Raw genomic sequence first — 57671 nt, 5'->3', positions numbered from 1 at the left:
GATCTTGGCGGACTCGATGACGTGGTCGAACAGCGCCATCACCTCGGCGACATAGAGCGTGCGTCCGCTATGGCTGCCGATTGCGTTCGACGGGAGATTATTGGTGATGCAGCCGGTCTTGAACTTCGCCTTGATGCGCTTCAGCGCCTCGACCATTTCCGGCCGCAGGTCGCCGGAGAGCAGCGGCAGCACGTCCTTGCCGCGCACCTCGGCGCCGAGCGCCTTCGATTCCGTGGCGAACAGTTCGTCGAACGCGTCGATGCCGATCTCGGCACGCTCGAACTTGGCCCAGGCGTTGTCGAGATGGTTGGCGGCGTTGGTGCGGCGGATGATGTCGATCGGCAGGCCGCGCTCGGTCTCATAGCGCGCGAATGCCTCGAACGGCGAGGTGGTCAAGACGCCGCCGAAATCCCAGATCACTGCTTCGATCATCAAGGTCCTGCCCGTTGCAAAGCGGCGGCTTCGCCTCGGGTCGTCCGGCTCTTCGGCTGGAGACAGGGAAACGCGCGTCCAGCCTTCTTTATTGGAATTGCCGCCGGTCAGGCAAGCCGCCAGATTGCGGCAAAATCCGCCACGCGGAACGAACTCACCAGACCATCGGTACCAGGCGATAACGCACGCGCGCGAGATATTCGGCATAGCCGTCGAGCTCGGCGGTGAGCATCCGTTCTTCCATCATCAAGCGCAAGCCGAGCAGCGCCGCCATGATCGGCACGATGGCAAGGCCATACCAGGATCCCAGCAGCAGTGGCGTGCCGATATAGGTCAACAGGCCGCTCGCATAGATCGGGTGCCGCACATAAGCGTATGGTCCGGTGGTTACCGCAGCATGCCCGCGCTCGCGCTGAATCTTCACGACCGGCGCGGCGTAGCTGTTTTCGCGGTAGGTCCGGTAGACGATGTAGAACGACGCCGCGATCATGACAGCGCCTGCGCATTGCAGCCAGAAGGGGACGAGCGATGTCTGACAACGGACTGCGTCGAGCGCCATCAACGGCAGCCATGTCAGCCACAACGGCGGCATGATCGAGGTGATGTTGCGATCCCACCCGACCTGACCGTGCGAGGTGCGCCGCTCCGCCAGCAATCCCGGATCATGCCTAGCGAGCCAGGCTTCGGTGATCAGCCCTCCGACGGTGATCTCCAACAGGAACGCCCAGGCGCCGGTCCATCGCATCGTGCCGGCCGCGAGGAACAGGAGCGTTCCGAGGCCCGCACATGTGAAGGCGGCGCCGCGCAGATTGGTGCGAGGATGATTGCCGTTCTCGTTCATGTCTCTCTCCGGCGAACGGCAACGGCCGCGCCGCGGAATCGGGCGGGCCGTTGCATGCCTGGGCGGCGGATCGAAGCGACGCTCAGTGCGCGAAGCCGGTCACGATCGCCGGGTCCAGTTTCGCGCCTGTCCGGAATAGACCCTGCTCGGCAGCGCGCGCGCCGCGGGATCGAGCAGGATCTTCATCGCGGTGTTGAGCCGCTCCTCCGAATGCGGCGAGCCGTCGTGGCGCATCTGCTGCGGAGCCCCGGGGCCCTGCGGCGGTGCCATATAGGCCGACGTCGTCGGCGGGGCGGGCGTGGTGGCAATCTTCGGGCGGGCGACAAGTGCTGCTTCCATCGGGCGCCGGGCCGCGACGATGCTTGACGCGGCGGATGGCGCTCCTGCGGGCGGCGGAGAGGCGGCGCTGTCGGATCCGGATTTGCGGGGCGGTCTTGCCATGGCATCGGCTCCATAGGTTCGGTGATGACGACGATTTCAGGATTTGTCTTCGTCGGATGTGGTCCGTTTGGCGATGATCGGGTTGCGATCGCTGATCGCGGCGAGCAGCGAGGCGTGGCTCACGACTGATCCCACGACGATCTTGCCGGAGGGCTCGATCCGGCGACCGTTCTGCTGCTGTTGCTGTGGGCTCCGGGCGGTGGATTTCTGCATCATGGCGGCCTCCTTGAGGATGGGTGGGGCCCGACAGCGCCGGGCCCCGAGTTTGGCGATCAGATGCCGAGGACGCCGCTGAGGGCGGGGATCGCCACCTTTGCGATCCCGCCGAGGATGTCGCCCCAACCCTGCGGGTTGACCGACCCGTTGGTCGCCACTTCAGCAATCCGCTTCGGACCGCGCTCGATGCCCTCACACTGGATCGGGCTACGCACGCTGCCGAAGGTCTCGAAGTCGTTCCTTGCGTACATGTTCAGCTCCTTCTTTCGGTTTGAATTGACGGCAACTACGGGAGGTGGTCACCCGACCGGGGTCGCCGTCGCTGGACGTCGCCCAGAGGATCGCTCATCGCGTCGATCCCCTGGACCACGTGACGCTCATTCGCGCCACGTTCTGATCTCCTCCGGACGCAGAGGAGCAATTGCCTCAATAGACCTGCCACTGCCGCAGCGGCCCGACCGCCACCGGCACCACGTCGCTCACGTCGATCGTGTACTGATAGACTTCGCGCGCCTGGGTCAGGACCTGCGTCGGGTTGAAGAAGCGGTAGGTGACGTCGTGGCAGATCGACTCGGGGCGGCAGATCACGCTCTGGTCGACTTCGACGGTGTCGAGCCGCAGGCCCTTCTTGGCGACGTCGGTGAAGATCTTCCGCGTGTTGTAGGCATTCATCGCGGAATAGTTCAGCGCGCGATCCTGCGGCGAGAGGCCAACATTGCGGAACTCGTTGTAGATCCGCTCCAGGAAGCCCTCGGCGCCGGCCGGCCAGGTGTCGGGATCCGGTCCGAACAGCGTATAGAGATCCCACTGATAGAAGCCGCGCCAATCGGTGACCAGCGTCGGAACGACGGTGCCGTTGAGCAGCTTGGTGGTGTCGTTGCTGTCGACCCAGCCGGCCATCGAGACCCGCGCAACGCCGCCGCGCGGCGGGAATGCCGGAGGGTTTATCGGTCGTGCATCGGCGTCGGCGGCGGCCGCCGTTGCCGTCACGACGGTGCGGGTTGTCGCGGGATCGTCGTGCGAGACTTCCTGATGCCACAGTGCCAGGATCAGCGCGGCGAAGAACCCGAGACCGAACACATCGAGCGGCTTGATCGCGTAGATCGGGATCGAATCGATCGTCATCGTCCAGGTGATGGCGTCGGCGTCCGGAAAGTTGCTGCCGACGCCCGGGGGCGTCGCTGCCTCGCCTTCGGCCTGGTTCAAGAGATAGCGAGCCATGATCGCCGGATTGTACGGCGCCGAGGTATCGCCGGAGCGGTCGCGCTCCGGTCCGAACACCGGATCGCCGCGTCCGATCAGGCTGTCGCGCCAGTTGGCGATGGCCTGTACGAAGTAGTCGAGGCGGGCTTCCTTGCCGAAATCGTAGAACAGCCTGCCGATCGGGAAAGCGAGCTGACCGGAGGCCTCGGGCGTAGCGCCTTGCGGACGGAGGCCGCCGCCGCAGCCGCAGCTCTTCTCGCTGGTTCGCACCGCGGGGGCTTCGAACATCGGCAGCGCCTGGGGCATTGCGACCGGCAATGCATTGCTCGGCATCAGCGCCGTCATCTGCTGCGGCTGCAGCCAGGTTTGCGGCATCATGCCGGCCGTCGGCATTACCGCCTGCGGCATCATCATCTGCGGCATCACCATCTGGGGTGCCGGTGCCGGCATCCAGATCATGTCGCCGCCCGGATGCGGGGCGTGATACGGATAAGGCGCGGGTGCCGCAATCGGCGCAGCGACGGCACCGTGATCAACCGGCGCGGTCATGGCCGCAGGCACTGCCGGTGCGGCAGGCTGCGCCTCGCTTGGCATGATCCCGGCGCTGCTGCGCAGGACCGAGCCGTCCGGCCCGAAGATGCGCGGAGCCGATGGTGCAGACATTGCTGATAGATCTCCCATGGAACCCTCTCTGGTTGCAGTTGGCTGAGCGGCGGATGACGGTTGGACGAAAGGGCGCGCGAACACTCCCCAGAACCGGGGAGACGCGGCCGTGGCACCCGACGGCATGACGGCGTCCGCCTGCTCGCCAAGCAGGGCGGCGACAGCCGCGGGAATATCGAGCCGTCCGGCGAGACAGCGCGAGGCGCTGCCATCGTTGCGGCAGGGCACCGCGCTTTCCAGCAGCGCGGCACGGACGGCTTGCGGATCGGCCTTGCGTCCGTTCTGGCGCAGGCATGAAAGCAGCAGCGCGACGACGCCGGAGACGATCGGCGCGGCGAAGCTCGTTCCGGACCGCAGGCTGACGTTGCGGACCGGCGAGGCGCCGGCGATGTTCTCGCCGGGCGCAAGGATGCCGTTCTCGAGATAGGCATCGCCGAAATTGCTGAAGGGCAGCGGATCGCCGTCCAGGTCGCACGCGCCCACGGCAAGCACCGAAGCGAGGCTGCCGGGTACCTGGACGCAGCGGCAACCGTCATTGCCGGCGGCGGCGACGATCAGCTTGCCGGCGCGCTCGCAGGCGCGGACCGCGTCGACCAGAATGCGATCGGCCTGTCCCGTCGCCGATTGCTGGCCGCTGCTTATATTGATGATGTCGGCGCCGACGGCCAGCGCCTGGTTGATTGCGAGCGCCAGCGTGCTTTGCGAGGACGGCTCGATCTGCCCTGCGGCATTCTCGCGATAGATCGAGAACACTGTCGCGCTGCAATTCGGCGCGACGCCGAGCACCGGGCTGCCGGGTGTGCCCATCAGCACGCTCGTGACATGGGTGCCGTGCTCGGACTGGATGGCGTTCGAAGACGGCGCCACAAACTGGCCGCCCATCGCGACGCGGGCCTGCCTGAGCGAGGGATGACTGAGGTCGACGGGACCGTCGATGATCGCGATCTTCACCGCGGGGTCGCCACCCGATGCTCTCTGCCACAAGGCAGCCAGACCAGCGATCTCTGCAACTGGATTCATGAAATCAATCCTGACCGATCTGCTGCGAATTCGTGCAGCCGATCCGTCTTCCACGGCAATTTGAATTCATGCAGCGAGCGAAAAGAGCGGCGCCTCGTTGCGTTGGTGCTGTTGTGCCAGCTGTGCCGCGAACGGGCTATTCCCCGCGGTGGATCAGAAAGGATCGAGCCGATGATGCGGATCAATCGATCCATCGGGTCGATCCGGCGTCTCGAAAGATCGATCAAAGGATTTAGTCGGGACCGATCGTTCGGCGCGATACGCGCGCCTACATGCAAAGATGCGCGGCATCGGCGCGCCGATGCGCTGCGTTCGGCCGCACACGGAATTCAGGATGCTTGGGTCAGTCGAGCTCTTGGCGCCTCTCCTGGATCGGCGCAGATGACGCGATCCACGGCGCTTCGCGGACCCGCCGCATCGCTTGCGCGCGGCGCGGCAGCCCGAGCTTCTGCAGCACGTGATGGACGTGATGCTTGACGGTCGCGAGACTGAGATTGAGATCGCGCGCGATCTCCTTGTTCGACAGGCCCTGGCCGATCAGCTTGAGAACCTCGCTCTCGCGGCGCGTCAGTCCCTGGTCCGCATCGATCGTATCCGTCTGACGCTCCATGCAAAACAGCGCACGCAGCAGGCCGCCGGAAATCTCGGCGCTGCACGCGAGCCGTCCCGACGCGACGTCCGACAGCGCGCGGCAGAGTTCATCGAAGCTGGCATTCCGCGAAATGTACCCGCTGAACCCGGCCCGGCCGCAGCGAACCACGTCGCGCCGGTCCTCGTTGAGGCCGAGCGCCACCAGGGCGATCTCCGCGTGTTCGCTCGCGATCACGCGCACCTCATCGAGATCGATGCCCTGTGTGACGTCGATCAGGATGATATTCACATTGCCGGCGTCGAGGGCCTCGCGCAGGCCGGCGAGATCGGAAACCGCCGCCTCGACGGCGAACTCGGCGTGGTTCTTGAAACTCGAGGTAAGCCCCTCGCTGAACAGCCTGATCGGCGTGACGACCGCGATCCTCATATTATCCTCGAACTCAACAAAAATGGCGGGACGAAAGCCGTCGGAAGGTCAACGGCACCGGCATCCAGAAAGTCATGAAGGTAAGTATGCGGTATGCTGCCAGAGGTTGCATTGCTATCGGGTCGAAATTACGGCCCCGATACGCGGGATCAAGAGATGCAGTTCACATTCGGGCGTGCCGACAGCGTGACGTACGATACGATGTGTTGAATAGCGCGGCAAGTCGACGATGCGAGGTGCGTGCGCGCCAAGACGCGGCAGGAAATCCAGCGGTGACTTCAACGCCGTAGTCAGCGACGTCTAGATATTTAGATAATTGACGCGTGCAGGCCCGGATGCTCTGTACAAGATTGCGTGTTCTCCGAGGACGGCTGTGAGCGACGCGATGCCGCGCCTCGAATGTGCCTAATTCGGACGCAGATCGACAGGGTCTCATGACGAACTGGATTCGAGCGACAAGTTTTCTGCCCATGCTATTGGCGACGCCGGCATTCGCCATCGTCGGCGGCGGCGCGCCGTCCACGGATGGCGTCGCCCGCTCGGTCGTGACCATCGTCGGTTCGCGCGGCAATTTCTGCACCGGCGCGCTGATCGCGCCGAAGGTGGTGCTGACCGCGGCGCATTGCGTGCAACCCGGCGCCGACTACAAGATCGTCGAGTATGGCGCGGACCGGCAGCCGAAGCTGCAGGACGTCAAGACGGTTGCGATCCATCCCGGCTTCCGGATGCAGGCGATGACCAACCATGTCGCGACCGCCGATGTCGCGCTGCTGCAGCTCGCGAACCCGGCCGCAGCCAAGGCGCCGGCCGTGCTCGGCATGCCTAACATTCCGATCCAGGTCGGCGGGCGCTTCACCGTGGCGGGCGTCGGCGTCACCGTGCGCGGTGATGGCAAGAGCGGCGGCAGCACGCGTGTCGCCGGCCTGATCGCGAGCGGCAAGCCCGGCACGCTGCAGATCCGTCTGGTCGATCCGGTCGGGCAGGGCGTGCGCGACGGGCTCGGCGCCTGCACCGGCGATTCCGGTGCGCCGGTGTTCGAGGACAAGCAAAGCGGCCCCGTCATCGTCGGCGTGGTGAGCTGGTCCACCGGCCCGAACGGCACCGCCGGCTGCGGCGGCATCACCGGCGTGACGCCGCTGACGCTCTATCGCGACTGGGTGATGCAGACCGCGCTGCAGTGGGGTGCGGCGTTCTGACAATGGCCGTCATTGCCGAGCTAGACCCGGCAATCCATCCGGAAACGACGTGCTTCTTTTGATGGATGCGCGGGTCAAGCCCGCGCATGACGATCGAACCTAATGTCCCGCAGCCTTGTTCGCGGCGGCGTTGTTCAGCACGATCAGGCCGTCGACGGCGACGCCCAGCTTGCTGTTGATCAGGAACGGGTTGACGTCGATCGAGGCGATGCGGCCGTTGGCGTCGGCCATCAGGTTGGAGAGTCCGACCAGTGCTTTCACCGCCGACGGCTCGTGCAGCGCGGGCTTGCCCCGATAGCCCTTGATCTTGACGCCGGCCTTGGTCTTCGCGATCAGCTCCTGTGCCTCGGCGGCATCGAGCGGGGCGCCGGCCAGCGCCACGTCCTTCATCAGCTCGATGTCGATGCCGCCGGTGCCGAACAGCACCACGGGGCCCATCTCGGCGTCGAGCGAGGCGCCGACCACGAGCTCGAGGTCGGCCTTGACCTGCTGCGCGATCAGGATGCCCTCGAGCTTCGGCTTGCCCTTCAGCTTCTTCACCCGCGCGGTGATGTCGTTGAACGCCTTCTTCACCTCGACTGCGTTGGCGAGGTTCAGCACCACGCCGCCGATATCCGACTTGTGCAGGATGTCGGGGCTGACCACCTTGGCGACGACGGGAAAGCCGATTGACTTGGCGATCTTCACCGCCTCCGCCGCGGTCTGCGCGACCGCTTCCTTCGAGATCGGGATGCCATAGGCCTTGAGCAGCTTCTTCGAGGCGACCTCGTCGAGCGCGGCGGCGCCGTTGGCAGCCTTCAGCGTCTTCTCCAGCACGGCGCGCGCGGACGGCTTCGAGCTCGATGCGATGTCGGGCACCTCCTTGCGCAGATCGGCATATTTGATCAGCGACTTGATCGCGCCGACCGCGCGGTCGAGGCCCTGCATGACTGCGACGTTTGGCAGGGTCTTGCGCAGTCCCTTGGTGAATTCGGTGAAGCCGATCGACATCGCGCTGATATAGATCACGGGCTTGTTGGCCTGGCCGGCCATCTCGTTGACGATCCGCAGATTGCGCTCGCGCAATTCATGCGGCGCCTTCGGCAGCTCGGCGTCGATGATGACGATGTCGGCGTCGGGATCGTCGATCATGATCTTGATCGACTTCATGTAGACGGAGGGATCGACCACCGCGGCAAAGCCGGCGTCGAGCGGATTGCCGACGATGCTGCCCGGGCCGAGCATCTTCGCCAGCTGCTCCGATGCGTTTGGACTCAGCGGCGCGAAGTTCAGTCCGGCGGAATAGAATGCGTCGATCAAGAGCCCGCGCTTGCCGCCCGACAGCGACACCGCCGCGAGACGGTTGCCCTTCGGCGGATCGGCATGCACGAAGCATTCGGTGGTCTCGATCAGTTCGTCGAGCCCGCGCACCCGGATCACGCCTTCGCGGGTCGAGATCGCATCGAAGGTCTCGATCGAGCCGGCGAGCGCGCCGGTATGCGCCATCGCCGCGGCGCGGCCGCCTTCGGAGGCGCCGAGCTTGAGCGCGATCACCGGCTTGCCGGCGGCGCGCGCGGCCTTGCAGGCATCGCGGAACACTTTGGTGTTCCGGACGCCCTCGAGATAGACCACGATGACGCGGATGCTCGGATCGGCGGCGAAATATCTCATCAGGTCGGGGGTCTCGAGCCCGGACTCGTTGCCGGTCGTGACCATATATCCGACGCCGACGCCGCGATCCTCCAGCGCCTGCCGGATCGCCATCACGATCGCGCCGGATTGGCCGGCGATCGCCACCGCGCCCGGCTCCATGGTGACGATGCGATCGTCGATATTGGTGAACAGGTTCTCGCCGGCACTCAGATTGCCGAGGCAGTTCGGGCCGGTGACCGCAAGCCCGGTCTCCTTGATCGCCTGCTTCAGCTCGACCGCGAGCCGCTGGCTCTCTTCATCCTGCAGCTCGCTGAAGCCGGAGGTGACGATAGTCGCCGAGCGCGCGCCGGCCGCGGCCGCATCACGGATAACCTGCACCGCGAATCGCGCCGGCACCAGCACCAGCACATGGTCGGGCTTTTCGGGAAGGCTGGCAAAATCCTTGTAGCAGGTGACGCCCCAGATGGTTTCGCGCTTGGCGTTGATCGGAAACAGGCCGCCGGCATATTTGTACTTGATCAGGTTGTTCCAGATCCGTTCGGCGTAGTTGCCGGGCTTGTCGGTGGCGCCGACCAGCACGATGTTGCGCGGGTGCAGCATCGCATGGATGCTTTTGACGATGTCGCTGGCGTCAGCGGGCGGCGCCCATTTGTGGAACGGATGAGACGCGGTGCTTGCGAGAGCTTCCATGGAGCCTGCCCTTACCCTTGTTGTCTTTTGTTTCCTCTGGCCACGGCGGATCACCGTGAGGCGCGCGATTTTCATTGTTTTTATGGCTGATGGAAGGGGGTAGCAACTCACGCTGGCGCGGGTCAGGGCGTCGCGCGCAATATCCCGGCAGACGCAATATTCATTGCGTGTCAGGAACCCGATTCGACCGAGCTCGAATCCGATTTGATCATGGTTGCGTGCAACAGATAGCGCTCGGGCCCCGAGGTCAGCGCGTCGAACGGCCAGCAGGTCGACAGCACCAGCTCGTACCGGTCAGTCAGCGGATCGATGCCGGATTGATCGAAGCGGACGACCGAGCTGCGGTCGGCCCGGTAGCGAAAGATCTTGCCGTCGCTCCGCGTGACGTCGATCTCGTCGCCGATTGTGACGTCCTTGAGAAAGCGGAAATGGGTGTCGCGATGCGCGGAATAAACCGCGACGCCGCGCTCGCCGGCATCGACGGTCTGTTCGACATGGCCGGGGCCGAACGCCAGCGCCTGGCCGCTGCTGCCGGCGAGCGCGATCGCGGACGCGTGCAGGCGCTTCACCTCGATCCGGGCTACCGGCCAGGTGTCGGCCCAGCTCCACGGCTTCACCGGTTGCCCGCTCGCGATGGTCTCAGCAAAGGCGCGCTCCAGCAGCGCCTGCGCGAGCAGCGCCTTGGCGTGGATATAGGCGCCCTGGCCGAACAGGATCAGGCCGATGAGGGCGAAGGCGAGGGGGAAGATAAAGCGGCGCATCTACGGCCTCTTGCTGTCATTCCGGGATGGTCCGAAGGACCAGACCTCAGATGCGCAAATGCGCATCGGGGAATCTCGAGATTCTCGGTGCGCAATTGCGCACCTGAGGGTTCGATGCTGCGCATCGCCCCGGAATGACATTGCGAGTTGAGGAAGAGTTGCGCGCGCGGCCCCTTGGGGGACAGGTGGGAAGGCCGCGCGCGCTCTTGAAGGAGGAGGTCGGGGGGCACCTCCTCCTTTCATCCGACGTCATTGGGGCGACGTCTGACGCCGGTTGAACACCAGAAGCAGAAGGCTGACCGTGAGCAGGATCACGCCCGCGATCATCTTCAATTCGGCATCGGTCGCGGTCTTCGGCAGCTGGACGGTGGCGGGACCTTGCGCGGCGACCGGCGACCGCTTCAGCGCAGCAAGCTGCACCTTGCCGTTGCCTGCCTCGGCACGACGCTCGCCCGGTGCCGCCGGCAGGCGCGGCTGCTCGCCGAACACCTTCGCGAAATCCCAGCCGGCGGGCAGGTTGAGCGGTAGTTCGCTCACCTTCAGCGGCTCGCCTTCGGGACGGCTCGGCGTCTTGTCGACCGCCACGAGGCTGGTCAGCCGCGTGACGAGCTGATGCTCCAGCGCCAGCGCAAGGATGGTCTTGTCGGCATCCTCCGGGCTCGACTGCCGCATGGTACGCGCGACCTCGGCGTCCGCGATCTTGCGGCGCGCCCACAGCTTCGACAGGCCCTTGCCTTCGGCGGCATTCGCGAGCGGCAGCGTCACGCTCCACGGACGGTCGCCGATGCGGCCCTTGATCTCGACCGAGCCGGCGAGCTTGTCGAGCTTCGCGGCCAGCACCAGCGGCTCGTCGCGATACACGTCGGGCAGAGCCGACGGCGTCAGGTCGGCGGTTGCCTCGGAGAATTTCGCGGACAGGTTCGTCACCGCGGGATTCTCCAGCTTGGCGAACAGGTCGCGCATGCGCTCGTCGACCTGCTCGACCGAGCCGATATGGGTGAAGGTGCCGCGGCCGAGCTCGGCGGCGCGCGTCATCAGATAGGTGTTCGGCGCCGAGCCGATGCCGACCATGAAGACCCGCGAGCGGCCGCGCAGCGCGCTGATGGCTTCGAACAATTGCTGCTCGTTGCCGACGGCACCGTCGGTCAGGAACACGACCTGGCGGACGTAATTGGCGTCGTCGCGGTTGCTGTCGGAGAGCGCCGCGCGCATCGCCGGCAGCATCTCGGTGCCGCCGCGCGCCTGCAGTGCGCTGACGAACGCCGTCGCGTTGCCGATATTGGCGCTGTTGGCCGCGACCGGCGCCGGGAACAGCGTGTCCATGGTGTCGTCGAAGCGGATCACGTTGAAGCGATCGGTCGGCTGCAGGCGGCCGAGCGCGTAGATGAGGCTCGCCTTGGCCTGGATGATCGAGGTGCCGCCCATCGAGCCGGAATTGTCGATCACGAAGATCACCTCGCGGGCGAGCTGCTTCTGCTGCGCCTGTTCGACCGACGGCGGGGTGACGAAGGCCAGCAGATAGTCGGAATTGCCGACATGCTCGCGGAACAGTCCGACCGACGGCGCCTTCTCGGCGGCCGGCTTCCAGGTCAGCTCGAAATCGCGATCTGCCGGCACCGGGCCTTCGGCGAGCTTGACGATACGCGTGGCGCTGTCGGGGCTCTCGATCTTGATCTGGTGGGAATGGCTCTTCACCTCGCCGAGCGGGAAGCCGGCGTTGAGGTGCACCGTGATATTGGTCGGATTGACCGGGGCATTGGTGGCGGGATCGAGTACCTCGGAGGCGATGCGATCGCGGTCCGGTATTGGATCGGTCGTGGTGGCGCCCCAACCGCTGCCGTCGGCGCGGAGGTCAACGCTCTGCACCACCGGACGCGGATTGTAGCGCGGGCCGACCACCATCGGCACCCGCAGCGAGAACTCGTTGCCGCTCTGCTGCACCGGCTCCTGATATTCGATCTGCACCAGCACGGTTTCGCCGGGGCCGATATTGGCGACCGAGTTGGTGAAGATGTTCGGTCGCTCCTGCTCGGTGAGCGCGGCCTTCTGGCCATTTTGTTTGGCCTGCTCGTAGATCGCGCGAGCCTGCTGCCGCTCCTTGATGTCACCGACCACGATGCGATCGCCGACCACCATCTTCAGCGTGTCGACCGCGCCGCCGGCCGGCAGCGGATAGACATAGGTCGCTTCGACCCAGTCCTTGGTCGGGTTGCGGAAGATCTGGGTGACGCGGGCGCGGACGGTTGGGCCCGACACGGTGAGGTCGACATCGATGCCGAGCCTCAACGCGTCCTTATAGCCGTCGTCGGTCTTGAACAGCAGCGAGCCGGAGCGCGCTTCGCTCGGCCGCAGCACCGCCTGTTGCGGCAGCTCGGCCGACCACACCGGATCGAAACTCACGAACAGCGCCGCAAAGCCGATCACCAGCGCGGCGACACCTTCCACCAGGAAGAACAGCACGATCCGCATCCTGCGCGACAGGCGGATCTGCGGGCTGCTCTCACATGCATCGTAAATCGTCATTTTCGTCACTCCCGAGCGAGACTTTCGCTGCTTCGCAATCATGGAGAACGCCGGTTTTGGCGCGAGCAGAATGATCGGCAATGATTGGCCGCGGTCCGGCGCGGGCCGCCGCCGGCCAAGGCGGGTTTGTGCGGTTTTGTGATGGATTGTCCGGTCTGCTAGACTGCGCGGAATCAAGGGGAACCGGGCAGGAATCAGAATGCCGACGCCGGACAAGCAGCTTTCCGCCGAGCAGAGCCGGCAGGTCGCGGAGACCATCCGCGAGGAAATCGCCCGACGCCGCATCTCGCGGCAGACGCTGGCGGAGCAGGCGAAGCTCAGCCTGTCGACGCTGGAGAAGGTGCTCGGCGGCCGCCGTCCGTTCACGCTGGCGACCACGGTGCGGCTCGAGCAGGCGCTCGGTGTGTCCCTGCGCAAGCTGCCGGAGACGATCACAGTCGCCGCGCCTGCCAATGGCGGGATTGCACCCGACAGCCTCGGATCCTATTCCCGCCGCGCGGTGGCGCGGATCGAGGGGACCTACATCACGGTGCGGCCGTCGTTCGGCGAGCAGGGCGCGCTCTATGCCTATCGCACCGAGATCGTCTGGGATGAGGCGGCGTCATCGCTCGGCTTCCGCGAGGGCGAGCGGCTCGACGCCGATTACACCCAGTATGGCGAGGTGGCGGTGCCCAATGAATCGGGCTTCGTCTATCTCGTGACCAACAGGCACGGCCAGCATCGGGTGATCACGGTCTCGCGCCCGCGCAATTCCGGTGAGATGTACGGCATCATCACGACGCTGCTCGCCGGGCGCGGCTCGCTGCTGACGCCGGTCGCCGCGCCGATCGCGTTCCTGCCGATCAAGAACGTGCCCAAGCCGAGCCTCGGCCGGGTGTCGGCCGACGATGCGAACTTTGCCGTCTACAGCGAGCACCTGCGCCGCACGATCGACGAGCCGTTCGCGATCTTCCTGCCGGGATAGCTCCCGACGAGATTACGCCGGCCTCGGACGTGCTGGCGCAACCACGCCGGCGATCAGCACTGCGAGAATGCCGGTCAGGAAAATGCCGTCGAATGTGCCGGCACCGCCGATCGACGCGATCGGCGCGCCGAGGCTGCCGATCTTGTCGAGGTTCAACAGATCGGCGCCGAGCAGCGTTCCCATCGAACCGCCGATATAGGCGAGCGGTGCGGCGTATTCGCGGGACAGCAGCAGCGCGAGGATCGCGGTGGCCACGACAGGCACGAACACGGGAACGGCGATCCCCATGCCCGGCACCGGCGTGGCGCTGGCGTGGACAATGGCCGCGATGACGACCGTCGCGACCGCGGCTCTCAGCCAGAGCTGGTAGCGCAGCATCAAATAGGCGGACATCACGGCCGGAATCACCGCGCCGCCGACATTCACGGCAAGGATCGTGCTCGGCGACGAGAGGTAAGGCACGACATAGCGCATGCCGAAGAAGTCGACGATCTGCCCCGATCGCACCGGCGGGCCGGACAGCACGGTGATCGGGATGTTGAAATAGCTGCCGATCAGCGAACCGAACAGCAGCAGCAACGCGACGCCGGGGCCGATGCCGAGCCGCATATAGGCGTAGCGCAATACGCGCAGCTGGATCAGGATCACCAGCGCCACGGCGACGAAGACCAGGATCGAGAAGAAACCCGGGGTCAGCGGCAGATAATGAACGTCGGAATCCATCGGCGTACAGTCCGGTCTCGGCTCGGCCCCTGTTGTCACGTAGGAATTTTGGACAGGATCACAAGCAGGAGTCCCGTCATCCCGGGGTGCGAGCCTTGCGGCGCAATTGCGCCGCTGGGCGAGCCTCGAAGGATGCACGGCCACCAGAGCGGCCGTCGACCCCTTCGAGACGCCGCTTCGCGGCTCCTCCAGCGACAACGGCAAAGCCGTTGCGCGGGGGTGACGGTGAGAGAGCCGAAAACAACGAAGCCGCCCGGATGGGCGGCTTCGCGATGCCTAAGGCAGTGACGCGAGAGGCGCTAGAGCATGATCCGGAAAAGTGGAAACCGGTTTTCCGAAAAGATCATGCTCAAACAAAGAGATGAGATCGTGATGCGTTTCCGTGGAGACGCATTACGATCTAGCCGCCAGTCTCGGCGCTGATGATGTCGCCGAACAGCTCCCACTGTCCGTTCTTGAACTGCATCATCTTGAGCTGCTCGACCGGCGCGAAGTCGGTCGCGCTGGTGTTTGATCCGGATGCCGGGGATCAGCGTGTCGGGCGTGAAGTCCTTCAGGCTGGCGGCCTGCTTCATCACGTTCTCGCGCGTCAGGTTGTCGCCGGCCTGCTTCAGCACCTGCACCATGGTCTGCGCCGCGGCGTAGCCATAGACCAGATTGGCGTCCGACAGATTGGCGCCCGGCATGTACTTCTCGGCGAAGGCCATGAACTTCTTCATGCCCTCGTCGTTCTTCCATTGCGGATCGGAGGCGTCCTTGAGGTAGCCGGCCGACAGCACGCCTTCGGACGCTTCGAGCCCGGCGGGCTTCATGACCGCGCCGATCGAGATCGAGACGTCGGTCATCACCTGCATCGGCTTCCAGCCGAGCTCGGCGATCTTCTTGATCGCCTGCGCCGCGAATTTCGGCGTCGAGATGTTGACGAACACGTCGGCGCCGGTGTCCTTCAGCTTGACGATATGAGAGTCGACCGACGGTTCGGTGGTCTCGTAGCTTTCCTCAGCGACGATCTTGACGCTTGATTTGTCGAGGACCTCCTTCAAGCCGGCCAGGTAGTCCTTGCCGAAATCGTCATTGGCATAGAAGATCGCGACCTTGGCATCCGGCTTGGCCTTCAGGATGTACTTGCCGAAGATCCGCGCCTCGACGCGATAGCTCGGTTGGAAGCCCATCGTCCACGGGAAGTCCTTCGGATCGTTCCACTTGCTGGCGCCGGTGGCGAGGAACAGTTGCGGCACCTTCTTGGCGTTGTGATACTTCTGCACGGCGGTCTGGGTCGGCGTGCCCAGCGCGTTGAACACCAGGAAGACTTCGTCGCTCTCGATCAGCTTGCGGATTTGCTCGACGGTCTTCGGCGGCGAGTAGCCGTCGTCATAGGAGATCCAGTTGATCTTGCGACCGTTGATGCCGCCCTGATCGTTGATCATCTTGAAATAGGCTTCTTCGGTCTTGCCGATCACGCCGTAGGCGGAGGCGGGACCGCTATAGGCCTCGACATTGCCGATCTTGATCTCGGTGTCGGAGGCGCCGGTGTCATATTTCTTCTGGGCAAAGGCGGCCTGGGTGGAGAGCAGGCAGAGCGCCGTGGCGGCTGCCAGCAGCGACAGGTTTGTTGTTTTCATAAAGGCAATTTCCTCGATTGATTCTGGTTGGGGACTGACGCAACGAACCCGCATCCGGTCCCGGCAGACGGTTGCGGGGCAATCAATGTCGCGGCGGGATCCGGAACGCGCGAGCGCGTGTTCGGATCACGCCGCGGTATCGGTCGGCTTCGGCTGGCTGAACTGCTGCCGGAGCGTCGGCTTATGAATTTTGCCTGTCGCGTTCCGCGGCAGGGCCTCGATGAATTCGATCAGGCGCGGGCATTTGAACCGCGCCAGATTGGCCTGGCAATGTGCGTGGATCTCGTCCGGCGTCAGCGTATGGCCCGCCTTCACGGCGATCACGGCCATCCCGACCTCACCCCATTGCTCGTTCGGGATGCCGATCACGGCGGCTTCGGCCACGGCCGTCAATTGATGCAGCACGCTCTCGACCTCGGCCGGATAGACGTTCTCGCCGCCGGAGATGTACATGTCCTTCCAGCGATCGACGATGTAGTAGAAGCCCTCCTCGTCGATCCGCGTCGCATCGCCGGTGTGCAGCCAGCCGTCGGTGAAGGAGGAGGCATTGGCGTCCGGCCGGTTCCAGTAGCCCGGCGTGATGTTCGGGCCCTTGACCCAGAGCTCGCCGAGCTCGCCAACCGCGGCATCGCTCCCGTCGGGCCGCACGATGCGCACTTCCGTATGCAGCACCGGCTTGCCCGACGAGCCGGCCTTGCGCGCGGCATCCTCGCGGTCGAGCACCATCACCGCGGGCGAGGTCTCGGTCATGCCATAGCCCTGCTGCAGCGCGACGCCGCGCGCCTCCCAGGTCTTGAGCAGCGGCACCGGCATCGGCGCGCCGCCGACGCCGCCGATCATCAGGCGGCTGAAATCCGCTGTGGCGAAGGACGGATGCTGCGCCATGAACTGGTAGATCGCGGGCACGCCGAAGAATACGTTGATGCCTTGCACGGGATCGCTGATCAACCTCAGCGCCTCGCCGGGATCGAACATGCGCATGATCAGCACCGTGCCGCCGGCATGCAGCACCGGGTTGGTGTAGCAATTGAGCCCGCCGGTGTGGAACAGCGGCAGCACCGTCAGCAGCACCGAGGCCGGCGAGATATAGGCGGGGCCTCCGAGATTGACGCAATTCCAGAACGTCATCCCATGCGTGATGATTGCGCCCTTGGGCTGGCCCGTGGTCCCCGAGGTGTACATGATGGTCGAGATGTCATCGAGCGTGACTTCCTCGAACCGTTCGACCGGCTTGGCCGCCGCGATGCCGGCCTCGTAGGCGCCGTCCGGGCCGAGCCGCACCGTAGCAGCGACAGCGCAGAGCTTGGCGACCGCAAGCGCGGTCTCGGCGAGGTCGTCGTCATGGATCATCACCTTGGGCGCGGCGTCGCCGGTGATGTAGCGCAACTCAGGGACGGTGAGGCGGGTGTTGAGCGGCAGGAAGATCGCGCCGATCCGGAAGCAGGCGAACTGTATCTCCAGCGTATCCGTCGTATTGAGCGCCAGCACCGCGACGCGGTCGCCATTAGCAACCTTCAGCCCGTCGCGCAGATAGGCGGCGAGCCGCGACACGCGGGTGTCGAGCTCCGCATAGGTGAAGCGGCGTCCGCTTGCGAGATCGATCAGCGCCATCTTGTCCGGCGTGCGCCGGCGATGATGCGCGATCCAGTCGTAATAACGAACCGGCAAAATTCCCTCCTCTGGAACGGCAGTCTTGCGCCGCCTGTTCCTGGCTCAATTGATGCCATGGATTGGCAGTGGAGGGGGCGTATTGGGATACTGTCTTGCGTTTACAGGCTGGCCGTTAGTCGAATGGAATGCCGGCCGGGCCAACAGCCACTCGACGCAAGTGGCCCAAGAAAAATCCGGACATCGTCGGATCCGGGAATCAGGGAGCAAGCGGATGGCAAACCCGTTCTACACCGGCGAGCATGAGGCCTTTCGCGAGGTGATGCGGCGCTTTGTGGCCAGGGAAATCGAGCCTTATGCCCATCAATGGGATGAAGAGGGCGAGTTTCCGCGTGAGCTCTACGCGAAAGCGTCCGAGATCGGGCTGCTCGGCCTCGGTTTTCCCGAGGAATATGGCGGAATCGCCGCCGACCAGTTCATGAAGATCGTGGCCTCGCAGGAGCTGGCACGGGCCGGCGCCGGCGGCGTTTCCTCGAGCCTGATGAGCCACACCATCGGCTCGCCGCCGATCGCCCGCGCCGCGCGGCCGGAGGTCAAGGCGCGGGTGCTGCCGGAGGTGCTCGGGGGCCGGAAGATCTCCGCGCTCGCGATCACCGAGCCGAGCGGCGGCTCCGACGTCGCGAACCTGCGCACGAGGGCACGGCGTGACGGCGACCATTACGCCGTCTCCGGCGAGAAGACCTTCATCACATCAGGGATGCGCGCCGACTATCTGACGGTCGCGGTGCGCACCGGCGGCGAAGGCCCCGGCGGCGTCAGCCTGCTCTTGATCGAGGGCGATACGCCCGGCCTGTCTCGCACCAAGCTGAAGAAGATGGGCTGGTGGGCGTCGGACACCGCGACCTTGCATTTCGACGAATGCCGCGTACCGGTCGAGAATTTGATCGGCGAGGAAGGCCAGGGCTTCAAGATCATCATGCAGAACTTCAACAGCGAGCGCATGGGCATGGCGGCGAGCTGCACCGCCTATGCGCGGGTCTGCCTCGATGAGGCGGTCGCCTACGCCAAGGAGCGCAAGACGTTCGGCAAGCCGATCGCCCAGCACCAGGTCATCAGGCACAAGATCGTCGACATGGCCCAGAAGGTCGCGGCCTCGCAGGCGATGTTGGAGATGCTGGCGTGGCGGCTCGGCCAGGGCGAAAGCCCGGTCGCCGAGATCTGCATGATGAAGAACCAGGCGACGCAGACCATGGCGCATTGCGCCTCCGAGGCAGTGCAGATCTTCGGCGGCGCCGGCTTCATGCGCGGCATCAAGGTCGAGCGCATCTACCGCGAGGTCAAGGTCAATGCCATCGGCGGCGGCACCGAGGAGATCATGAAGGATCTCGCGTCGCGGCAGATGGGGCTGTGATCAAGGCTTGCGAACCCTCCGCCTGAAAGGGGGAGGGCAGGGTGGGGGGCACGCCGCGAGTTCAGCTGTCAGTTTGATCCCCACCCGGCCCGCTCGGCGTTGCCGAGCGTTCCGACCTCCCCCTTTCAGGGGGAGGTGAGAAGAATGACGAGGACAAGGGAAACATGCTTTTCACCGCCGACCACGACGAACCGCGCCGTGCCCTCCAAAAGTTCATCGCGGCCGAGATCAATCCTCATGTCGACGAATGGGAGAAGGCCGACATCTTCCCGGCGCATGAGCTGTTCAAGAAGCTCGGCGGTCTCGGCTTCCTCGGGCTCAACAAGTCGGTCGAGTTCGGCGGCCAGGGGCTGGATTACTCCTACGCGCTGATGATGGCCGAAGAGCTCGGCGCCATCACCTGCGGCGGCGTGCCGATGGCGATCGGGGTGCAGACCGACATGGCGACCCCGGCGCTGGCGCGGTTCGGCTCCGACGAGGTGCGCCGCGAATTCCTGGTGCCGGCGATCGCGGGCGATCAGGTCGCCTGCATCGGTGTCTCCGAGCCCGGCGCCGGCTCCGACGTCGCCTCGATCAAGACCCATGCGCGCTCCGATGGCGACGACTACGTCATCAATGGCGGCAAGATGTGGATCACCAACGGTACCCAGGCCGATTGGATCTGCCTGCTCGCCAACACCAGTGACGGCCAGGTCCATCGCAACAAGTCGCTGATCTGCGTGCCGATGAAGACCAAGGGCGTGCACGTCGCGCGCAAGCTCGACAAGCTCGGCATGCGCTCGTCGGATACGGCGCAGATCTTCTTCGACAATGTCCGGGTGCCGAAGCGCAACCGGATCGGCGAGGAAGGCCAGGGCTTCACCTACCAGATGATCCAGTTCCAGGAGGAGCGGCTGTGGGGCGCCGCGGCTTGCCTCAAGGCGCATGAATTCATCATCAACGAGACCATCGACTACACCCGCAACCGCAAGGCATTCGGCGGCTCGATCCTCGACAACCAGGTGGTGCACTTCAAGCTCGCGGAGATGCAGACCGAGGTCGAGCTGTTGCGCTCGCTGATCTACCGCGCCGGCGAGGCGCTGGTGGCCGGCGAGGATGTGACCCGGCTCGCGACCATGTCCAAGCTGAAGGCCGGCCGCCTCGGCCGCGAGCTCACCGATGCCTGCCTGCAATATTGGGGCGGCATGGGTTTCACCAACGAGACGCCGGTCAGCCGGGCCTATCGCGACAGCCGCCTGACCTCGATCGGCGGCGGCGCCGACGAGGTGATGCTCATGGTATTGTGCAAGATGATGGGCACGCTGCCTGGCCTGAAGAAGGGAAACGCCTGATGATCACGCTCTATCACTGCGACGCCGCGCGTTCGTTCCGCCCGCTGTGGATGCTGGAGGAGCTCGGCCTTCCCTATGAGCTGAAGATGCTGCCGTTCCCGCCGCGCGTGTTCGCCAAGGAATATCTCGGCATCAATCCGCTCGGCACCATCCCGTTCATGGTCGACGGCGAGACGAAGATGACGGAGTCCTCCGGCATCTGCCACTACCTCGGCACCAAATATGGCCCGACGCCGCTGATCGTGGGCGCCGACGAGCCGGCCTATGGCGCGTTCCTGAACTGGATGTATTTTTCGGATGCGACGCTGACCTTTCCGCAGACGCTGGTGCTTCGCTACAGCCAGCTCGAGCCGGAGGAGCGGCGCAACCCGCAGGTGGCCGGCGATTATGCAAAATGGTTCCTAGGCCGCCTGCGCGCGGTGGAGGCCGCCGCCGCGAAGTCTGAATTCCTCTGCGCGGAACGCTTCACCGCTGCCGACATCGCCAACGGTTATGCGCTCCGGCTTGCCAGCAATATCGGCCTTTCCAAGGATTTCGGGCCGAATGTCGCGGCCTATTGGGCGCGGCTGCAGCAGCGCGACGGCTACAAGCGCGCGGTCGTATCGGAACAAAAAGCCGGGCAGGAACAGAACGTTGTGCCGCGGACGCGGCCTTGATCTCGCGGCAGGCGATGTGTCCCTGGAATTGATCCAGCGCGTCGGTGACAGGTTGCGAATTTGCGCTATGGTAGCCCGGCCGCAGCGGCCCAAAGAGCCGCGCGAGGAGGAACCGCCATGGACGCGATCGTGGACGCAAAGGGCGAGCAATCCGGCCACCGGATGCTGATTACGCCGGAACGGGTGTTCTATGCCGGGCTGCTCGGCCGCCCGCGCGAACGCTGTCCCGGTGCATTCCATGTCTATGTCGCGATCCGCGACGGCTTGCATCTGTCGACCAGCGAAGGCCGCGAGTCGCACGGCGAGCTCGCGGTGACGATGCCGAACCTGCGCCACACCATCACCAGCGAATATCGTTCGGCGATCTGCGTTGCGATCGAGCCGGAAAGCGTGCCCGATGGCACGCTGGACGCGGTCGCCCGCCGCCTGCAAGGACCGGACTCGCACCATTTCGCCAATCGCATCCGCTCAGCCTATGCGACGCTCGCCGAGATGCAACATCGCGATGCGATCGCCAATGCCGAGTTCGACACCATGTGCTTCGGCGACGCGCTGCCGCAGCGCGCGCTCGATCCACGCGTGGTGCGCGCGATCGGCCGCATCGGGCAGTTCTCCGGCGAGCCGGTGACGGCGGCGGGCTGCGCCGCCGAGGCCGGGCTGTCGCCGTCGCGCTTCCTGCATCTGTTCAAGGAGGAGACCGGAATCTCCTTCCGCTCCTTCCGCGCCTGGAAGCGCGCGCGGCACCTGCTGCATTTCGCCAACCAGGACATCAACCTCGCGCATCTCGCGCAGGACATCGGCTATCCCGACTCGACCCATTTCAGCCACTCGATCCGCCGCTTCTATGGCCTGAAGCCGCGCGCGATCTTCTCCGGCTCGCGCGATCTTGCGATCTATCGCACCGGGCAGGCGACGAGCGAGAGGGTTTTGACCTAGCTCGTCGTCCCGGCGAAAGCCGGGACCCATTACCACAGCCGGTTATTGTTTCAAAAGGTCTCTGCCATCCCGCATCACGGATAGATCACGCGGTATGGGTCCCGGCTCCCGTGCGCAATTGCGCACTAGGCCGGGAGACGGTTGAGATTTGTCTCCACCTTAGAGATTCGCGCCCTCGATCACCTCGCCGAACCGCAGCCAGCCCGGGCCCTCGATCCGCTGCAACTGCAATTGCCGCAGCGGGTGATGATTGGTCGGGCTGGTGTTGACCTTGATGCCGGGCAGCAATGTCGGGACATGGACGTCCTTCAGATTGTTCGCCTGCGCCATGATGTTGTCGCGGGTGAAATTGCCCTTGCATTGCTCGAGCACGATCTTGAGCACGTTCGCCACCATATAGGCGTAGAGGTTGTAGCCTTCCTTCGGATTGCCGTCGGGGAAATACTTCTCCATGAAGGCGAGGAAATCCTTCACGCCTTGGTCATTGGCCCAGGCCGGATCGGCAACGTCCTTGATATAGGCCGATGAGATCGTGCCCTGCGCCTTGTCGAGGCCGACGGGGACGATGGTCGAGGACAGCGAGGCGGCGCCGCTGGCGATGAAGTGCATCGGCTTCCAGCCGAGCTCGTAGATCTTGCGGATCGACTGCGCGCAGAACTTTGCCGTGGTGCCCGAGATCAGCACGTCGGGATTGGCGCCGCGCAGCGCGACGATCTGGGAATCGATGGTGGGATCGGTGACCTCGTGCGAGGTCACCACGGCCGATGTCGCGAACCGCTCACCCAGCACGTCCTTGGTGCCGGCGACGAAATCCTTGCCGAGATCGTCGTTCTGGTAGAGCACCGCGATCTTCGCGTCCTTGTGCTGGCTCAGCGCATATTTGACGAACACCTGTGCTTCGGTGCGCGCACTCGGCGCAAAGCCCATGGTCCATGGATAGGATTTATAGTCGCCCCATTTGTCGCCGTTCACCGATAGGAACAGATGTGGGACCTTCGCTGCGTTGATGTATTTGACGACGGCCGAATTCGGCGCGGTGCCGAGCATGTTGAACAGGAAGGCGACATTGTCGCTCTCGATCAGGCGGCGCACCTGCTCGACCGTCTTCGCCGGATTGAACGCATCGTCATAGTAGATGTACTTGATCTGCCGGCCGGCGATGCCGCCCTGCTCGTTCAGCATCTTGAAATAGGCTTCCTGGCAGCGCGCCTGCACGCCTAGCGCCGACACCGGGCCACTCAGGGACGTGGTGCTGCCGATCCTGATCTCGGTTGCGGTGATGCCGGGTGTGTCGTCCGCCAGCGAAGGCCGGAAGCCCGTGACAGCGGCAAGTCCGGCGCCTGCCGCGCCGGTGAGCCATGTGCGCCGGTTGATCGAGACCATGACGTTCTCCCCGTGATGCCGGCTTGTTGCGCCGCTTCTGCTTGGCGCAAAGCCTACGCGTCACGTGGGTTTCTCGTCTTGTGTTAACCGGCTGGCGGCGGATTACGGCGTGATCGCATCCACTTAGCCAGTCAACGCAAGATGGCGCGAAGGCAAATTTCTCATCATGGGAAAATCAGCAGCGCAGGTGCGCTGCAATGCGGACGAGAGACCCATGAGCGACAAGGCCGTCATCACCTGCGCGCTGAACGGCGTGCTGACCGACCCGAAGCAGCACAACGTTCCGGTGACGCCGGAACAGATGGCGCGCGAGGCCAGGGCCGCGTTCAACGCCGGTGCCAGCATCATGCACATCCATCTGCGCCAGCAGGAGCCGAACCAGGGCCATCTGCCGTCCTGGGACGTCGGCGTCAGCAAGGAAATCCAGCAGGCGATCCGCGAGGCCTGCCCCGGCGTGATCATCAACCACACCACCGGCACCTCGGGCCCGAACTACCAGGGCGCGCTCGATTGCGTGCGCGAGACAAAGCCGGAGATCGCGGCCTGCAATGCCGGGTCGCTGAACTATCTGAAGGTGAAGGCCGACAACACCTGGGCCTGGCCGCCGATGATGTTCGATAACGCGGTCGAGAAGGTGCAGGACTATCTCGACGTGATGAAGGCGGCCGGCACCATCCCTGAATTCGAGTGTTTCGACGTCGGCATCGTGCGCTGTGTCGGCATGTACCGGCAGACCGGCATGTATTCCGGCCCGCTCGAATATAATTTCGTGATGGGCGTGGCTTCGGGCATGCCGGCCGATCCGGAGCTGTTGCCGATCCTGTTGAAGCTGAAGGCGCCGGAGGCGCATTGGCAGGTCACCGCGATCGGCCGCGCCGAGATTTGGCCGCTGCACCAGCGCGCCGCCGATCTCGGCGGCCATCTGCGTAGCGGGCTGGAAGACACGTTCTATCTCGGCGACGGCACCAAGGTGACGTCGAACGGGCAGCTTGTCGAAGGTCTTGCCGCCTGCGCCCGGCGCGCCGGCCGCGAGATCGCGAGCCCGGCCGAGGCGCGGCAGATCTTTGGAACGAGGCACTAGGGTCGCCGCGTCGCTATTGCGGGCGTAGCGAAGCAATCCATCTTGCCACTCGAAGAAAGAGTGGATTGCTTCGTCGCCTCGCTCCTCGCAATGACGAGGCAGGAGGAATCGCATGGACAATCTCGCAGCTACCGGCGGCGTCACCGGGCCGGGCCGCATCGGGCGGGTCGCGATCGGCGATCTGCTGAAGCGCGCGGCGCGGCGGTTTCCCGATCGCGTCGCGCTGACCGACGGCAAGCGGCAGGTCACCTTCACCGAACTCGAGCGCGATGCCAATCGCTTCGCCAATCACCTCGTGCAACGAGGATTGAAGCCGGGCGAAAAGATCTCGACCATCTGCAACAACTCCGTCGAGTTCGTCAAAGCACTGTTCGGTATCCACCGCGCCGGCCTGGTCTGGGTGCCGATCAACACCATGCTCGGGCCGTCCGACATGGACTACATCCTCAGCCATGCCGAGGTCCGATTTGCCATCATCGACGACAACCTCCATGCTCAGCCCAATCGGCGCGCCGCGCTGGAGGCGCGCGGCATGGAAATGATCGCGATCGACCTGACCGGCAATGCAGACAAGACTGGATTGCCGGAATTCAACGGTCTCCTGAATGGGCAGTCCAACGTCGAGCCTGACATCGAGATCAACGATCGCGATCTCGCGATGATCATCTACACATCGGGCACGACCTCGCGGCCGAAGGGCGCGATGCATTGCCATCTCGCGGTGGTCATGGCCGTGATGAGCAATTGCATCGAGATGCAGCTGTCGCGCGACGACGGCATCACCGGGCAGTTTCCGTTGTTCCACTGCGCCGGCCATGTCCTGCTGCTCAGCTATCTCTCGGTCGGCGGTCGCATGGCGCTGATGCGCGGCTTTGATCCGGCAGTCTGCATGGAAGCGATCGTTCGCGACCGGCTGACCGTGTTCGTCGGCCTGTCGCTGATGTACCAGGCGATCCTCGATCACCCACGCCGGCGCGAATACGATCTGTCGGGCCTGCGCTGCTGCATCTACACCATGGCGCCGATGGGCAAGCCGCTGCTCGAGCGCGCCATTGCCGACCTCTGCCCGAACTTTGTGCTGACCAGCGGCCAGACCGAGATGTATCCGGCGACGACGATGTCCCGCCCGGAGGTGCAACTCGACCGCTTCGGCAACTACTGGGGTGAATCGCTCATCGTCAACGAGACCGCGATCATGGACGATAGCGGCAATCTGCTGCCGCGCGGCGAGATTGGCGAGCTGGTGCATCGCGGGCCCAACGTGATGATGGGGTACTACAAGGACCCGAAGTCGACCGAGGAGGCCCGCAGGTTCGGCTGGCACCATACCGGCGATCTCGCCCTGATCGATGCCAATGGTGAAGTGTTGTTCCTCGATCGCAAGAAGGACATGATCAAGTCGGGCGGCGAGAACGTCGCCTCCGTCAAGATCGAGGAGACACTGCTGGCGCACCCCGCAGTGCAGAATGCCGCCGTGGTCGGCCTGCCGCATCCGCAATGGGGCGAGGCGGTCTCCGCCTTCGTCAAGCTGAAGCCGGGCGCGGTGGCCGACGAGGCCGGCATCGAGGCGCATTGCCGAAAGCATCTCGGAGGCTTCCAGGTGCCGAAACTGGTGCGTATCCTCGAGGAGATGCCGATGACCGCGACCGGCAAGCTGCGCAAGGTCGAGCTGCGGCAGCAATACAGCGAGTATTTTGTGGAGCGCGCGTAATGTCTGTTTGGTTACTGTCATTCCGGGGCGCGCGCAGCGCGAACCACAGATGCGCAGTGTGCATCGGGGAATCTCGCGCAACGACCTCTGGATTCCGGGTTCGATGCTTCGCATCGCCCCGGAATCACGAATAGGCTGGACATGGCCATCATCGAGAACACCATCGCCACCGGCAGCGCCGCGTTCCTGGGCAATCGCGACGGCATGCTGGCGCTGATCGCCCGGATGCGGGGGCTTGAGGAGCGGACGCGCGCGGCGTCCGCCGCCGCCAAGGACCGCTTCCACAAGCGCGGGCAACTCCTGCCACGCGAGCGCGTCGCGTTGGTGCTCGATCCCGGCTCGCCGTTCCTCGAACTGTCGACGCTCGCCGGCTACATGTTCGACGTGGCTGATGCGGCCAAGAGCGTGCCCGGCGGCGGACTGGTTGCGGGCATCGGCTTCGTCTCCGGCATCCGCTGTATGGTCAGCGCCAATGATGCCGGCATCGACGCCGGCGCGCTGCAGCCGTACGGCCTCGACAAGACGCTGCGGGTGCAGGAACTCGCGCTGGAGAACAAGCTGCCCTATGTGCAGCTCGTCGAGAGCGCCGGCGCCAATCTGCTGCGCTACCGGGTCGAGGATTTCGTCCGCGGCGGCAACATTTTTCGCAATCTGGCGCGGCTGTCGGCGGCGGGGCTTCCGGTCGTCACGGTGACGCACGGTTCCTCGACTGCGGGCGGCGCCTATCAGACGGGCCTCTCCGACTATATCGTGATGGTGCGCGGCCGGACCCGCGCGTTCCTCGCCGGGCCGCCTTTGCTCAGGGCCGCGACCGGCGAGATCGCGACCGAGGAGGAGCTCGGCGGCGCCGAGATGCACACCCAGGTCTCCGGCCTCGGCGACTATCTCGCCGAGGACGACCGCGATGCGCTGCGCATCGCGCGCGAGATCATGGCCAAGCTGCCGTGGGATCGTCCTCAGGACCGGCCGAGCCCAGAACCAGCCGCGTTCAAGCCGCGCTACGACGCGGAGGAACTCCTCGGCATCATGCCGATGGATCACAAGCGGCCCGTCGACATGCGGCAGGCGATTGCGCGCTTCATCGACGATTCCGACTTCACCGAGTTCGGCGCCAATTACGGCCCGGCGACGGTCTGCGGTCATGCCCGCATCGAGGGGCAGGCCATCGGCATCATCACCAATAACGGCCCGCTCGATGTGCCCGGCGCCAACAAGGCGACGCATTTCATCCAGGCCTGCTGCCAGTCGCGCACGCCGATCCTCTACATGAACAACACCACCGGCTACATGGTGGGCAAGGCCTATGAAGAGGCCGGCATGATCAAGCACGGCTCCAAGATGATCCAGGCGGTGACCTCGGCGACGGTGCCGCAGATCACGCTGTATTGCGGCGCCTCGTTCGGCGCCGGCAATTACGGCATGTGCGGCCGCGGCTTCCATCCGCGGTTCTGCTTCTCCTGGCCGAACGCCAAGACGGCCGTGATGGGTGGCGAGCAGGCCGCCGAAACCATGGCGATCGTGACCGAGGCCGCTGCCGCGCGGCGGGGCAAGCCGATCGAGAAGGAGAAGCTGGAGGCGATGAAGGCGCAGATCACCGGCGTGTTCGACAGCCAGATGGACGTGTTCTCGACCAGCGCCCGCGTGCTCGACGACGGCGTGATCGATCCGCGCGATACGCGCGCGGTGCTGTCAGAGGTGCTTGCGATCTGCCGCGAGGCCGAGGCACGCACCCCGCAGCGGATGCAGTTCTCGGTGGCGCGGCCATGAGCGGGGGCAATCGTGAGACGGACGCCGTTCTTCAAGATCCTGATCGCCAATCGCGGCGAGATCGCGCTGCGCATCATGCGATCAGCGCGGCGGCTCGGCTATGGCGTCGTCGCGGTCTATTCGGACGCCGACCGCGACGCGCTGCATGTGAGCGAGGCCGACCAGGCGGTGCGGATCGGTGAGGCGTTGCCGGCGCAGTCCTATCTGAAGATCGACGCCATCGTCGCTGCCGCCAAGGCAAGCGGCGCCAGCGCGGTGCATCCTGGCTACGGCTTCCTCGCCGAGAACGAGGACTTTGCGCGGGCCTGCTGCGATGCGGGGCTGGTGTTCATCGGGCCATCGCCGGAAGCGATCCTTGCGATGGGCAACAAGGCCGGCGCCAAGGACATCATGCAAAAGGCCGGCGTGCCTTGCGTGCCCGGCTATCAGGGCGCCGATCAGAGCGATGCCGTGATGCTGGCGGAAGCCAAGGCGATCGGCTTCCCCGTCATGATCAAGGCAGTCGCCGGTGGCGGCGGCCGCGGCATGCGGCTGGTCGCGGATGCCGCGGCATTTCCGGATGCGCTGCGCAGCGCCCGCTCGGAGGCGCAGGGTGCGTTCGGCGATCGCACCGTGATCCTCGAGCGCGCGATCGTCGATCCGCGCCACATCGAGATCCAGGTGTTCGGGGATCGCCATGGCAACGCCATCCATCTCGGCGAACGCGATTGCTCGGTGCAGCGGCGTCACCAGAAGCTGATCGAAGAGGCCCCGTCGCCGGCGGTGACGCCGGAGTTGCGCGCGCGCATGGGCGCGGTCGCGGTGCAAGCGGTCAAGGCAATCGGCTACGAAGGCGCCGGCACGCTGGAGTTCCTGCTCGATCGCGCTGGCAATTTCTACTTCATGGAGATGAACACGCGGCTGCAGGTCGAGCATCCCGTCACCGAGGCGATCACCGGGCTCGATCTCGTCGAATTGCAGCTTCGCGTCGCCCGCGGCGAGCCAATCGGCGTGAGGCAGGAGGAAGTCTCCTTCTCCGGTCATGCCATCGAGGTGCGGCTCTGCTCGGAGGATGCGGGGCACGACTTCATGCCGCAATCCGGCACGATGGCGCGGTGGCAGATGCCCGATGGCATCCGTGTCGAGCACGCGCTGCAGTCCGGCTCGGAGATCCCGCCATTCTATGATTCGATGATCGCCAAGGTCATCAGCCATGGCGCGACCCGCGACGAGGCGCGCGGCAGGTTGATCTGCGCGCTGGAGCAGTTGACGGCCTTCGGCGTCACCACCAATCAGGGTTTTCTGATCGACTGCCTGCGCAATCCGGTTTTCGCCAAGGGCGAGGCGACCACAGCCTTCATCGGCAATAACCGCGATGCGCTGCTGGCGCCGCGGCCGGATCGCGGCAGCGACGTCGCGCTCGCGGCGCTGCTGCTCTATGTCACCCATCCGCATGCGCCGCCATGGCAGCGCGGCCGGTCGCTGTCGGCGACATTCCCGCTCGGCTTGCGGATCGATCTCGGCCACGGCGTGCAGGAGATCGAGATCGTCCGCGAGCGCGACGGCAGCTACCTCGCGACCTGCAACGGCGATCGGTTCCGCTTCGTGATCGACGAGTTCGATCAGGACAGCATCCGCTTTCACCACGACGGTGTGATGGAGCAGGCCAGGTTCCTGCGCGATGGCGATAGGCTCTATGTCCTGCATCGTGGCGTCACGCTGTCGGCGCGCGATCTCACGCTGGCGCCGCCGGAGAGCGCGTCGGCCGCCGGCGGCGACGGCAAGGTCCGCGCGGCGATGAACGGCCGGGTCGTTGCGGTGCTGGTGAAAGCCGGTGACAAGGTCGCGGCCGGGCAGCCGGTGATGACGCTCGAGGCGATGAAGATGGAGCACGTCCACACCGCCGGCGTCGCGGGCACGGTGTCGTCGATCGATGTCGCCGAGGGCGAGCAGGTGACGACCGGGAAGATCGTGGTGGAGATCGAGGCCGCGGCATAGGGTGTCGCCCGGCTTTCGCCGGGACGACGGCTCTACTCTTCACGCCCCGTGCCGTCATTGAGCCAGCACGCGACCTGATGGCGCGCTCCCGCCTCCTGCAGCACCGGCCGCTCGGTCCTGCAGCGATCGATCGCGTAGCGGCAGCGGGTGTGGAAGGCGCAGCCGGAGGGCGGATTGATCGGGCTCGGCACGTCGCCGTCGATCAAGGGCGCGGTGCGCTTCGCCTTGGGGTCGGCGATCGGCACCGAGGCGAGCAGCGCCTGGGTGTAGGGATGGCGCGGATTGGCGAACAGCTCGTGCTTGTCGGCGATCTCGACGATGCGGCCGAGATACATAACGGCGACGCGGTGGCTGATATGGGCGACAACAGCGAGATCGTGCGCGATGAACAGGTAGGAGAAGTTCTGCTTGCGCTGCAGGTCGATCAGCAGGTTGATCACCTGCGCCTGGATCGAGACGTCGAGCGCGGAGACCGGCTCGTCGCAGACGATCAGCCGCGGCCCGAGCGACAGCGCGCGCGCGATGCAGATGCGCTGCCGCTGGCCGCCGGAGAACTGGTGCGGAAAATTCTTCATCTGGTCGGGCCGCAGGCCGACCTGCTGGAATAAATCCGCGACGCGCTCCTGCTTCTTCGCACCGCTCGCAAGCCCATGCACGGTCAAGGGTTCGCCGACGATGTCGCCTGCCGTCATGCGGGGGTTGAGCGAGGCGAACGGATCCTGGAACACGATCTGCATCGAGCGGCGGTATGGCCGCAGCGCGGTCTTGCTGAGTGGTGCGATGTCCTCGCCGTCGAGCTTGATGGCGCCGCTGGTCGGCTCGACCAGCCGCAGCACGGTGCGCGCCACGGTCGACTTGCCGCAGCCGGATTCGCCGACAAGTCCGAGCGTTTCGCCGGCGCCGAGCGCGAAGCTGACGCCGTCGACCGCATGCACGGTGCCGACCTGCCGGCGCAGCACGCCGCCGCGCACCGCGTAGTGCTTGACGAGATCCGTGACTTCGAGAAGCGGGCGTTGCTCGGTCATGACGCCTCCGCCAGTTCGCCGGCGCGCCAGCACGCCGCCCAGTGATTGCTCCTGACCTCCTCGAGCGGTGGGTACTCCTGGCGGCAGCGGTCGATCGCGAGCTTGCAGCGCGGCGCGAAGGCGCAGCCGGGCGGCAATTTGGTCAGCGACGGCACCATGCCCGGGATTTCGACCAGCCGCACGTCGGTTTTCGCGTCGGGCGAGGGTACCGCGGGAATCGAGGCCATCAGCCCGCGCGTGTAGGGGTGCAGCGGCGTCTCGAACAATGATTCGACCGTCGCCTCCTCGACCTTCTTGCCGGCATACATCACGATCACCCGCTGTGCGGTCTGAGCGACGACACCGAGGTCATGGGTGATCAGGATCAGTCCGGTGCCGAGGCGCTGCTGCAAATCGACGATCAGCGCGAGGATCTGCGCCTGAATAGTGACGTCGAGCGCCGTGGTCGGCTCGTCCGCAATCAGCAGCGCGGGCCGGCAGGCCAGCGCCATCGCGATCATCGCGCGCTGGCGCATGCCGCCGGAGAGCTGGTGCGGATATTCCTGGGCGCGCCGCTCCGGTTCCGGGATGCGCACCAGCCGCAGCATGTCGACCGCCTGCTTCCAGGCCTCCTTATTGCTGACCTTCTGATGCAGCCGCACTGCCTCGATGATCTGGTCGCCGATCCGCATCACCGGATTGAGCGAAGTCATCGGCTCCTGGAAGATCATCGATATGCGGTTGCCGCGGATGTCGCGCATCGCGGCATCGTCGAGCTTCAGCAGATCGGTGCCTTCGAGCGTCACCGAGCCGCCGACGATGCGGCCGGGCGGATCGGGCACCAGGCGCATGATCGAGAGCGCGCTGACGCTCTTGCCGCAGCCGGATTCGCCGACGATCGCCAAGGTCTCGCCGCGGCGAACCGAGAACGAGACGTCGTCGACCGCGCGGAACAGGCCGGAGTTGGTGAAGAACACCGTTTGCAGGTTCTTCACGTCGAGAACCGTATCGAGCGTCTTAGCCTCGCTCATCAGCCGCGCTGCCTCGGATCGAGGATGTCGCGCAAGGCGTCGCCGAACAGATTGGTGCCGAACACGGCAAGGCTGATGGCGATACCGGGGAAGATCACCAGCCACGGCGCGGTGCGGACATATTCGGCGGCGGATTCAGACAGCATGCGGCCCCATGACGGATAGGGTTCGGGAATGCCGAGGCCGAGGAACGACAGCGACGCCTCGGTCAGGATGGTCGAGCCGAGCTGGGCGGTTGCCAGCACGATCAAGGGCGCAATGGTGTTCGGCAGCACATGGCGCAGCGCGATCCGCATCTCGCTCATGCCGATCGATTTCGCGGCCTCGACGAACGGCTGCTCGCGCAGCGCCAGCGTGTTGGCGCGGATCACGCGGGCAACGGTCGGGATCAGGGGAATTGCGATGGCGAGGATCACGTTCGGCAGCGAAGGGCCGAGTGCTGCGGTCATCACCAGCGCAAGCACCAGCAGCGGCAGCGATTGCAGGATGTCGGTGACGCGCTGGAACACGAGGTCGACCCAGCCGGAGAGATAGCCGGACGCAAGGCCCACGATCACGCCGAGCGTGGCGCCCAGCGTCGTGGAGCCGATGCCGACCGCAAGCGAGATCCGTGCGCCGTGGATGATGCGGCTCCAGACGTCGCGGCCGAACGAATCGGTGCCGAACCAGTGCAGCGCGGAGGGCGCGGCGAGCCGGTGCGCGGAATCCACGGTGAGTGGGTCGTAGCGGCTGATGAGGTTGGCAAAGATCGCGGTCAGCACGAACAGCAGCATGATGATCAGGCCGACCGTGCCGAGCACATGGCGTTGCGCGAGGAATGCCAGCCGTCCCCAGCCGCCGGTGGCGTTGGCCCCGGCGCGTCGCAATTCGCTGTCGAAATTGATCGTCGCCATCGGTTAGTCTCCGAACCGGATGCGCGGGTCGATTGCCGCATAGAGCATGTCGACGATGAAATTCACGACCACGACGACGACGGCGATGAACATCACGAGGTTCTGCACGATCGGATAATCGCGCCAGCGCAGCGCCTCGACCAGGAAGCGGGCGATGCCGGGGATGTTGAACACGGTCTCGGTCACGATTAGCCCGCCGATCAGGAACGCGGCCTCGATGCCGATCACGGTGATCACCGGCAGCACCGCGTTCTTCAGCGCGTGGTGATAGTTCACGGAGGCCTCCGAGGCGCCCTTGGCGCGCGCGGTACGGATGTAGTCCTGGCGCAGGATCTCCAGCATCGAGGAGCGCGTGATGCGCATGGTCAGCGCCGCGCTGCGGAAGCCGACCGCCATCGCCGGCACCGCATAGATGGTCAGCGCCTCGAGCCAGGTCTTCGGGTTCGGATTGAAGATGGGCATGGTGCCGAACAGCGAGACCGAGGCCATCAGGATCAAGAGGCCGAGCCAGAACGACGGCAGCGACAGGCCGCTGAGGCTGACGACGCGCAGCGCATAATCGAGCCTTGAGCCCTGGTGCACGGCGCTGATCACGCCGAGCGGAATGCCGATCGAGGCGGAGAACAACAGTGCCAGTCCCGCCAGCCGCGCGGTGATCGGAATCCGCGGCAGGATTTCCTCCAGCGCCGGCTTCTCGGAGACATACGAATAGCCGAGATCGCCGTGCAGCAGGCCGCCGATCCAGTGCAGATACTGGATCACGATCGGCTGGCTCAGGCCGAGCTCGCGCTCGAGATTGGCCTTGTCGGCGGGATCGACGAAGCCCGCGGCATCGAACAGGATGTCGACGATGTTGCCGGGTACGACGCGCAGCAGCACGAAGATGATGACCGAGATCCCGAACAGGGTCACGAGCATCAGGAACAGCCGCCGCACGATATAGGCAAACACCCTGGCTCTCTCCCCGATCTCGCCTGTGTCGTTCTTCTGACGCGTTTTCTTTACGCGAACCGGTATCCACTTCGCTCGAAAACGCTACGTCTTATTTATCCAGCCAGACGTCTTCGTAACGATAGCCGTTATAGGAGCTGTTGGACATGATCGTGACATTCTTCACGTAAGGCTTCCAGCAGGTGCCGGTGCGGGCATGGAAGATGATCGGTCGCGCGACGTCTTCCTGCAGTTTCTTGTCGATCTCCCAGACCAGCTTCTTGCGCTTGTCGAGATCGGTCTCCTCCGACTGCTGGTCGAACAGCTTCTCGATGTCCTTGTTGCAATAGTTGGTGTAGTTCCGTTCCGAGCCGCAGGCATAGTTCTCGTAGAAGGACTGGTCGGGTTCGTCGACGGCGTTGCCGGTCAGGTTGAGACCGAGCGAATAGTCCTTGCGCGCGATCTTCGGGAACCATTGCGCGGTGTCGACGACGTCGAGCTCGGCGTCGATATAGATGCTCTTGATCTGGTCGATCAGGATGATCGCCGGATCGCGGTAGACCGCGATGTTGCGCGTCGACACCTTGATCTGCAGATGCTTGTCCGGGCCATAACCCGCCTTCTGCATCAGCTTGCGCGCTTCCTCGCGGTTCTTCTCGACGTCGGGACCGTAGCCGGGGATCTGCTCCAGCATGTCCTTCGGCATCGCCCACAGGCCGTCCGGCGCCGGCTCCATGGTACCGCCGATGTCGCCTTGGCCCTCGAACATGATCTGGATGAACGCCTTGCGGTCGAGCGCCAGCGCAAGCGCGCGGCGGACGTCGAGATTGTCGAACGGCGGCGCGGTCGAGTTGATGATGATGTTGGTGGAGACGTTGTTCGGTTCCACCACGCAGACCGCTGTCGGGTCCTGCGACTTGACGTCCTTCAGCAGCGGGATCGAGACCTCGGTCGGGAACGTCATATCGAACTTGCCGGAGACGAAGCCGAGGATCGCCGTCGAGCGGTTCGGGATGATGGTAAACTCGATACCGTCGAGATAGGGCAGGCCCTTCTTGAAGTAATCAGGATTCTTGGTGAGCTTGATCGATTCGTTGGCCTTGAACTCGACGAATTTGAACGGACCGGTGCCGATTGGCTTGGTGCGCATCTCCGCCGGCGAGACGTGACAGGGATAGACCGGCGAGTAGCCCGAGGCGAGCAGCGACAACAGCGCAGGCTGCGGCCGCTTCAGCTTGAACGAGGCCTCATAGTCGCCGTTGGTGGTGACTTCCTGGACCTGGTCGTACCAGGATTTGCGCGGGTTTTGCCGGAACTTCTGCGGCGATTTGCCCATCAGCATGTCGAAGGTGCATTTGACGTCGGCCGCGGTGAACGGCTTGCCGTCGTGCCATTTCACGTCGTTGCGCAGCTTGAAAGTCAGCGTCTTGTTGTCGCCGCTCCAGGCCCAGCTTTCCGCAAGCTCGGGCCGGATCGTGCTGGCGCTGTTCTGGGCGATGTGCTGATCGAAGATGACGAGATTGTTGAAGATCGGCATGAACGGCACGTTCAGCGAATAGGTCGCGCCCTCGTGGATCGAGGCGCTGCCGGGGCTGTCGCGGTGATAGATTCTGAAGATGCCGCCCGATTTCGGTTCGGCTGCGCGTGAAACGTCGCTGATGGCCAGCACAGACAACACCGCGACGGCCAGCGCTTGCACGCTCCGCATGGTCCCCTCCCGCATTCGGTCTCAAAGGCCGATTGGCATCGACGATACCACGGTGAGGCTGTCGGGCAACCAGCGACGGTCGCGAAGGGATTGGTAATTCGGATGACGTGAGCGCATTAAAAATTTCCACGGACCGGGAATAATGGCTGCGATTGCGGGGAACTCCGGTTGTTTTGCCATGCAGCGATCCATCTCCGCTCGATTTCGATTGCTGATCCCGATTCGTGCGGTGTGAAGTGTTCCGCAATCAGCGACAGTTTGTCGCCGATGTTCGCTAAGCAGCGCCGAGGTTCGTTCCGTTATCCTGAGGAGCGCGGAACGCGCGTCTCGAAGGTTGCAGGGCCCGAGCCGGTGGCCGACTCATCCTTCGAGGCTCGCTGCGCTCGCGCCTCAGGATGAGGGGAAACATATGATCTCACTCCGCCGCCTGCGGTGAGGGCAGGCGCATGTTGGCGACGCCGTCGGCCTCGGTCGCAGAGATCGTGGTGCGGATCATCAGGCGGCCCTCATGCGCCGGCCACGGGCGGCCGCGATGCATGGTGGCGCGGTTGTCCCACATCACGACGTCGCCCTGCTTCCATTGGTGCAGATAGCTGACACCGGGCGCGGTCGCGGCGTCGGTCAATTGCTCGATCAGCGCCTTGCCGGCATCGGCATCCATGCCCTCGACGCCATAGGCATGAGAGGCGAGATACAACGCGCCACGGCCGTTGACGGGATTGCGCCAGACCATGCGCCAGCACACCGGCGGCAGCGCGTCGGTTTCCTCCGTCGTCGCGAGACCGGCGGCCACCTTGCTGCGTGAATGCGCGTAGGAGTGCCAGGCGAAGGAGTTCTCCAGCCGCTTCGCCAACTCCTTGTCGAGTCGCTCGAAGGCCAGCCGCATCGAGACGAACTCGGTTTCGCCGCCATGTTCGGGGATGATGCGCGCCGACAGGATCGAGGTCAGCGCCGGCACGCGCTTGAAGGAGGAATCAGTGTGCCAGAGCTGGTTGGCCCTGGCCCGCAGCTGCTGCCGATGGTCTGATGGAACCACCTTGCCGTCGGGTCCGAAGGTCGAGAGGATCACGAAATGCGAGCCGGTGCCCATCGAACCGACTTTTGTCACCTCTGGCGGACCGAAGCGGCGCGAGAAGGCGAGCTGGATGTCGTCGCTGACCTCCTGGCCACGGAACACCAGCACCGAATGTTGCTCGAACGCCGCGCGCACCGCCGCATAGGCGGCATCGCTGGCGGCAACGTCTGACAGCGTGACGCCGCGCAGTTCGGCGCCGAAGTCCGGACGCAGTGGGATCACTTCCATCGGCAAGACCTCCCTTTTCTTTGTTGTTGCTGCGAGGTTAGGGGAAATCTCCGCCACCGGCAACGCGACCGGTGGCACCTCACCCCATCGCGATCAGATTGTGCCGCGTGCGCCGGTCGGCGACCTCCATACGCTGCGTGACGAGGGCGAACAGCGCCCAGCTCGAATGGAAGGCGACGCCGGCCAGGATCACGATGGCTCCCGGAATCGGGCCGATCGAGGCGCGGTCCCAGATCGCGCTCATCTCGGTGAGCGGCAGCGGATGGATCGCGAGCTTGCCGTAGTAGGCGATGGCCTGGATCGCGAAGATCCAGCCATAGGTCCGGCGCAGCCGCCGGCCGACCGCGCGGGCAAAGCTGATGTGGTAGCTGGGGCGGCGATAATCGTTGGCCAGCAGCTCGGTCCAGGCCGCATTCGGCGATGGGTCTTCGCCGCGGATCATCGGCGCGTAGAAATCGGTTTCGAGCAACCGGGCGCGGGCGCGCCAGACGTTGAAGTAGCGGTAGCGCCGCGCCTCGAACAGCAGGAAGACCGTGACCAATAGCCCGACCAGCACCATCGGCAAAGGCGAGGCCTCCGCGTTGCTGTAGGTCGCCGACAGCGCGATCCCCGTCGTGACCACAGCCCAGTTGGTCGAGCTGTCGAGGCGGGTGCGCCAGACCGTACTGCGGTAGACCTCGCCGCGGTAGAGGTGGGCGAGCGCACCGATCTCGGCGGCGGTGAATTCGAGCCTGCCGGACAGTGCCGGCTCCGGCTCGCGCGGCTGGGGCGACGGCATGGCGGCCTCCGGCGAAGCTGGCTTGCGATTGCAGAGCATAACGCCAAATCCGCGCGGCGGGCGAGTCCGTTGCGGCCCGACGCCGATCCGGCCGCATCCGCGTGGCCCGTCGCACGGCCAGCCTCACACGATCCGCGAGGTCTTGTTGCCCCAGTAGCGATCGCGCAGCAGGCGCTTGTAGAGTTTGCCGGTCGGCAGCCGCGGCAGCTCGGCCTCGAAATCCACCGAGCGCGGCACCTTCTGGCGCGACAGCGAGCTGGCGCAGAAGGCGATCAGTTCATCGGCGAGCTCCTGCCCCGGCGCGATACCCTCGGCCGGCTGCACCACCGCCTTCACCTCCTCGCCGAGATCGAGGTTGGGCACGCCGAACACCGCGGCATCGGCGACCTTGGGATGGGTGATCAGCAGGTTCTCGCATTCCTGCGGATAGATGTTCACGCCGCCGGAGATGATCATGAAGGTGGCGCGATCGGTGAGGTAGAGGAAGTTGTCGTCGTCGACATAGCCGACGTCGCCGACCGTGCTCATGCTGCCGTCGGCCGAGCGCGCTTCGCTGGTCTTGGCGGGGTCGTTGAAATACTCGAATGGCGTGGCGGTCTTGAACCACACGGTGCCGGGCGTGCCCTTCGGGCAGGGCTGCATGTTCTCGTCGAGGATATGCAAATCGCCGAGCAGGACCTTGCCGACGGTGCCGCGATGGGCGAGCCATTCCGTGCTGTTGCAGGCGGTGAAGCCGAGGCCTTCGGTCGCGCCGTAATATTCGTGGATGATCGGGCCCCACCATTGGATCATGTCGTCCTTGACCAGCGCCGGGCAGGGCGCAGCGGCATGGATCGCGATCTCCAGCGTCGACAGGTCGTAGCGGCTGCGAACCTCCTCGGGCAGCTTCAGCATCCGCGAGAACATGGTCGGCACCAGCTGGCTGTGGGTGATGCCCCATTTTTGCACCAGCTCGAGATAGCGTTCGGGATCGAAACTCTCCATGATGACGACGGTGCCGCCCATCCGGATGGTGAGATTGACCGCGGCCTGCGGCGCCGAGTGATAGAGCGGCGCCGGCGATAGATAGACCATGCCCTCGCGGTAGTGCCAGAGCCGGGTCAGGAAATCGAACAGCGGCAGGTTTTCCGACGGCGGCTGCTCGGGCAGCGGCCGCACGATGCCCTTCGGCCGGCCGGTGGTGCCGGAGGAATAGAGCATCGCGGTGCCGGCATATTCGTCTGCGATCGGAGCCGACGGCAGGCCGGCGGTGGCCTCTCGCAGTCCGACGATGCGATCACCTTCACTGTCGCCGTCGACCACGATACACAGCTCGACCTGCGGACACTCCTTCAGCGCTTCGCGCGCGATGTCGAGCTTCAGCTTCGAAGTGATCAGGATCCGCGACTGGCTGTTGGTCAGGATGTAGGCGAGCTCGCCCGCGGTGAGATAGGAATTGACGCAGGTGAAGTAGAGCCCCGCGCGCTCGCCGGCGCCGCAGGCCTCGAGGTAGCGGTTGTTGTTCTCCATGAAGATCGAATAATGGTCGAGCCGCCGCAGGCCCTGCTTGCGGAACAGATGCGCGAGACGGTTGTTGCGCGCCTCGAGCTCGCGATAGGTGACGATCTCGCCGGTCCCGGCCATGATGAAGGCGGGTTGCAGCGGACGCAAATAAGCATGCTTGCCGGTATACATTGAGCTTTATTTCCTCCTCACTCACGGCTCGTTCTTGTTCTAGACCGCCATCGCCAGAATCTCGCGAACCTCTGACGGACTGTCGATCTTGCGCGGATTGCGCGGCACCCAGGGCGTGCGCATCGCACCCGCCGCGATGCGGTCGAAATGTTCGGGACCGACCTGCACCTCCTGAAGGCTGCGCGGCATCCCGAGGTCGCGGATGAAGCGGTCGAGTACGTCGCCGGCGTCTTCGCCCGGATGTCCCATCGCGGCCGCGACCAGCGCCTGCCGGTCGGCATTGTCGCGCTTGTTCCAGCGCATCACCGCGGGCAGCATCACGCACGAGGTGTAGCCATGCGGCACGTCGAACTCGGCGCCGAGCACGTAGCCGATGCCGTGGCTCGCGCCCATCGGCACGCCCGAGGCCAGCGGCCCGGTCGAGAGCCAGGTGCCGATCTGGCAATCCATCCGCGCTGAAATATCCTTCGGATCGGCCTTCACCCGCGGCAGGCCCGCCGCCAGCATCTCCAGCCCCTTGATCGCCTGCGCGTCGCCATAAGGATGCGCCTCGCGCGAGCAGATGCCCTCGACGCAATGATCGACGGCGCGGATGCCGGTCGACAGGAACAGCCAGTCCGGCGTGTGCACGGACAGTTCCGGATCGAGGATGGTGGCGCGCGGCATCACCAGCGGGTGGCGCAGCATCTCCTTCTGCCGCTTGGCCTCGTTGGTGACGCCTGCGATCGAGGAGAACTCGCCGCCGGCGATCGTGGTCGGCACGCTGATCTGGCGCACGGCCGGCGGCTTCATCTCCGGCGAGACGCCGCCACGGGTGCGGATGGTGTCGATGCCGTCGGATGTGGTGACGTCGTTGGCGAGGCAAAGCTGCACCGCCTTGGCGCCGTCGGTGATCGAGCCGCCGCCGATGGTGACGATCAGGTCGGCCTTTGCATCGCGCGCCTGTTCCGTCGCCGCGATGACCGCGGCGCGCGGCGTGTGCGCCGGCATCCTGTCGAAGGTTCCGGCGCAGCGAGGCCCAAGCGCCTGCCGGACCTTCTCGATCTCGTCGGTCTCGCGGTTCAGCGTGCCGGACACCATCAGGAAGGCGCGCTGCGCGCCCAGCCGGTCCAGTTGCTCGACGATGGCCTCACGGGCGGCCCGTCCGAACACGACTTCGTCCATGGCGCCGAAGATGACACGGCCTCGATGCACGCGCTCGTTCTCCTTCAAATTGGTCCGCCTTGCCGGCGGCCCATTGCCGGGAGGTTAGCGGAGGAAATCGGGGCCGTCATCAGTCCTCGGGCCATGCGGTTCGAGGCGACCGCATCCACCGCCGTCGTCCTGGCGAAAGCCAGCACCCATAGCCACCGGACTTGATGATGAACGGGATCGCGGCCCCAGCATCGCGCAATAGCTCTTATTCGGGGTAATGGGTCCTGGCTTTCGCCAGGACGACGGCGAATCTGTTGCACGGCTCGTGGATCATGCCTTCGCAATCTCTCGACATGATTTGCCGGCGTCTTGCGTTTACTTGTCGCTCAGATCGAACGGCAGGGGGGCCAACCTCTCTCTCGTCATTCCGGGCTCTCGCGGAGCCTGTCATCGGGCGCGCGTTCGCGCGACCCGTTTGCGAGCCCCGGAATGACAGCGAGAGGGCGCGGCAGAATCCTTGACCGTAGCGTCGCGGCGTGTGTTACACGTCGAAAGCAACAGGGGCGTGCGCATGACATCCACCGTCGATCTCGCGAAGCTGCACATTGATGACTTCACGCCGCACCGGGATGCGGAGTTCGAGATGCAGGCGGCGGATCGCGTCGTGGCGCTGAAGCTCGCCAAGATCGAGCCCGCCGGCAACAGCGGCCGACCGGGCGGTGCGTTCTCGCTGCTGTTTGCGGGGCCGAAGGGCGCGTGGCTGCCGCAGGCGATCTATCCGCTGCGGCATCCGGCGCTCGGCGTGATGGAGATCTTTCTGGTGCCGATCGGCCCGCTCGGCGGCGGCAACGGCTATCAGGCGATCTTCACCTGACGGTCGGCTTCTCCCGAAGCGCGCCAGCGCATCAGGTCGTAGACGCCCTTGTCTTCCTCGGTGACGAAGCCGAGCCGGCGGTAGAGGCGCATCGCCGGATTGAGCTTCTCGACATGGATCGAGACGTCCTTGCCGGCGGCGGACGCCTCGTCCATCGCATCGCGCAGCAGCGCCTCGCCGTAACCTCTGCCGCGGTGCGCCGGCATGAAGGCGATGTCGATGATGCGGTGCTGGCTCGGCCAGCGCTCGATGTAGAACCGGCCGATGTCTTCGTCCCCGCGTGCGATCACCAGCCAGTCGGCGTTCGGATAGTAGTGCTGGTAATGCGCGTGCTGGGCTCGGAATTGCTGCTCGAGAAAGGCGGCCTTGTCTGCCTTGCTCCAGGGCACCGGCGCCAGCTCCTCGGCGCGCGTCGAGGCATAGAGCCTGCCGAGGAACGGCAGATCGGCCTCCGCCAGGCGGCGAAAGCGGAAGCTGTACTGCGCAGCACGCGCCCAGCCAAAGGCGGGCGCAACGGAGCCTGTCGCGGTTGCGGCGAGAGCCAAGGCGGGCCTCAAGCCCGTGGCGGGTAGACGCCCTGTAGTGCGACGCAGAAATTCAGGGTCAGATAAGGCTGCATGTTGTTGTGGGGCTGGCCGTTGCCGGCGGGCGCGAGCGCATTGAAGTTCGTGGGAACCAGATTTGCAGACGTATTGGTCTGGTAGAATGTTCCATTCATCGACGTCGCAAGCGTGATGTTCGTCGTCAGCGTGCCCTGGGTGCCGTTCTCGACGGTCGCGAACATCTGATGGGTGTGAGATGGCATCTCGCTTTGAAGCAGCGTCACGGTGTCCGAGCCGCCGTTTTCGCCGAGATCATAGAGCGAAAGCCCGGGACCCTGCCCTGGCGCCATCGGCGCGTTGCCCTGCATGTCGGGCAGCGCGAAATTCGATTTGCCGTCGCCGCCATAGGTGGTGCCGAGCAGCGAGAATAGCGCGGTGTTCTGCGACAACGGCAATAGCTGGCCATCGCAAAATGCCCAGCCCTTGGGTGCAAAGTTGAAGGGAAAAATGCGAATCTCGGCAACGAATGGATCGGCCATGAATCGTCGCGCTCCTAGGTTTGGCTCGGGAAAATGCCGAACAGCGAAATGATGAAGCTGACGCAGAGGAACGGCTGCAAATTGGTGTGCGGCTGGCTGCCGCCGACAAACGAGACCGAAGAGGCAGCCATCGGAGCGTCCGCGTTCTCCACCGCATACAGCTGCATCAGGGTCGACGAGGCAAGCACGTTGTTCGATGGGCCCGGCTGCGAGCCGTTATTCTTCGAACCCATCAACGGATGCGAATGCGACGGTATCTGCTGCGTGGTGAGAGTTATGGTTTCGGCACCACCAGTCTCCCCGATCGTGTAGGTCGTACCGCTGCCGGCGGTGCCCATGTGGAGCGGCAGCCGACCGCGCAGATCAGGCACCTTGAAGGTGCTTTCGCCGTCGCCGCCGTAGGTGGTCCCGATCAATTGAAACAAGGTCTCGTATTCGGAGATCGCCAGCGTGCTCCCATCACAGAAATTCCATCCGGCCGGGGCGAAATTGCCGCCGAACATGCGGATTTCGCCTACATAGGGTTGTGCCATGGGGGCTTGTCCTTCAGGTTTGCGACGGGAAAATGCCCTGCAGGGCAATACTGAAGTTGATGGTCAGGAAAGGTTGCATGTTGAGGTGCGCCTGACTGCCGCCAACATTGGCAATTGAACCCGTTTTCAAATTGGTCAGGTTGTTCGGCGGGCCATAGGCATTGCCGGGATCCTGCGCCAGGACGTTACCGACACTGTTCAGATTGGGATTGGGTGTGTTTCCCTGCGAACTCGATCCGCTCAGGGTGTGGAAGTGGGTCGGCATCTCGCTCGTCGAGACCGTATGTGCCTCCTCGCCGCCGCGCCCGCCGAGCGTCTGGCCACCGCCCATATGAATGGGCACCCGGCCGCGCAAATCGGGAAGACCGAAATTGACCCGTCCATCGCCGCCATAGGTCGTGCCGAGCAGAGAAAATAGTGCCTGGTTCTGATTGATCGGCATCAACTGGCCGTTGCAGAACGCCCAGCCCTTCGGCGGAAAGTTGAACGACATCATGCGGATTTCGGAAAGAAACGGCTCGGCCATCGGTCCTCCGCGAATACGTCGTAAGATTTGTGAAAAATGCGAGACGAAGATGTCGCGTCCCACAACGGCTGCACGATAGCGTGTTTTGCGTCGAGTGCAACCTCAACGATTGTTTGATTTTTGCGATTTTCGTTCGAGCGCGCGATGCATTTGCGCCGTTGCGGCGAGCGAATGTTGCATTGCTGTGATCGATGCGAACTTTCGCGAACGCGGGGCGCCTGCCGGGCTTTTCCGGCAGGCGTTGTTCTGGACGCGGTGACGCCCGATCACACGATCAGATCGTGATGGGCCTGGAGGGGATTGTCGACCACCGCGCCGCCCATGGCGGCGACTTGCGTCTCGTGACCCGTCCACCAGGGCGCGGCATTGGATTGCCCGCCGAACAGATCGGAGTGCGTCTGGGCATTCTGGGCAAACGACGCGACGTAGTCGGAGTGCGTCAGGGTGGCGGGCGCCGTGTTGGCCGTCTGCTGACCGGCGAATGTATCGGTCTGCGTGAACACGAAGTTCTGTGTGTGACCGGCGGTGGCCGTCGTGCCGTTGGCTTGCGTGACATCGGCCGCGGTCGGCAGCCTGCGCTCGCCGTCGGCGAGGCCGATATACATCAGGTCATGCACATCGGACGGCGAGGTGGAGTCGGGCAGTCCGAGCACATGCCCCAGTTCATGGACCACGGTGGTCAGGAGGTCGAGATGGCCTGCCGCCGCCGTCGACGAATCGGTCAGGAGATCGGTGCCGGAAGTGTTGAGGGCGTATCTGAACTCGAAATTGTCAAAGGGCGTCGGATCGATGAACCAGCCGTGTCCGGCGGCGTCAGTGTCGATCGTGATATGGCCGGCGCCCTCCTCGCCGACGGTCTGGCCCGCCAGATCGGCGACGCCGAAGGTCACCGCTTTCAGGGCAGCGAGCTGGGCCGCACTGGCGCCCGCGGCCGCCCACTGGGCGATCGCCGCCGACACCACCGAGTTGAGCTCGGCCTGCGTCAGATGCATCTCGCCCGTGTTCGGCGTCGACGCCTGCACGCCGCCCGATTCGGCAAGCAGCGGCAGCGTATTTGTTGTCGGCAGCGGCGGTGCGCCCTGGCTGAAATCAACGGTCCCGCTGATGCTGAACTTGGTCGGATCGGTTGAGCCGTTGGCGTTGTCCAGTTCCGTCGCTGTATTGCCGGCGGTCGGGGCATCTTGCGTAACCTTGACGGTCCCGAACGATTCCTTGATCCGCACAAACTGGCCGTTGCCAGCCTGACCCGCGATGTTCGAGAAGCTGTTTCCCGCCATACTCAAGAAAATCGCCGGAAACGGTCCAGCCCCGGGCGGGTTGGCTATGTCGGTAACCTGATTGTCCTGGACGAAAACGCCGCGGCCGCCGTTGACATGCTGGATCGTATTGTCGGTGATGGTGAGATCAGTTTCGCCGCCGCCGGTGACCTGGCCGCCAAGGCCCACGTTCACGCCGATGGCCGAACCGGCACCGCCGATCTGCGAGATGGTATTGCCATCGATCAGATACTTGCCGTTGACCGCGCCTTCATTCTGGATGCTGATGCCGTTGCCGACCGCGGATCCCGAGTTGGTGATCGCATCATTGCCGATGATGTTGTTCTCGATGGTTCCGTTGACGGTCCGATTGAACGGCGCGTTGCCATTGTCGAAATGGTTGATCGCGGTCGACCGCTGTCCGATGAAGGTGTTGCCCTCGATGTCGAAAGTGAGCGAGGTTGCCGCCGGATCGGTGGAGACATCAACGCCGGCATTGTTGTTGGTGAACATGGCGTTGAAGACATTCGCAGTCATGCTGGTGCCGCCGGAATTGGCGAAGACGCCGGTCCCGGTGATGATGTGAGTGGCGTCCGACACGGTATTGCCGGTGAAGCTGCCGCCGTTGACGGTCAAGCCCATCACCGAGGTCCCGGTGCCGAGGAAGTTGACGAGATTGCCATGCGGCGACGTGGCATTGCCGTGGATCGCAACGCCGTTGGCCGAGATCGTATTGTTGATCAACTGGAGGTTGGTCAGCGTACCGCTGCTGTTGCTGATCTGGATCTCGAATTCTTCGTTGTTGCCGATCGTCGAATTGCTGATAGAGGTCGCATGCGCACCATTGGAGGCGGTGCCGGTCAGCCCCGTGATGTTGATGCCGGACTCGTCGGTGGCGGGATCGTCGCCGTTACCGGTGATCGTGAGACGATTCAGCACCATGCCGTTGACGTTGGAGCCGCCGATGCCGTCACCGAAATTGTTGGTGATGTTCATGTTGCTCAGGGTGACGTCCTGCGTGGATGTCAAATTGACACCGTCGCCCGTGGTGTTCTGGATCGTGCCGCCGGAGCCGGCCGTCGTGCCGGTGCCGGTCACCGCAAGATGTCCGACGGTGCCGGTGTTGTTGAGGATGATGCCGTTGACGGCGCCGTTGGCGGAGATGTCGTGGAAGGTGAGGCCCGAGCTGCCGATGTTCGTGTTGACGACGTCGAGCGCGGTGCCGGTCGTGGACGTGATGGAGTTGCCGGTGCCGGTCAGCGTGATGGTGCCGCCATGGGTGAAGTTCATGCCGGCGCCGCTGGCCGTCTTGATCACGATGTCGGACATCGTGACGGTGCCGACATTGTTGCCGTCGTCGCTGATGCCTGCACCGCTCGAGGCCGAGGTATCGATGCTGACGTGCTCGATCTGGTGCCCGCCGCCGCCGACGAGATCGATGCCGCTGTCGGCACCTGTCACCTTGATGACCGGATCCGTTCCGGAGCCGACATTGGCGGTGACCACCTCGCCGGTCACCGGATTGGTGAATTGCAGCGTCTGGCTGCCGCCGATCAGGTTGACGCCGGCGGCGAGATTGATGCCGTTGGCTTCGGAGTAGGTGCCGGTACCGTGCTCGAGCACGACGTAGTCGCCGGTGCCTGCCGGATTCGCCGCGTTGAAGGCCGCGATCGAGGTGTACGGATCCGCCTGGGTGCCGAGGTTGGCGCTCGAGCTAGCTGAGTTGTCGATGTAGAATACCTGCGGCACGACGCCGACATGGAAGGTATGGGCACCCGATGAGAGCGGCCCGCCGGTGCCGGTGTTGCCGTTGTCGTTGACGCTCAGGGTGACGGTGTCGGAGCCGGTGAAGCCGTCGTCGCTGTTGTAGTTCAGCGTCGCCAGCGCGGTGTTGACCTGCGCCACGGTGCCGGTGAGCGTCACGGTGTGGCTGCCGTTGTTGGTGAAGCTCGCAAGCCCGGCGGTGATGAAGCTCAGGTTCGCATGGCTCGAGGATATCGTCGCCGTGACGTTGCCGCTGCTGGCGTCGACGTCGGCGACCGACAGGCCGGAGATCGCAAGATTGGTGTGCGAGAATGCGGTGCCGATCGAATTGTCCGCCGGCACCGTCGCGGTCGGTGCGTCGTCCACCGCGGTGACGCTTCCCGTCGTCGAGGCGGTCCCGGTGTTGTTGCCGCCATTCGCGGTGCCGCCGTCATCGTGCACGGTCAGGCTATAGGAGCGCGCGGTGGCGTCGGGATTTTCGCTGGTGTTGTTGAACTGGATCAGGTCCAGCGCCGCATTGTAGTGCGCAAGCGTGTCGGTGGGGCCGGTGAAGCTGATGGTCTCGGTCGAGCCGGTGCTGGTAATATCGAAGTGGATGTTGCCGATGTCGCCGCTGGTGCCGGCGTGGCCCGCGATCGAGAGCGCGTCCGACGGCTTCAGATTGTTCAGCACGAAGGTCGCATCGGTCAGGTTGTTGCCTTCCGCGTCCGTGATCGTCAGGTTCGGCGTGATCGTGACCGGGGTCGAGTTCGCCGCCGGCGTGCCGTTCGGCGGCTCGGAGAATCCGGTGATGGCGCCGAAGCTGATCACCGGCGCGTCGTTGACCGGCGTGACGTGGATGGTCGAGGTCGAGGTGTTGCTGTTCAGCGAGCCGTCATTGACCGTGAAGCTGACGGTGCGATCCGCTCCCGACGGGTTGTCGCTGTTGTTGAAATAGGTGACGGAATCGAGCGCGGCCTTGTAGTTGGCGACGCTGGACGAGCCGGTCAGCGTCAGCGTGCCGATCGCGGCGTTGTACGAGCCGGTAATGCCGTTCTGGTTGACGAAGCCCAGCACGTCCTGGCCGGCGACGAAGCCGCCGGTGATCTGAACCGTCGCGCTGCTCATGTTGGCGCTGTCGACGTCGGTGACGTTGACCGACGCGTCGATCACGGTCGCGGCCTGGTTCTCCAGATAGTCCAGCGTGCCGCCGGCGGTCGTGACCGGCGGATCGTTGACCGGGGTGACATTGATGGTGTCGGTGACTGGCGTGGAGTTCGCCGTGCCGTCATTGGCAATGATCGTGACCGTGCGTGCCAGGCCCGACGGGTTGTCGCTGGTGTTGAAATAGGTCACCGAGGCCAGCGCGGCCTGGTAGGCGGCGAGGGTGTCGGTGCCGGTCAACGTCAGTGTACCGGTCGCGGCATTGAACGTGCCGGTGATCGTGGCGGTGTTGACGAAGGCGAGGATGTCCTGCCCGTTGACGTAGTTGCCGGTGATCTGCACGGTGGCGCTGGCCAGCGTGGCGTTGTCGACGTCGGTCACCGTGATCGCCGGGTCGAACGCGGTGGCGGCCTGGTTCTCGGTGTAGTTCAGCGTATGGCCGGCGACGACGGAGGGCGGATCGTTGACCGGCGCGACATTGATGGTGTCGGTGACCGGGGTGCCGTCGAGCGTGCCGTCATTGGCGATGATGGTGACGGTACGCGGCGCCCCGGACGGATTGTCGCTGTTGTTGAAATAGGTCACCGAGGCCAGTGCGGCCTGATAGTTCGCGACGCTGGAGGTGCCGGTCAGCGTCAGCGTACCGGTCGCGGCATCGAACGAGCCGGTGATGCCGTTCTGGTTGATGAAGCCGAGGATGTCCTGGCCGTTGACGTAGCCGCCGGTGATCTGCATCGTCGCGGACGCCAGATTGCCGTCGTCGGCGTCGGTCACGGTGATCGCCGGGTCGAACGTGGTGGCGGCCTGGTTCTCGGTGTAGTTCAGCGTATGGCCGGCGGTGACCACCGGCGCCTGGTCGACGACGACCTGGATGGTGAAGGTCTGCTGGCTGTGCAGCGTGCCATCCGAGGAATCGACCGTGACGTCATAGGACGGGTCGGTACTGTTGATCTTGCTGGGATCGGCGACCGTAACGGCGCCGGTCGTGGCGTTGATGGTGAAGGCCCCGCCTGAGGTGTCGTTGACCAGCGAATAGGTCACCGGCGGTCCGTTCACGTCGATCGAGGAGGCCGTCAGGTGGACATAGCTGCCTGCCGGAGCGCCGACCGCGACCCGGTTCGCGCCGCCGTCGCTGTCGACCGGGGTCGACGGTGCGACGTCGGTGACCGCGATGGTGAAGGTCTGCGAGCTGGCTTGCAGGCCGTCGCTGGCGGTCGCCGTCACGGTATAGGCGTGGCCGGGCGCGGTTTCGTAATCGATCTTGGTCGGGTCGACGACGGTGATGACGCCCGTCGTCGCGTTGATGGTGAAGCCGCCGCCGGAGGTGTCGCCGGTCAGCGCATAGGTCACGCCCGGGCCGTTGACGTCGGCTGCGGCCGCCGTGATGCCGACGGTCGAGCCGTTGGCGGCGCCTTCGGCGATCGAGTTGGGGGCGCCGTCGCTGTCGACCGGGGTCGACGGTGCGGCGTCGTCGACGGCGATGGTGAAGGTCTGCGAGCTCGCGAGCGTGCCGTCGCTGGCCTGTGCGGTCACCGTGTAGGCATGGGTCGGGCCGCTGCTCTCGTAGTCGAGCTTGGTGGGGTCGGCGACGGTGATGACGCCCGTCGTCGCGTTGATGGTAAAGCCGCCGCCCGAGGTGTCGCCGATCAGCGAATAGGTCACGGCGGGGCCGTTGACGTCGGTGGCGTGCGCGGTGATGCCGACCGTGGTGCCGGCGGCCGCGCCTTCGACCACGTGATTGGCGGTGCCATCAGTGTCGACCGGGGTCGCTGGCGCAACGTCGGTGACGTCGATGGTGAAGGTTTGCGTGCTCGACAGCGTGCCGTCGCTGGCCTGGGCGGTGATGGTGTAGCTGTGGCCCGGACCGCTGCTCTCGTAGTCGATCTTGGTGGGATCGGCGATGGTGACGACGCCGGTCGTGGCATTGATGGTGAAGCCGCCGCCGGAGGTGTCGCCGATCAGCGCATAGGTCACCGGCGGGCCGTTGATGTCGGTCGCCGCTGCGGTGATGCCAACAGTGCTGCCCGCGGCCGCGCCTTCAGTGACCGTGTTGGCGCCGCCGTCGACGTCGACCGGGGTCGACGGTGCGACGTCGGTGACCGCGATGGTGAAGGTCTGCGAGCTGGCTTGCAGGCCGTCGCTGGCCTGCGCCGTCACCGTATAGGAATGGCCGGCGCCGCTGCTCTCGAAATCGATCTTGGTCGGATCGGCGACGGTGATGACGCCGGTCGTGGCATTGATGGTGAAGCCGCCGCCGGAGGTGTCGCCGATCAGCGCATAGGTCACCGGCGGACCATTCGGATCGACCGCCGACGCGGTGACGCCGACCGTGCTGCCGGCGGCCGCGCCTTCGGCCACCGCGTTGACGGTGGCATCGCTGTCGACCGGTGCCGATGGCGGCGCATCGGTCACGGCGATGGTGAAGGTTTGCGAGCTCGTCAGCGTGCCGTCGCTGGCCTGGGCGGTCACGGTGTAGGAATGCCCGGGGCCGCTGGCCTCATAGTCGAGCTTGGTCGGGTCGGCGACGGTGATGACGCCGGTGGTGGGGTCGATGCCGAAACCACCACCGGAGGTGTCGCCGGTCAGCGACCAGGTCACGGCCGGGCCGTTGACGTCGGTCGCTGACGCGGTGACGCCGACCGTGGTGCCCACGGCCGCGCTTTCGACGACGGTGTTGGCGGCGGCATTGCTGTCGACCGGGGTCGACGGCGCGACGTCGGTGACGCCGATCGTGAAGGTCTGCGTGCTGGTCGTGGTGCCGTCGCTGGCCTGCGCGGTAATGGTGTAGGTGTGGCCGGGGGCGGTTTCGAAATCGATCTTGGTCGGATCCGCGACGGTGACGACGCCGGTCGCCGGATCGATGCTGAAGCCATGGGCGTCGCCGACCAGCGAATAGGTCACGGCGCCGCCGTTGATGTCGGTCGAGTGCGCGGTGATCCCGACCACGGTGCCGATGGCCGCGCCTTCGACCACCGAGTTGGGCGTGGCGTCGGTATCGGTGGGCGCCGATGGCGGGGCGTCGGTGACGGCGATGGTGAAGGTCTGCGTCGACGAGGTCGCGCCGGCGGTCGCGTGCACGGAGATGGTGTAGGCGTGGCCCGGCGCGCTCTCGTAGTCGAGCTTGGCCGGATCGGCGACGCTGACGACGCCGGTATTCGGATCGATCTTGAAGCCGCCGCCGGATGTGTCGCCGGTCAGCGAGTAGGTGGTTGGCGGGCCGTCCGGATCGACCGCCGAAGCGGTGATGCCGACCAGGGTGTTGGCGGCGGCGCCTTCGACGACGCTGTTGGCGGCGGGACTGACGTCGACCGGCGTAGAGACCGGAACGTCATTGACGTTGATGGTGAAGGTCTGCGAACTGATGCCGCCATGACCATCGCTGGCCTGCACGGAGATGGTGTAGGCGTGCCCCGGGGCGGTCTCGAAGTCGACCTTACCGGAATTGGCGACGGTGACGACGCCGGTGGTGGGATCGATCTTGAAGCCGCCATTGGAGGAATCAGCGGTCAGCGAATAGGTGACGCCGGGGCCGTTGACGTCGGCCGACGATGCGGTGATGCCGACCAGGGTGTTGACGGCGGCGCCTTCATTGACGGCGTTGGCCGCGGCGTTGCTGTCGGTCGGTGTCGAGGGCGGTGCATTGCTGACCGCGATCGTGAAGCTCTGCGACGATACGAAGATGCCGTCGGTTGCCTTCACGTTGACGACGTAGCTGCCGCCGGAACTCTCGAAATCGAGCTTGGTGGGATCGGCAACCGACACCACGCCGGTGTTCGGATCGACCTTGAAGCCCCCATTGGAAGAATCAGACACCAGCGAATAGGTGACCGGAAGGCCGATCAGGCTGTCGGCATGCGCGGTGAGGCCGACCGGGGTATTGGCTGCAGCGCCTTCGACGACCGTGTTGGCACCGGAATTGGTATCGGTCGGCGGCGACAGGAAGCCCGGGACCGGCGGCCACAGCGTGCCGGGAGGGCAGCCGAGGTAGAGATACTGCAGACCATACGTGTCCACGAACGACTGGGCAGCCGGATCGAGGATGATGTGACCGGTCGGATCGAGATGAAGTTCGGGGCGGGTTAAACCACCGATTGTATAAGCCGGTATGGTGGTCATGGGCACTCCTGCGATCGGCCTTGGAAGCCGGTCAATAATTAGAACTGTTGGGTATGATCAGGTGTGAAGCGGTTCACACGTTGAAGTTGACGACGTGCGACCGGAGATCGCATCGGGTCGTCCTCAATTCGAGAAAGCCGCGATGTCCGCGGCGCCTTGTCAGCAGCAAGATCAAATGCGCTTGCCATTACGTAGTCGCCTTCACACACTCACACCGCGACTGAAAACCCAATGAATGTCCGAGAAAAATGCGGCGGCCAAAAAATTTTACAGTTTGGCAACCATGACCGTATTGGCGATATTTCCGAGTGTCAATGTGTGTCCGGATGACATCCGCAGCGTTAACCTTGATTCTGCCCGTGCAGCGGGAGGTAGAGTGCAGGAGCCTGGCCGTTTTTTTCGATCTGCAACCCGGTGGTTTCTCCGTCGAAAGTAGCATCGGACGTTGTGTGACGAATCTGTGAAGTGAACTCGCGCTGTGATTGATTCGAATGATCGGTCTGTGATCTTGCTCCGCCGAAAGGCCAGCCAAACTGTCCCTTTTCGTCGTCACGGCTTCGCGAGCGTGTCGTAAGGCTTTCAGACTACGTAACTATTTGCTTGATCCGACCGCCATCTTGAACAGACTGGGTGGCGGCTACATCTGTGACGTCCACCGCCGGCTTCGCGGCGGTCCATCCGCGATGAATCACTGCAATTTCAATTGCGACTTTCGTAGCCCTGCTTGGTCGGCGTGCGTCGTAGTCTTTGGGGAGAGGGAATTGAGTTCGATTGACAGAACGGAGCGTCCGGCTTCGATCACCGGTGTCGAGCATCGTTCGCTCCGCCGCCGCGCCTTGCTCAGCCGTTGGATGGATTCTCGGCTCGGCCTCGCGCCGATCGGCCTGATGGCCGCGCTGACGCTCGGCGGCTGCGACGACAAGAGCGCGCAATCGCAGGCCGCGCCTCCGCCGCCGCCGGTGACGGTCGCGCAGCCGGTGAAGCGCACGGTCACTGATTGGGACGAGTTCACTGGCCGCTTCGAGGCAATCGAGGAGGTTCAGGTCCGCGCCCGGGTCGGTGGCTTCGTCAACAGCGTCGAGTTCAAGGATGGTGCGATCGTCCATGCCGGCGATCTGCTCTACATCATTGATCCGCGGCCGTTCGAGGCGGTGGTGCTGCAGGCCGAGGGTCAGCTCGCCGACGCGCGCGCCAAGGGCGAGCTTGCCAAGCGTGACCTCGAGCGCGGGTTGAACCTGGTGCAGACCAGCGCGGTCTCGGAGCAGGTCGTCGACCAGCGCCGCCAGGCCTTGCAGGCGGCGCGCGCCGCCGAGACGCAGGCCGAGGGCACGCTAAAGGCCGCGCAGCTCAACGTCGAATTCACCCACGTGCTGGCGCCGATCACCGGCCGCGTCAGCCGGCATCTGGTGACTCCGGGCAACCTGGTGCAGGGCAGCGAGGGCGGGGCGACGCTCCTGACCTCGATCGTGTCGCTCGATCCGATCTACGTCTATTTCGATGTCGACGAGGCGACCTATCAGCGCAACAGCAAGCTGTGGTTCGAAGGCCGGCGGCCGAGCTCGCGCGATACAGCGAACCCGGTGCAGGTGGCGCTGACCGGCGAGACCAAGCCCTCGCATGAAGGCAAGATGGACTTCATCGACAACCGCCTCGACGTCTCCACCGCGACGCTGCGCAGCCGCGCGGTGATCCCGAACCATGATCTTTCGATCCTGCCCGGCCAGTTCGGCCGGGTCCGCATCATCGGCTCGTCGCCCTATGAGGCGGTGCTGATCCCGGACAGCGCCATCGCCACCGACCAGTCGCGCAAGATCGTGTTCGTGGTCAAGGACGACAACACGGTGGAAGCCAGGGCAGTCACGCTCGGGCCGCTCGATGAGGGCCTGCGCGTGATCCGCGAAGGTCTGAAGCCGGAGGACCATGTGATCGTCGACGGGCTGCAACGCGCCCGCGTCGGCGCCAAGGTGACGCCGAAGATGGCGCAGGCTCCGGCGGATGCCAAGCCAGCGGCAGGCGACAAGCCCGCGGAAGCTGCCAAGCCGGCGGCAGGTGCGAAGCCATGAATCTCGGCAGGCTTTCCATCAACCAGCCCATTCTCGCGATGGTGCTGTCGATCGTGCTGCTGATTGTCGGGGCGATCGCCTATCCGACGCTACCGGTCTCGGAATATCCGCAAGTGGTGCCGCCGACTGTCGTCGTCACCACGCAGTATCCGGGCGCCTCGGCGCAGACCGTGTCCGACACCGTCGCCGCTCCGATCGAGCAGGAGATCAACGGCGTCGAGGACATGCTGTATCTCTATAGCCAGGCGACCTCGAACGGCCAGCTCACCATCACCGCGACCTTCAAACTCGGCACCGACCTCGACAAGGCCCAGGTGCTGGTGCAGAACCGCGTCGCGATCGCGCAGCCCCGGCTGCCCGAAGAGGTGCAGCGCAACGGCGTGACCACGCGCAAGAACTCGCCCGACATCCTGATGGTCGTGTTCATGCTGTCGCCGGACGACACGTTCGACCAGCTCTACATCTCGAACTACGCGCTGCTGCAGGTCCGCGACCAGCTGCTGCGGCTCGACGGCGTCGGCGACATCCAGATGTTCGGCGCCCGCGACTACTCGATGCGGCTGTGGCTCGATCCCGACCGGATCGCCAATCTCGGCCTGACCTCGACCGAAGTGCTGGCGGCGATCCGGGCGCAGAACCTGCAGATCGCGGGCGGCCAGATCGCGGAACCGCCGATCGCCGATCGCGCGTTCCAGCCGAACCTCGTCTTCACCGGCCGCCTCAAGGACATCAGGCAGTTCGAGGACATCGTGGTGAAGGCTGGCTCCGACGGCCGTACCGTGCGCCTGCGCGACGTTGCCCGCGTCGAGCTCGGCGCGCTGTCCTACGCCACCAACAGCTTCCTGCTGCGCAAATCGGCGGTCGCGCTGCTGGTGACGCAGCGTCCCGGATCGAACGCGCTCGCCACCGCCAAGAGCATCTCGGACACGATGGAGCGGATGAAGGCGAGTTTCCCGAAGGGGCTCGACTACAATATCGGCTACAACCCGACCGAATTCATCGCCCAATCGGTGCATGAGCTGATCAAGACCATCTACGAGGCGATGGCACTGGTCGTCATCGTGGTGCTGGTGTTCCTGCAGGGCTGGCGGCCCGCGATCATCCCGATCATCGCGATCCCGGTGTCGCTGGTCGGCACCTTCGCGGTGATGGCCGCGCTCGGCTTCTCGATCAACAATCTGACCTTGTTCGGCCTCGTGCTTGCGGTCGGCATCGTGGTCGACGACGCCATCGTGGTGGTGGAGAATGTCGAGCGGCATCTCGAGCATGGCATGTCCAGGCGCGACGCCGCGCTCAAGACCATGGAGGAGGTCGGCGGCGCGCTGGTCTCGATTGCGCTGGTGCTGTGCGCGGTGTTCGTGCCGACGGCCTTCCTCGGCGGCATCTCCGGGCAGTTCTTCCAGCAATTCGCGGTGACGATCGCGGTCGCGACCGCGATCTCCTGCTTCTGCTCACTGACGTTGTCGCCGGCGCTGGCCTCGCAGATCCTGGTTCCGCATGAGGAGAAGCGTCCGCCGGCGCGCTGGAACATCATCGCGCGCGGCTGGGACAGCTTTACCGCGCTTTTCAACCGGGTGTTCGACCGGCTGGCCCACGGCTATGCCGCCGTGGCCGACTTCGTGATCCGGCACACGGTGGTGATGGTCGTGATCTATCTCGCGCTGATCGGCAGCGCCGGCTGGCTGCTCGCGACCACCTCGCAGGGCTTCATCCCGGCGCAGGATCGCGGCTACGTCATCATCTCGGCGCAGCTGCCGGGCGCCGCGTCGCTGGCGCGGACCACGGCCGTGGTGCGCGAGATCGAGCGGATCGCACTGGATACGCCGGGCATCGTTCGCGTCGCGGCGTTCGCCGGCTTCTCCGGCGCGACGCGCACACAGGCGGGCAATGCCGCGGCCCTGTTCCCGGTGTTCGACGAGCCGGAAGCGCGGCTGAAGAAGGGCCTGACGGCGAATGCGATCACCGCCGAATTGCGCAAGCGGCTGGCGGTGATCCAGGGCGCCTTCATCATCGTGATTCCGCCGCCGGCCGTGCCCGGTATCGGCACCGGTGGTGGTTTCACGATCCGCGTCCAGGACCGGCAGGGGCGTGGACCTGAACTGCTGGCCGCCGCGACCGACGAACTGGTGCTGGCTGCACGCAAGTCGCCTGCGCTCACCTCGGTGTTCTCGCCGTATTCGGCGAACACGCCGCAGCTGTTCGTCGATATCGATCGCGTCAAGGCGCAGAAGCTCGGGGTGCCGATCGCCAACATTAACGACACGATACAGACCTATTTCGGCTCGACCTACGTCAACGACTTCAACCTGTTTGGCCGCACCTATCACGTCACCGCCCAGGCAGACCTGCCATTCCGGAAAGACACCCCCGATCTGTCGCGGCTGCGCACCCGCAACGCCGCTGGCGACATGGTGATGCTCGGCAGCATCGTGGACTTCAAGGACGTCTCGGGACCCGACCGCGTCGCGCGCTACAATCTCTATTCGGCGTCCGAATTGCAGGGTGAACCGGCACCGGGCGTCAGCTCGACGACGGCGCTCAACACCATCAAGAAGCTCGCCGACGAGACGTTGCCGTCGGGCTTCTCGTTCGAATGGACCGACCTGTCCTATCAGCAGGTGACGGGTGGCAATGCCGGCCTCTACGTGTTCCCGATCTGCGTGCTGTTCGTCTATCTGGTGCTGGCCGCGCAATATGGCAGCTGGACATTGCCGTTCGCGGTGATCCTGATCGTGCCGATGTGCCTGTTCGCGGCCACGATCGGCGTGCGCATCATGGGCCAGGACGTCAACATCCTGACCCAGATCGGCTTCGTGGTGCTGGTGGGATTGGCCGCCAAGAACGCGATCCTGATCGTCGAGTTCGCGCGCGACATCGAGCTCGAGGGCCGGCCACGGCTCGAGGCCGTGATCGAGGCGTGCCGGCTGCGGCTGCGGCCGATCCTGATGACGTCATTCGCCTTCATCCTCGGCGTGTTGCCGCTGGTGGTGTCGACCGGGTCGGGCTCGGAGATGCGCCAGGCGGTCGGCGTCGCCGTGTTCTTCGGCATGCTCGGCGTCACCCTGTTCGGCCTGGTGTTCACGCCGATCTTCTACATGGTGGTGCGCAACCTCGCCGAAGGAAAGAACGAGGGCAAGCCGAAGGAACCGGCGGCTGCGGCGGGGTAGTGGGACTTGGCGTTCCACGGCAGCAAGTCTTTCCCCGTCATCCTGAGGTGCGAGCCCTTGCGAGCCTCGAAGGATGCACGGCCACTAGCCGGGCCGTCGACCCTTCGAGACGCGCGTTCCGCGCTCCTCAGGGTGACGGGGAATTACGAGCACGCGTCGCCGCAAGCCCATACTTTTGGCTGAGCGGAAAGAGATGGGCAGGCGCGGGGTTATAAAATAATGTCGCGCCGATTTTTTCATATAAAAGCTGCCGGGAGAGCATAACGATGAAGTCGGGATTTTTGGCCGCGGTTGCGGCGTGCAGCCTGATGCTGGCGGCGCCGGCGATGGCGCAGGGCGTCAAGATCGGTATCCTGAACGACCAGTCCGGCGTCTACGCCGATTACGGCGGAAAGTATTCGCTCGAAGCGGCGCGCATGGCGGTCGAGGATTTCGGCGGCGAGGTGCTGGGCCAGAAGATCGAAATCGTGACCGCCGACCATCAGAACAAGCCGGATCTTGCGACCGCGATCGCGCGGCGCTGGTACGAGGTCGAGAACGTCGATATGATCACCGAGCTCACCACCTCATCGGTCGCGCTCGCGGTGCAGGAGCTGTCGAAGGAAAAGAAGAAGATCGACATCGTGGTCGGCGCGGCGACCTCGCGCATCTCGGGCGACGCCTGTACGCCGTACAGCTTCCATTGGGCCTATGACACCCGCGCGCTCGCTGTTGGGACCGGCGGCGCGCTGACGGAAGCGGGCGGCAACACCTGGTTCTTCCTGACCGCCGACTACGCCTTTGGCTACGCGCTGGAAAAGGACACCAGCGACATCGTCGCGTCGAAGGGCGGCAAGGTGGTCGGTTCGGTCCGCGTGCCGCTCAACTCGTCGGACTTCTCGTCCTTC

The 57671-nt window shown here is 64.9% G+C and carries 43 protein-coding genes and 1 pseudogene (2 of these 44 running past the window's edge); 14 read left to right on the top strand and 30 right to left on the bottom strand.

From position 1 onward, the window contains the following. From ACVILL_RS10490 to ACVILL_RS10455, 8 genes are all read right to left on the bottom strand, one after another. Window positions 1–432, bottom strand: the 5' portion of a protein-coding gene (locus tag ACVILL_RS10490) for an HAD-IA family hydrolase (RefSeq protein ID WP_456728983.1). Its footprint begins 201 nt before the window's first position; 432 of the gene's 633 nt are visible here — the first part of the coding sequence; its start codon is at window positions 430–432; the stop codon falls past the left edge of the window. A 154-nt stretch (window positions 433–586) separates the two neighbouring features. After that, entirely contained in the window at window positions 587–1273 is a 687-nt protein-coding gene (locus tag ACVILL_RS10485) for a methyltransferase family protein (protein WP_456728982.1), read from the bottom strand. 99 nt (window positions 1274–1372) lie between these two features. Then, a complete protein-coding gene (locus ACVILL_RS10480) occupies window positions 1373–1714 on the bottom strand; it encodes a hypothetical protein (protein WP_456728981.1) in 342 nt (113 codons plus the stop codon). 36 nt (window positions 1715–1750) lie between these two features. After that, entirely contained in the window at window positions 1751–1930 is a 180-nt protein-coding gene (locus ACVILL_RS10475) for a hypothetical protein (RefSeq protein WP_076864613.1), read from the bottom strand. A gap of 56 nt (window positions 1931–1986) precedes the next feature. Next, window positions 1987–2181 (bottom strand): hypothetical protein, encoded by a 195-nt coding sequence (locus ACVILL_RS10470; RefSeq protein WP_076864612.1) that lies wholly within the window; start codon window positions 2179–2181, stop codon window positions 1987–1989. A gap of 175 nt (window positions 2182–2356) precedes the next feature. Beyond that, on the bottom strand, window positions 2357–4816 hold the full coding sequence (locus tag ACVILL_RS10465; protein WP_456728980.1) for a S8 family serine peptidase: 2460 nt from the start codon (window positions 4814–4816) through the stop codon (window positions 2357–2359). Further along, window positions 4813–5010 (bottom strand): hypothetical protein, encoded by a 198-nt coding sequence (locus ACVILL_RS10460; RefSeq protein ID WP_456728979.1) that lies wholly within the window; start codon window positions 5008–5010, stop codon window positions 4813–4815. Before ACVILL_RS10460 ends, ACVILL_RS10465 begins: the two co-directional genes overlap by 4 nt. Window positions 5011–5159: 149 nt before the next feature. Continuing rightward, a complete protein-coding gene (locus ACVILL_RS10455) occupies window positions 5160–5834 on the bottom strand; it encodes a LuxR C-terminal-related transcriptional regulator (protein WP_456728978.1) in 675 nt (224 codons plus the stop codon). A 434-nt stretch (window positions 5835–6268) separates the two neighbouring features. Between ACVILL_RS10455 and ACVILL_RS10450 the strand changes: the two genes are divergently transcribed. Next, on the top strand, window positions 6269–7030 hold the full coding sequence (locus ACVILL_RS10450) for a S1 family peptidase (RefSeq protein WP_456728977.1): 762 nt from the start codon (window positions 6269–6271) through the stop codon (window positions 7028–7030). A gap of 99 nt (window positions 7031–7129) precedes the next feature. Here the strand turns inward: ACVILL_RS10450 and ACVILL_RS10445 are convergent, their stop codons facing one another. The 3 genes from ACVILL_RS10445 to ACVILL_RS10435 form a co-directional block, all read right to left on the bottom strand. Beyond that, the gene (locus ACVILL_RS10445; RefSeq protein ID WP_456728976.1) at window positions 7130–9352 is read right to left on the bottom strand and encodes an acetate--CoA ligase family protein; all 2223 of its coding nucleotides are present in this window, start codon (window positions 9350–9352) and stop codon (window positions 7130–7132) included. Window positions 9353–9522: 170 nt separating this feature from the next. Next, the gene (locus ACVILL_RS10440) at window positions 9523–10113 is read right to left on the bottom strand and encodes a class GN sortase (RefSeq protein WP_456728975.1); all 591 of its coding nucleotides are present in this window, start codon (window positions 10111–10113) and stop codon (window positions 9523–9525) included. Between the two features lie 249 nt (window positions 10114–10362). Next, window positions 10363–12582, bottom strand: a complete 2220-nt coding sequence (locus ACVILL_RS10435; RefSeq protein ID WP_456734232.1) for a marine proteobacterial sortase target protein — start codon at window positions 12580–12582, stop codon at window positions 10363–10365. 253 nt (window positions 12583–12835) lie between these two features. Between ACVILL_RS10435 and ACVILL_RS10430 the strand changes: the two genes are divergently transcribed. Further along, window positions 12836–13600: a helix-turn-helix domain-containing protein gene (locus ACVILL_RS10430; RefSeq protein WP_456728974.1), complete on the top strand. Its 765-nt coding sequence runs from the start codon at window positions 12836–12838 to the stop codon at window positions 13598–13600. 12 nt (window positions 13601–13612) lie between these two features. On the opposite strand, the gene ACVILL_RS10425 is transcribed toward ACVILL_RS10430, so the two are convergent. From ACVILL_RS10425 to ACVILL_RS10415, 3 genes and pseudogenes are all read right to left on the bottom strand, one after another. Continuing rightward, window positions 13613–14323: a DUF1614 domain-containing protein gene (locus ACVILL_RS10425; RefSeq protein WP_456728973.1), complete on the bottom strand. Its 711-nt coding sequence runs from the start codon at window positions 14321–14323 to the stop codon at window positions 13613–13615. Window positions 14324–14723: 400 nt separating this feature from the next. Continuing rightward, window positions 14724–15945: pseudogene (locus tag ACVILL_RS10420) on the bottom strand (ABC transporter substrate-binding protein). A 126-nt stretch (window positions 15946–16071) separates the two neighbouring features. Then, on the bottom strand, window positions 16072–17613 hold the full coding sequence (locus ACVILL_RS10415; protein ID WP_456728972.1) for an acyl-CoA synthetase: 1542 nt from the start codon (window positions 17611–17613) through the stop codon (window positions 16072–16074). Window positions 17614–17827: 214 nt separating this feature from the next. On the opposite strand from ACVILL_RS10415, the gene ACVILL_RS10410 reads away from it, so the two are divergent. The 4 genes from ACVILL_RS10410 to ACVILL_RS10395 all read left to right on the top strand — a co-directional run bounded on the left by ACVILL_RS10410 (window position 17828) and on the right by ACVILL_RS10395 (window position 21887). Then, a complete protein-coding gene (locus tag ACVILL_RS10410; protein ID WP_456728971.1) occupies window positions 17828–18964 on the top strand; it encodes an acyl-CoA dehydrogenase family protein in 1137 nt (378 codons plus the stop codon). A 164-nt stretch (window positions 18965–19128) separates the two neighbouring features. Beyond that, window positions 19129–20295, top strand: a complete 1167-nt coding sequence (locus ACVILL_RS10405; RefSeq protein ID WP_456728970.1) for an acyl-CoA dehydrogenase family protein — start codon at window positions 19129–19131, stop codon at window positions 20293–20295. After that, on the top strand, window positions 20295–20951 hold the full coding sequence (locus ACVILL_RS10400; protein WP_456728969.1) for a glutathione S-transferase family protein: 657 nt from the start codon (window positions 20295–20297) through the stop codon (window positions 20949–20951). Before ACVILL_RS10405 ends, ACVILL_RS10400 begins: the two co-directional genes overlap by 1 nt. Window positions 20952–21068: 117 nt before the next feature. Next, complete coding sequence (locus ACVILL_RS10395) at window positions 21069–21887, top strand: helix-turn-helix domain-containing protein (RefSeq protein WP_456728968.1); 819 nt, start codon at window positions 21069–21071, stop codon at window positions 21885–21887. 159 nt (window positions 21888–22046) lie between these two features. On the opposite strand, the gene ACVILL_RS10390 is transcribed toward ACVILL_RS10395, so the two are convergent. Continuing rightward, window positions 22047–23270, bottom strand: coding sequence for an ABC transporter substrate-binding protein (locus tag ACVILL_RS10390; protein WP_456728967.1), 1224 nt, complete (start codon window positions 23268–23270; stop codon window positions 22047–22049). Between the two features lie 214 nt (window positions 23271–23484). On the opposite strand from ACVILL_RS10390, the gene ACVILL_RS10385 reads away from it, so the two are divergent. From ACVILL_RS10385 to ACVILL_RS10370, 4 genes are all read left to right on the top strand, one after another. Next, entirely contained in the window at window positions 23485–24351 is an 867-nt protein-coding gene (locus tag ACVILL_RS10385) for a 3-keto-5-aminohexanoate cleavage protein (protein WP_456728966.1), read from the top strand. Between the two features lie 112 nt (window positions 24352–24463). Further along, window positions 24464–26062, top strand: a complete 1599-nt coding sequence (locus ACVILL_RS10380; RefSeq protein ID WP_456728965.1) for an AMP-binding protein — start codon at window positions 24464–24466, stop codon at window positions 26060–26062. A gap of 141 nt (window positions 26063–26203) precedes the next feature. Then, entirely contained in the window at window positions 26204–27829 is a 1626-nt protein-coding gene (locus ACVILL_RS10375) for an acyl-CoA carboxylase subunit beta (RefSeq protein ID WP_456728964.1), read from the top strand. A 12-nt stretch (window positions 27830–27841) separates the two neighbouring features. After that, window positions 27842–29806 carry an acetyl/propionyl/methylcrotonyl-CoA carboxylase subunit alpha gene (locus ACVILL_RS10370; protein ID WP_456728963.1) on the top strand — a complete coding sequence of 655 codons (1965 nt, stop codon included), beginning with the start codon at window positions 27842–27844 and terminating at the stop codon, window positions 29804–29806. A gap of 32 nt (window positions 29807–29838) precedes the next feature. Here ACVILL_RS10370 and ACVILL_RS10365 read toward each other — a convergent pair whose 3' ends face one another. The 10 genes from ACVILL_RS10365 to ACVILL_RS10320 form a co-directional block, all read right to left on the bottom strand. Beyond that, window positions 29839–30831: an ABC transporter ATP-binding protein gene (locus ACVILL_RS10365; protein WP_456728962.1), complete on the bottom strand. Its 993-nt coding sequence runs from the start codon at window positions 30829–30831 to the stop codon at window positions 29839–29841. After that, window positions 30828–31841: an ABC transporter ATP-binding protein gene (locus ACVILL_RS10360; protein WP_456728961.1), complete on the bottom strand. Its 1014-nt coding sequence runs from the start codon at window positions 31839–31841 to the stop codon at window positions 30828–30830. Before ACVILL_RS10360 ends, ACVILL_RS10365 begins: the two co-directional genes overlap by 4 nt. Next, window positions 31841–32734, bottom strand: coding sequence for an ABC transporter permease (locus tag ACVILL_RS10355; protein WP_456728960.1), 894 nt, complete (start codon window positions 32732–32734; stop codon window positions 31841–31843). The genes ACVILL_RS10360 and ACVILL_RS10355 overlap by 1 nt, the downstream gene beginning before the upstream one ends. Before the next feature lie 3 nt (window positions 32735–32737). Continuing rightward, window positions 32738–33685, bottom strand: a complete 948-nt coding sequence (locus tag ACVILL_RS10350; protein WP_028335293.1) for an ABC transporter permease — start codon at window positions 33683–33685, stop codon at window positions 32738–32740. Between the two features lie 91 nt (window positions 33686–33776). Continuing rightward, window positions 33777–35372 carry an ABC transporter substrate-binding protein gene (locus tag ACVILL_RS10345; RefSeq protein ID WP_456728959.1) on the bottom strand — a complete coding sequence of 532 codons (1596 nt, stop codon included), beginning with the start codon at window positions 35370–35372 and terminating at the stop codon, window positions 33777–33779. Window positions 35373–35393: 21 nt separating this feature from the next. Beyond that, complete coding sequence (locus ACVILL_RS10340; RefSeq protein ID WP_456728958.1) at window positions 35394–35552, bottom strand: hypothetical protein; 159 nt, start codon at window positions 35550–35552, stop codon at window positions 35394–35396. A gap of 235 nt (window positions 35553–35787) precedes the next feature. After that, window positions 35788–36675, bottom strand: coding sequence for a TauD/TfdA dioxygenase family protein (locus tag ACVILL_RS10335; protein WP_456728957.1), 888 nt, complete (start codon window positions 36673–36675; stop codon window positions 35788–35790). Between the two features lie 79 nt (window positions 36676–36754). Continuing rightward, a complete protein-coding gene (locus ACVILL_RS10330; protein ID WP_456728956.1) occupies window positions 36755–37453 on the bottom strand; it encodes a DUF2270 domain-containing protein in 699 nt (232 codons plus the stop codon). A 123-nt stretch (window positions 37454–37576) separates the two neighbouring features. Next, complete coding sequence (locus tag ACVILL_RS10325) at window positions 37577–39127, bottom strand: AMP-binding protein (RefSeq protein ID WP_456728955.1); 1551 nt, start codon at window positions 39125–39127, stop codon at window positions 37577–37579. 39 nt (window positions 39128–39166) lie between these two features. After that, window positions 39167–40321, bottom strand: a complete 1155-nt coding sequence (locus ACVILL_RS10320) for an iron-containing alcohol dehydrogenase (RefSeq protein WP_456728954.1) — start codon at window positions 40319–40321, stop codon at window positions 39167–39169. 511 nt (window positions 40322–40832) lie between these two features. Here ACVILL_RS10320 and ACVILL_RS10315 point away from each other — a divergent pair. Beyond that, the gene (locus tag ACVILL_RS10315; protein WP_456728953.1) at window positions 40833–41135 is read left to right on the top strand and encodes a DUF6916 family protein; all 303 of its coding nucleotides are present in this window, start codon (window positions 40833–40835) and stop codon (window positions 41133–41135) included. Here the strand turns inward: ACVILL_RS10315 and ACVILL_RS10310 are convergent. The 5 genes from ACVILL_RS10310 to ACVILL_RS10290 all read right to left on the bottom strand — a co-directional run bounded on the left by ACVILL_RS10310 (window position 41117) and on the right by ACVILL_RS10290 (window position 51554). Next, on the bottom strand, window positions 41117–41680 hold the full coding sequence (locus ACVILL_RS10310; RefSeq protein WP_456728952.1) for a GNAT family N-acetyltransferase: 564 nt from the start codon (window positions 41678–41680) through the stop codon (window positions 41117–41119). The genes ACVILL_RS10315 and ACVILL_RS10310 overlap by 19 nt on opposite strands. 8 nt (window positions 41681–41688) lie before the next feature. Beyond that, window positions 41689–42216 (bottom strand): phage tail protein, encoded by a 528-nt coding sequence (locus tag ACVILL_RS10305; RefSeq protein WP_456728951.1) that lies wholly within the window; start codon window positions 42214–42216, stop codon window positions 41689–41691. 14 nt (window positions 42217–42230) lie between these two features. Then, entirely contained in the window at window positions 42231–42719 is a 489-nt protein-coding gene (locus tag ACVILL_RS10300; protein ID WP_456728950.1) for a phage tail protein, read from the bottom strand. Between the two features lie 43 nt (window positions 42720–42762). Then, the gene (locus ACVILL_RS10295; RefSeq protein WP_456728949.1) at window positions 42763–43275 is read right to left on the bottom strand and encodes a phage tail protein; all 513 of its coding nucleotides are present in this window, start codon (window positions 43273–43275) and stop codon (window positions 42763–42765) included. Window positions 43276–43541: 266 nt separating this feature from the next. Beyond that, window positions 43542–51554 (bottom strand): cadherin domain-containing protein, encoded by an 8013-nt coding sequence (locus ACVILL_RS10290; RefSeq protein WP_456728948.1) that lies wholly within the window; start codon window positions 51552–51554, stop codon window positions 43542–43544. Between the two features lie 887 nt (window positions 51555–52441). Between ACVILL_RS10290 and ACVILL_RS10285 the strand changes: the two genes are divergently transcribed. From ACVILL_RS10285 to ACVILL_RS10275, 3 genes are all read left to right on the top strand, one after another. Continuing rightward, the gene (locus ACVILL_RS10285) at window positions 52442–53617 is read left to right on the top strand and encodes an efflux RND transporter periplasmic adaptor subunit (RefSeq protein WP_456734231.1); all 1176 of its coding nucleotides are present in this window, start codon (window positions 52442–52444) and stop codon (window positions 53615–53617) included. Continuing rightward, window positions 53614–56784, top strand: a complete 3171-nt coding sequence (locus ACVILL_RS10280; RefSeq protein WP_456728947.1) for an efflux RND transporter permease subunit — start codon at window positions 53614–53616, stop codon at window positions 56782–56784. The genes ACVILL_RS10285 and ACVILL_RS10280 overlap by 4 nt, the downstream gene beginning before the upstream one ends. Window positions 56785–57050: 266 nt before the next feature. Continuing rightward, window positions 57051–57671, top strand: partial view of an ABC transporter substrate-binding protein gene (locus tag ACVILL_RS10275; protein ID WP_074125695.1) — the 5' portion only. It continues 570 nt past the right edge of the window; only the first 621 of its 1191 coding nucleotides appear in the window; the start codon lies at window positions 57051–57053; its stop codon lies beyond the right edge, outside the window.

This window comes from Bradyrhizobium sp. USDA 3364 (genome assembly GCF_054056355.1).
This window is presented reverse-complemented; position numbering and strand designations above follow the sequence as displayed.

Excerpts from the sequence above, each read along its gene's own strand:
- ACVILL_RS10425 (WP_456728973.1), bottom strand. The coding sequence starts at position 14,323 with ATGGATTCCGACGTTCATTATCTGCCGCTGACCCCGGGTTTCTTCTCG.
- ACVILL_RS10355 (WP_456728960.1), bottom strand. The coding sequence starts at position 32,734 with ATGGCGACGATCAATTTCGACAGCGAATTGCGACGCGCCGGGGCCAAC.
- ACVILL_RS10345 (WP_456728959.1), bottom strand. The coding sequence starts at position 35,372 with ATGCGGAGCGTGCAAGCGCTGGCCGTCGCGGTGTTGTCTGTGCTGGCC.
- ACVILL_RS10460 (WP_456728979.1), bottom strand. The coding sequence starts at position 5,010 with ATGGATCGATTGATCCGCATCATCGGCTCGATCCTTTCTGATCCACCG.
- ACVILL_RS10465 (WP_456728980.1), bottom strand. The coding sequence starts at position 4,816 with ATGAATCCAGTTGCAGAGATCGCTGGTCTGGCTGCCTTGTGGCAGAGA.
- ACVILL_RS10440 (WP_456728975.1), bottom strand. The coding sequence starts at position 10,113 with ATGCGCCGCTTTATCTTCCCCCTCGCCTTCGCCCTCATCGGCCTGATC.
- ACVILL_RS10295 (WP_456728949.1), bottom strand. The coding sequence starts at position 43,275 with ATGGCCGAGCCGTTTCTTTCCGAAATCCGCATGATGTCGTTCAACTTT.
- ACVILL_RS10400 (WP_456728969.1), top strand. The coding sequence starts at position 20,295 with ATGATCACGCTCTATCACTGCGACGCCGCGCGTTCGTTCCGCCCGCTG.
- ACVILL_RS10300 (WP_456728950.1), bottom strand. The coding sequence starts at position 42,719 with ATGTTCGGCGGCAATTTCGCCCCGGCCGGATGGAATTTCTGTGATGGG.
- ACVILL_RS10375 (WP_456728964.1), top strand. The coding sequence starts at position 26,204 with ATGGCCATCATCGAGAACACCATCGCCACCGGCAGCGCCGCGTTCCTG.
- ACVILL_RS10335 (WP_456728957.1), bottom strand. The coding sequence starts at position 36,675 with ATGGAAGTGATCCCACTGCGTCCGGACTTCGGCGCCGAACTGCGCGGC.
- ACVILL_RS10380 (WP_456728965.1), top strand. The coding sequence starts at position 24,464 with ATGGACAATCTCGCAGCTACCGGCGGCGTCACCGGGCCGGGCCGCATC.
- ACVILL_RS10430 (WP_456728974.1), top strand. The coding sequence starts at position 12,836 with ATGCCGACGCCGGACAAGCAGCTTTCCGCCGAGCAGAGCCGGCAGGTC.
- ACVILL_RS10305 (WP_456728951.1), bottom strand. The coding sequence starts at position 42,216 with ATGGCCGATCCATTCGTTGCCGAGATTCGCATTTTTCCCTTCAACTTT.
- ACVILL_RS10330 (WP_456728956.1), bottom strand. The coding sequence starts at position 37,453 with ATGCCGTCGCCCCAGCCGCGCGAGCCGGAGCCGGCACTGTCCGGCAGG.
- ACVILL_RS10405 (WP_456728970.1), top strand. The coding sequence starts at position 19,129 with ATGCTTTTCACCGCCGACCACGACGAACCGCGCCGTGCCCTCCAAAAG.
- ACVILL_RS10290 (WP_456728948.1), bottom strand. The coding sequence starts at position 51,554 with ATGACCACCATACCGGCTTATACAATCGGTGGTTTAACCCGCCCCGAA.
- ACVILL_RS10480 (WP_456728981.1), bottom strand. The coding sequence starts at position 1,714 with ATGGCAAGACCGCCCCGCAAATCCGGATCCGACAGCGCCGCCTCTCCG.
- ACVILL_RS10410 (WP_456728971.1), top strand. The coding sequence starts at position 17,828 with ATGGCAAACCCGTTCTACACCGGCGAGCATGAGGCCTTTCGCGAGGTG.
- ACVILL_RS10395 (WP_456728968.1), top strand. The coding sequence starts at position 21,069 with ATGGACGCGATCGTGGACGCAAAGGGCGAGCAATCCGGCCACCGGATG.
- ACVILL_RS10360 (WP_456728961.1), bottom strand. The coding sequence starts at position 31,841 with ATGAGCGAGGCTAAGACGCTCGATACGGTTCTCGACGTGAAGAACCTG.
- ACVILL_RS10435 (WP_456734232.1), bottom strand. The coding sequence starts at position 12,582 with ATGCGGATCGTGCTGTTCTTCCTGGTGGAAGGTGTCGCCGCGCTGGTG.
- ACVILL_RS10390 (WP_456728967.1), bottom strand. The coding sequence starts at position 23,270 with ATGGTCTCGATCAACCGGCGCACATGGCTCACCGGCGCGGCAGGCGCC.
- ACVILL_RS10470 (WP_076864612.1), bottom strand. The coding sequence starts at position 2,181 with ATGTACGCAAGGAACGACTTCGAGACCTTCGGCAGCGTGCGTAGCCCG.
- ACVILL_RS10325 (WP_456728955.1), bottom strand. The coding sequence starts at position 39,127 with ATGTATACCGGCAAGCATGCTTATTTGCGTCCGCTGCAACCCGCCTTC.
- ACVILL_RS10475 (WP_076864613.1), bottom strand. The coding sequence starts at position 1,930 with ATGATGCAGAAATCCACCGCCCGGAGCCCACAGCAACAGCAGCAGAAC.
- ACVILL_RS10450 (WP_456728977.1), top strand. The coding sequence starts at position 6,269 with ATGACGAACTGGATTCGAGCGACAAGTTTTCTGCCCATGCTATTGGCG.
- ACVILL_RS10455 (WP_456728978.1), bottom strand. The coding sequence starts at position 5,834 with ATGAGGATCGCGGTCGTCACGCCGATCAGGCTGTTCAGCGAGGGGCTT.
- ACVILL_RS10315 (WP_456728953.1), top strand. The coding sequence starts at position 40,833 with ATGACATCCACCGTCGATCTCGCGAAGCTGCACATTGATGACTTCACG.
- ACVILL_RS10385 (WP_456728966.1), top strand. The coding sequence starts at position 23,485 with ATGAGCGACAAGGCCGTCATCACCTGCGCGCTGAACGGCGTGCTGACC.
- ACVILL_RS10485 (WP_456728982.1), bottom strand. The coding sequence starts at position 1,273 with ATGAACGAGAACGGCAATCATCCTCGCACCAATCTGCGCGGCGCCGCC.
- ACVILL_RS10340 (WP_456728958.1), bottom strand. The coding sequence starts at position 35,552 with ATGGCAAAACAACCGGAGTTCCCCGCAATCGCAGCCATTATTCCCGGT.
- ACVILL_RS10365 (WP_456728962.1), bottom strand. The coding sequence starts at position 30,831 with ATGACCGAGCAACGCCCGCTTCTCGAAGTCACGGATCTCGTCAAGCAC.
- ACVILL_RS10285 (WP_456734231.1), top strand. The coding sequence starts at position 52,442 with ATGGCCGCGCTGACGCTCGGCGGCTGCGACGACAAGAGCGCGCAATCG.
- ACVILL_RS10280 (WP_456728947.1), top strand. The coding sequence starts at position 53,614 with ATGAATCTCGGCAGGCTTTCCATCAACCAGCCCATTCTCGCGATGGTG.
- ACVILL_RS10445 (WP_456728976.1), bottom strand. The coding sequence starts at position 9,352 with ATGGAAGCTCTCGCAAGCACCGCGTCTCATCCGTTCCACAAATGGGCG.